This is a genomic window from Sinorhizobium fredii USDA 205 (assembly GCF_001461695.1).
Lineage (GTDB): Bacteria > Pseudomonadota > Alphaproteobacteria > Rhizobiales > Rhizobiaceae > Sinorhizobium > Sinorhizobium fredii.
Window position 1 is genome coordinate 1 of sequence record NZ_AUTC01000143.1, and the last position, 57399, is coordinate 57399.

Consider the following 57399-nt stretch of genomic DNA (forward strand, 5'->3'; position numbering starts at 1 on the left):
TTGGAAAATTCCAGTTCAGAACGATCCGATTTGCGGGAAGCACGTCAAACTCGAAGCCCGCAGGATCAAACTAACTGGCCTGCTCGCGGATTATTCCCAGGATGTTCCGTACAACCTGCCGACAGCCGCTGCGCTCTATACGAAGAAGATCGCCGTTCTCACGGAGGCACTTAACCGACCTGAGGAACGCCAGGAAGCGGGGGTGGCGCTGCGGTTGCTGATCCACAAAATTGTGCTCACACCCGGTCCGAAGCGGGGCGACATTGACGCCAATTTGCAAGGCGAACTCGGCACGATCATGACTTGGATCGCGCAGCAAAACGTTGAAAAGGTTCCCAGAACGCGCACTCCCGGAGGGGTTCTCGCGGGAGTGTCGTTATCGGTGGTTGCGGGGGCCTGATGGCATGGAGACTTGTAAATTTTCCGCCTCAAGCCGGCTTTACGGCGACAATTTCCGCTTCGCGGACTAAGCGGTCGTCGCCAAGCCGATTGCCGGATGACGTGTTCGGGGCCGCTTGCTGCCTGTCCGATTCTGGCCGAAAAACTGAGTAAGCCGCCGTTCGGCTGACGACCCCTTTGCGGTCGTTCGAGAATCAAAGGCAGTTGTCTGAAAGCTTCCTATTCGTGAGGATACCCACTAATTTGCCCTGCAATCTTTCTTCCGGCGAAATGGAGCGTCGATGGCCCCTTGGATTCCCATGGCGGTGTTACCCAGCGCGTCCGTGCGCGAACCGATCGCCATGGACGACATCGCACTTCTCCCGCCCACCGACCCACGGGTTAAGGCTGCCGGCCGTCGCCAGCCGCGTCTCCTGAAATTTCTCCGCCGCTTCTCGGATGCGTTCGGTCAGAAAGTCGAGCCGTCGGTTCTCATGATCCGGGAAGCAGCGCCGCAGCATTTTCGTGGCACATCCCCGGTAGCCGGCTTTCGCGATGCGGTCTCGATATCGGTGATCACGGGTGGCCGCGCCGTTATGGTGACGCACAATTCTGGCATGCAGCGACCGATTTGGGCGGAGTGCCTGTCGATATATCCATGGATGCTCGACAAGTTCGGCGAAGACCTGATCACTAACAACTCGTCGATGCTGGGAGTGCACGACCTCGACCTTTTCCGCGGCCAGTCCGTGCCGGGCTTCAGCACTGCCGGTATCGACCTGTCGGATGTCGACACGCCCCTCTTTGCGGAGTTGTCCCGGCGATGGGCACGTCGGTTCGGTCGCGAGAATGTGGAGTGGGAGGATCGGGCAATCTTCCGGTCGCTCAACATGGCGTACCAGGCGAGCATGATGCCGGGCGGTCAGGAGGCGACCTTCTACGATATCGGTCGCCTGATCACTTTGTGGGTTAGCGCGATGGAAATCCTAATCCACCCTGGACCTGGGGGCGGCGCCTACAAGTCTGGCGTCATGGATTTGCTCGATAGCGCCCCATGGTGTGACGATGGGTTGAAGGCTTTGGCTCATCCGGTTCCGAAGACCAAGAGCACTACCCAAGATCGCACATTGGCGTCATTGATCTACTTCCGCATCGATGCCTTGAGATCCGATTTCATGCACGGCAACGATGTCACCGACGAGCACTTGGTCACCGACAATGGAACCCATCTCCTGCACGTGGCCGCGTCGCTGTATCGGACGGCCCTCGCCACCAAGATCGGTGTCCTGCCGCCGGCATTCGAAGATGGCATTGAGTTCGATGAGGTCAAGTTCCTGGAAAAATTCAGTGCCTACAGTGACTGGAAAGGCCCGCAACGGCGTCACGAGCGCGCCATTCTGAAGGCCATGGCGCTGCCCGAGGGTGACGAGCAATAGATTGCAACTGCGGTGGTGACACCGGCTGGCGAGGGTTCCGAGAAGCCGGATGCGGACGGTCCGCAATCCACCCCCCATTGAGACTAGACAAATCCTTTGATCATTGGCCTTGCAAAAGGTTCATTCCGGCAGGACCGGGGCCGGAAGCGACATTGCATGGCGACTAACGCCTTCCGGAAACGCTAGCCTCTAGGTTTCGATGCCTTTCGCTGTTTAAAGCCGCGCAGCAGTGTTTTCAGCTCGGGCTCACTGACACGTCTGGCTGCTTCCTCGGGACTGACCCATTCAAGAATCCGCTGCCCCTTTTCCTTGAAGTCTTCTTTCTCCTCAGTCACCCTGAGCTGAAAGACATCTACCAGGCATGGTACAAGCTCCCGGCCCTCTAGCGCCTTCAAGTATGTGAAGCGACCAACCGGCCGCTTTTTCACTTCTCCACGTATCCCAGCCTCTTCCCACGCTTCCGTAGCTGCAGCTTCAAACGGCTTTTTCCCCTTGATGGGCCACCCTTTGGGAATAATCCACCGCCCGCTGTCTCTCGACGTTGTCAAAAGTATTTCTATTCCAGACGCTTCGCGTTTGTCGCGGAAGCACAGTGCCCCATATTGCTGCGCGAAATTCCCAGCAAATAGTTTATCGGGCACAGTGGCCAATTGGCGAAGAAGAGCGTGTGGCTCCTGTGACCGTGCTTTTTTCACCATTAAGATTGAACCTGCCAGCGGTTTCACCTCGCCCGTGAGCGACTGCTGTGAATTGTGACACATAACGGTCGCGTCGTCTTGGAGTACCGCGGGGCTTGGCCAGCGAATATCGTGATCGCTTCTATTCTGCAACGGCGGCCGCTTAGGGGCCGTAGGCCGACCATCCGCTGCTAGGCCGCGCAACACGAAAAGCGGACATGCCAGTTCTCGCCCGCAAGGTCAGGGATCGCCCCGATGCAGACCTCGAACGTCAGAATGCCAAGGTCCGTTTTGGGTGGAGGGCGGAAGTTCAATGTGATGGCGATGAACGTCTGCAGTGCAGACTGAGCGGTCTTCCACTTGGCGACGATGACACTCATCCGACGAAGCGCCTTTTCCAGTGCCTTGTTTTCCAGCTCTTGAAGCAGCCGAAACAGGGCGGGGAAGTCGTCGCCAATTAGCTTGGGTTCGGAACCGATTTTGGGTAGCCAGTCAGACTTGCTACAGCACCGTCCCCAAAGTCCACAACCACGATCCGGCCTTCGCGTACCTTTTCGATTTGACGACGCGACCAACCTCCCAAGGGTCCTGGCCGTCTTTTGCAGTCCCTCCCAAATTTACAGGGGCAAACCCTCGCCAGCGAAGTTGACGAGATCAGCCAGCTCCTTTGCTTCTGTTTCGCTCGCGACTCGTAGCGGTGGCGCAAGCTGGATCATTTGGATCCTCCGGAAGCGCTCGGGCGGAGATTTATCACAAGAGGGGTCGGTTCCCGCTGAGGGTGAAATGACACCCAAAGCATTTGGTTTGCGGGCAACGATATTCGCCGGTCAGCAAGAATTCAGGCTACTGGTCGCGTTCCTTGAGACTGTCGCGAGACGTTGAGGGAAATCCCTCATTCACAGCGCGCCTGTTCGACGCCTATAATCATCGGCATGTCAACACCAACGATGGAGAAAACCATGGCGACCGAGCAATCCGAAGACAAGCGCCCGACCCCGGATCGTGCCGAGGACAATGCGTTCTTTCCCTCTCCCTATTCGCTCAGTCAGTTCACCTCGCCGAAGTCCGACCTCAGCGGCGCGGACTATCCCAATCCTTACACGGGAAGGCGCTGGAAGATTCTGATGATTGGTGCCGACGAGCGCTATCTGCTGACCGACAACGGCACGATGTTCTCGACGGGGAACCATCCCGTGGAAACGCTACTGCCGATGTACCATCTCGACAAAGCCGGCTTTTCGTTCGACGTCGCGACGGTGTCCGGCAACCCCGTCAAGTTCGAACTCTGGGCGATGCCGTCCGAGGATGCAGAGGTCAAGGGCCTGTTCGCGAAGTATCGCGACCAGTTCAAGAAGCCGCTGAAGCTCGCTGATGTGATCAAGAAGAACCTCGGTGACGACTCCGACTACATCGCCGTCTTCATCCCTGGCGGCCATGGCGCCCTGATCGGCTTGCCCGAGAGCGAAGAGGTGAAGGCGGTCCTCGAATGGGCCGCAGCCAAGGACAAGTTCATGATCTCGCTGTGCCACGGGCCGGCAGCCTTCCTCGCCGCAGGCATCGGAAAAACGAAGGACAGCTACATCTACAACGGCTACAAGATCTGCGCCTTTCCAGACAGTATCGACGCAAAGACGCCCGATATGGGCTACATGCCCGGTCATCTGACCTGGGCCTTCGGCGAGAAGCTGAAGGCGCTCGGCTTTGAGATCGTCAACACCGATATCTCCGGCATGACCCACCAAGATCGGAAGATGCTGACCGGCGACAGTCCGCTCGCGGGCAATGCGCTGGGCAAGCTTGCGGCCAAGGCTCTCCTTCAGGAAGTCGCTTCCGCTTGAATGACAGAAGCGGGACAGGTGTCATGGGTTTCCCAACATCCGTCCCGCATCCTGCCTCGCAGAGATTTGCCGCTCCGATTGATGGACGGAAGGTATGGATCCGATCGTCGACACTGTCATCGCCATTGAGACCAGCGACGACCTCCCGTCGATCCAGCAAGCCGTGCGAGCCGTCTCGCAACCGCTCGGCTATGACCGCTTCTTCTTGTTCTCCGCCTCCCCGGCGCGAGATGAACTGGTCGAGAAAATCTATTGGGCGGAGGGCGACTGGTTCGGTGACGGCGAGACCGTCGATGCCCAAACCTATGTCCGCCGCTGCCCAGTGACGCGTCATGTGCTCGAGACGGACGAACCGTTCTTCTGGACCAAGACCGTCTCGGCGCGCGGCGAGAAGTATCGCGTGGTCAAGGGCCCCAGAGGCGCCGGGATCCATGGTTTGCAGGTTCCCATCTTTGGCCGCGCTGGTCTCGAAGGCGCGATGAGTTTCGGCGGGACGCACATCGATGGAGCGGTGCGAACCCGTCTCATGCTGACGATCGTCGGCGCGGCAGCGTTCCGTTCGGCCCGCCGCCTGATCGAAGCACGCGAGCAGAAGGGAACGGTGAACCTCTCTGCACGTGAGAAGGAAGTGTTGCGCTGGATCGCCGCCGGCCGTCGTCAAGCCGACATAGCGGCGACGCTCGGCCTGTCCGAGCGGACTGTGGAGAACCATCTGCGCCGCATACGGCTTCGCCTGGCGGTGGCGACGACGGCACAGGCCGTCAAAGTCGCGATCCAGGCCGGCGAGATCGAGGGCTGACGCAAGGCGCGGCGTTTTGTTGTGCAGGAGGTGACGAAATGGGCAAGACCATCCTCATAACGGGCGCCGCAACCGGCTTCGGCCGCGGTGTCGCGCTAGGCCTCGCGGCGCGCGGCCACAAGGTGATCGCGGGCTGCCAGATCTGGCCGCAGGTCTGGGAATTGCGCAATGCGGCGAAGGTGGAAGACGTCGAAATGCAGGTCATCAAGCTCGACGTGCTGAACGAGATCGACCGCACCAGCGCATTCGGGCTGGAGATCGATGTCTTGTTCAACAATGCGGGCATTATGGAATCGGGGCCGCTGGTCGAGATCCCGATGTCCGTGTTCCGCTCAGTCTTCGAGACCAACGTCTTCGCGGCGCTAGAACTCGCGCAGGGTTTCGCGCGCGCCATGGTGAAGCGTGGCTCCGGTCGGATCGTTTGGACCTCGTCCGTGGCAGGTTTGGTCAAGGTTCCGTTCGATGGCGCCTATGCCGCCTCCAAGCACGCGGTCGAGGGCATCTGCTCGGCCATGCACGAGGAGCTGAAGCCCTATGGCGTCGAGGTTATAACGGTGAATCCGGGTGCCTTCCGCACCGGGTTCAACGACACCGGCATGGAGAGCATGGACCAGTGGTGGAACCAGGGCGAGCGCGTCGTCGATCACTGGCCTGTGCGCGAACTCACCCACCAGCATGATCCCGCCGAGATGATCGAAGCCATCATCGAGGTGATCGAAGCTGACAAGCCGCTTTACCGCACGGTCCGACCCGTCAGCGCCGAGGAGATGGTCCGCAAGGAGCAGGCTGAGATCTGGAACCGGCAAGCTTAGAGCCGGTTTCGCGACATGGTGACGAGATAAAACGATACATTGCAAGGCATCGAATATGCACTTCAGGAAGTCGCTCGCGATGTAGGCAATGCCTGACCTTTTGTCGTTTCGACAAGCGGTGACAAATCCCAAGCGGTGGGAAGCCTCAACCGTCTCGGCGATCCGATCTACTCCCAACCGATAGAACAAGTTTCAGTATGTGCACTTCGAAATTTCCATCCGTCCGGCCAAGACGCTTACGCAGGGATGGCATGCTGCGATCCATATTTGCAGAAACACATGTAACCGCCGACGATCTCGTTTATCCGCTATTCGTGGAGGAGGATACTGCGGAGAAGCTGCCCATCGCTTCAATGCCGGGCGTTTTTCGCGTACCGGAAGCGCAACTTGCTGAAGAGGTGGCCTCTCTTTATCGCGACGGCGTCAAGGCCGTTATTCTCTTCGGTGTTTCGCATCACAAGACCGAGGACGGGTGCGATTCTTGGAGTGACAACGGATTGCTTGCGCGGATGATCAGAACCGCAAAGCAGGCAGCGCCGTATATGGTGGTGATCTGCGATAACTGCGTGTGTGAATACACCACGCACGGCCATTGCGGCGTGGTCGTGGACCGGCAAGTCGACAACGATCTGACGCTTGAAAACCTCGGCAAACAGGTCATTACCGCCGCGCGGGCGGGCGCCGATCTCGTGGCGCCGTCGTCGATGATGGACGGGCAAGTAGCATACTTGCGTCAGTCGCTGGACGCGGCGGGTTTCTCCGGTATGCCGATCATGGCTTATTCGACCAAGTTCGCCTCCAGTTTCTACGGCCCTTTCCGGATCGCCGCGCAAAGCAGCGTCCAGGGCGATCGCAGAGGTTATCAGATCGATCCGCCGAACGGTCGTGAAGGCATTCGCGAATCCCTTCTCGACGAAGCCGAAGGCGCAGACATACTGATGGTTAAGCCTGGCATGCCCTATCTCGACATCCTGGCACGCCTGCGTGAAAAAACGCGCACCTGCCAATCGCCGTCTACCAGGGCAAACGGCGAGTACGCGATGATCAAGTTCGCCGCTGAGGCCGGGGCGATCGACGAAAAGGATGCCGTCCGCGAAACGCTCGCTGCATTCAAGCGCGCCGGTGCGGATCTGGTCATCAGCTATTTTGCGCGCGAATTCGTTCAAGGATTGTTTGATGAGTAGTGGTCATCTGCGTACTCGCGCTTCAATGCATGGAAGTAGATCGGGCCGGCTGGCACCTGCGAAACCAGTCGGTCCCTGCAAGCAGCCGCAAGTCAATCCTGGAACCGTGTGGCGATAGAACTCAGTTCCAACAATGGCAAGTCCGAGAGAAACAATGCTTCTACCCGAGTTCATGAATGAGATAGAGATCACCGCTCCTGGCGGTCCAGAAATGCTCAAGCTGCGGAAATCGCCTGTGCCACAACCGAAGGCCGGAGAGATACTGGTCAAGGTCGAGGCCGCGGGTGTCAACCGACCGGACGTCATTCAACGTCAGGGGCACTACCCGATGCCGCCTGGCGTCAATCCGATCCCTGGTCTTGAAGTTGCCGGAACCGTGGTCGCTGTCGGCGACGATGTTACCGATTACCGGATAGGCGACCGAGTGTGCGGCCTGACCAACGGGGGTGGCTACGCCGAGTACTGCCTTCTGCCGGCGACGCAAGCCTTGCCTGTCCCGGCCGGGATGACGGCTGTCGAGGCTGCCGCTATACCCGAAACCTTTTTTACCGTGTGGGCTAACCTGTTTCAAATGGCGGGAGCCAAACGCGGTGACACGGTCCTGATTCACGGTGGCACCAGCGGCATTGGCACCACCGCACTTATATTGTGCAAGGAACTCGGTATCGAGGCCTTTGCAACCGCCGGGTCCGAACAGAAATGCGAGGCTATTGCGGCCCTCGGCGGAAAGCCGATCAACTATCGCAGCAGCGATTTTGCGGCCGAAGTGCTAGCGCAGACAGGCGGGCGCGGTGTCGACATCATTCTCGATATCATGGGCGGCTCCTACATCAAGGGGAACCTGAAAGCCCTGGCGCGCGACGGACGGCTAGTCGTGATCGGCTTCCTTGGAGGAACCGTCGCGGACGGCGTTGATCTCCAGGCGATGGCCTTAAAGCGCGCAACGATCACCGGCTCCACCATGCGTGCGCGCACCGCGCCGGAAAAGGCGCAGATTGCCGCCGAGCTTCGCGCGCAGGTCTGGCCGCTTTTGGAAGCGGGCAAGTGCCGACCGATCATCCACCATGTTTTCCCGCTGGCCGACGCGTCGTTGGCTCATGCCGTAATGGAAAGCGGGGATCATGTCGGGAAAATCGTTCTCCGGGTTGATGACGAATGACCAGCCTATTGCTGTTTCTCTCAGGAAAGGGAGGTTTGCATGTCCTTGATTGACACTGCTGAGCAGTTCTTCACGCACTATAGCAACCGGGACGTCGATGCGATGGTTTCGCTATTCACCGACGATGGCACCATCAACTATTACCCCGCCGACTTGCGGGGACGCGCGTCGGAGGCAGGGCGAGGTATATGGGGCGCCCTGATCGATGTATTTCCCGATCTGACCAACGAGGTGACGGCTACCTATGGCAGCGCCGATGGAAAAATCCGTGACGGTTGAAGTGACGATAAGCGGGACCCAGTCGAAGGACGCCTTCGGTATCAAGAACAAGGGGCTACACTACGTCCTTCCGCATGTGTTCATCGTGCATGGTGATGAGCAGAACCGGATCAAGCACATGGTGGCATATTGGGACAATGCTGGCTGGTATTCGCAACTGGGACGAAGCCATATTTAAACAGGATGTTTCCTTGGAGCAGGCGACGCCTTGCTCACCGACGCCGTCTCCCGCTTTCGGCCGCTGTCGCATTCATGCGATGTCAGTGCACCTGTCAGCCCGCGCCGCATGGATCGTTTCGAGGCGGCGCTGAACACTATCAAGCTGGTGGTCCTGCCGGGAGCCACATTCTTGGACGCGAACACTTCTGGGAGTTGGACCGGGGCCGCCTACACGGCTGCCGCGCGCGGGAGTGATCGATCCGTAGTCAAAAGGCCGAGATGGCCAATCGAGACGTTCATCGCACCGGACGCAACGACAGCAACGGGTCGGATCGTGACCTTCGCGGTCTCCGGTATCAAAGTCCGCGTTTGGCGCAAACATGCTACCTTCCCAGCCCTCTGCCTTGTCCGCTTTCGAGACACTGCTTGGGTGGGCTCCGTGACCGGAAAGGGGGCGCACAGCGGTCGTTCGTGAAGCGTGGCTGGAAAGTCGTTTTCGGGCTCTAAGCAGTCTTTGTCCCATTGCATATCCGACGGCTGCGCTGGGTCGATTCTTTGCATTCGCGAGGGGGTCGGAGAGCGGTCCTTTGTGCAAGAATCAGAGACGCTACGGTTGCGGGCGGTATGGAGGTGGAGCCCGGGGTTCCCATCCGTACAGGAGCGCCGTCCAATGACCCAAAGGGCCCGCTAATGCTGAGTGCAGGGACCATGATGGGCCGCTGACCGCCATCAAGCATGGTGGCGAGGTCGGCAAAATCTCCTACCTCCACTCAAGCCGCTCCCCAAAGCTTCACGACCTCCCGCACCAACGGATTGCGCGGGCCGTGTCTCAGTTCGAAAACAGGCTCGCGATCGCTCTTCCGATGTCGGCGATCGCCTCATTGCGATCTTCCATCGACGCCGCCGTTTGCGTGACGTAGATGGCGGCGACGATAGGGTCGCGCGCCGGAGGCCACATCACGGCTATAATACCCCGTGTTCCGAAACCACCAGCCCCGGTCCTGTCCGCAATCTTCCAATCCGTCGGAATGCCGGCCCAGTAGCGGCCCCCCGACTTCGTTGCCAACAAGCCATTCGGTCAATTGAATCCGTGCGCGGTCCTCCAGCGCGTTACCGAGGATGAGTTTTTGTATCGTATCGGCCATTGCACGTGGCGTCGTTGAATCGCGCGGGTTGCCGGGGCGGCCTTCGTTCAGCTCAGGTTCTATGCGGTCAAGTCGGGTAATCCTATCGCCGAGCGAGCGCAGGAAGGACGTTACCGCCGGGGGCCCGCCAAGAACATCAAGCACCTTGTTCGCGGCGGTGTTGTCACTGGTCCGCAAGGTGATTTCACAAAGCTCGGCCGACGATACCCGCTTGCCGACCATTGTTTTCGTAACGGGCGCATATGATTGCACATCCGCTTTGGTAATGGTCACTGTACTGGTGGAGATCTCGTTCCCGGCGTTAAGCAGGGCGGCGCAGGCGAGCGCCTTGAATGTACTGGCGAAGGGGAACCGTTCATCAGCATTGTAGAACCAGGTCCTCTCGCCACCTGTGTCATAGATTGCCAGTCCCACCCAGCAGGAAGACGGGCTTCTGCGGACTTGGCTGCTGCCGTTATGGCATCATGCCAGCGCTCGCGTTGGTTAGACAGATGAACGGCAAGACGGCACATATGCCGGCCACAACAGCAGTACGCATCTTCATTTATTTGGTGTCTCCATTGCTAGGCTAGACTCACGGCGAACGCTTCCGCCGCAACGGGGTTGGATTTGCTCGATGTCAAAAAAAGCGACGGACGCCTTCCGCCTTGACTAAGCCGACCGACGAGAATGCTCAAGAGGAGACCGTAGTAGCGTCGGGTGGCGAGGCATCCCGCGACATGCCATACGCGCCGCAAGTGTCCTCTCATTACTCTACGTAGTTCCAGGGGACAAAACGGTAGAGAGTCGAGTCTCTGGCTACGTGGCCGATGCCGGGGAACGGAAGGTGAGCGCCGGCGACGAGATAACGCCCATCCGCGGCTTCTGCCAGCGCCGTCGCTCGGGTTGCTGCCGCGGCTTTCCCGTCGACGTCGAAGGTGACAAAGACGTCAGGCTCATCGAACTGGACATAGTCACCATGGATCACGTCGCCCCAGAAGACCAAGCGTTGACCGTCCCCGGTCTTGAGGACGATTGAGCTGTGTCCAGGCGTGTGTCCAGGCCTCAGGATCGATCCGAAGTTCGGTAGCGGATCGGCGTTGTCGGCGAAACGCTTGACCTTGTCTGCTGCGATATAGGGCGCGAGGGCGTCATGTGCGCGTTGAAGATCCTTCTTCACTTCCGCCGTAAGCGAGGCCAGGCCTTCGCGATCGATCCAGAACCTGTACTCGCGGTCCGCGACGTGAATGTTTGCGTTCGGAAATTGCGGCTCGCCATCAACGGTGAGGCCGCCGGAGTGGTCGGCATGAATATGCGTCAGGATGACGGCATCGATCTGATCCGCCCGGTAGCCCGAGGCTTCGAGGTGTCGGATGAGCTTGCCAGCGGCGGACCCGAACAGGGTACCGGTTCCTGCATCGATCAGCACGAGACGCTCGCCGTCGTTCACCAGGTAGGCGTTAATGGAAATATGCGCTCCTTGCCGAGGAAGTTCTCGTCGAGCTTGCGTTGCAGTTCGTCGGCAGATTCGTTCTGATAGATCTTCGCCATCGGCAGCGCCATCGTGCCGTCCGACAGGGCCGTGACTTCGAAGCTTCCGAAGCGGAACCGGTAGTAACCGGCATTGCCATGTTCGAGAACGGAGCGGCGGAGAACGCAAAGCGGGGCGCGAGCGGCAGCAAAGCGGTAGCGGCGAGAAGGCCTAATGTCTGTCTGCGAGTCGTCATGATCAGCTCCTTCAATTGGATGCGATCAAGGTATCAATTCACCCCTCCGTCGATTATCCTCAGACCATGGAAGTCACTGTTCCGGAAACGCATGAAATCCAACCAATCGCCCGATCTCAATAGCCTGCGGATTTTCCTCGAGGTTGCCCGCACGGAGAGCTTTTCCGCGGCGGCCATTCGCCTCCACCTCCCGCCCAGTACCGTCAGTCGGCGTCTGTTGGAACTCGAAACCACGCTCGGCACGGCCCTGTTGTTGCGCTCGACACGGCGCGTCTCACTGACCGAGGCGGGGAGACAGTTGTTCAATTCCATCAGTGGAGCCCTGGAGATCGTCGATCGCGGCCTTGCCAATTTCCACCCGGTGGACGGCACAGTCCGCGGCCGCCTCCGCGTCGCGACGTCCTTCAGCTTTGCGCGCACCTTCCTCCCGGCGATTCTGGTGCGCTATGCGGAGCTTTGCCCGCAGGTGCAGGTCGATGTCCAGACAACGCATGGCAATATCGACCTGATCGGCGAAAGCGTGGATGTGGCGCTGCGGATGGGGGAGCCCGCCGACAGCGACATGATTTACCGGAAGATTGGAATGGTCGAGCAGCGTCTATACGCCGCTCCGGCCCTCTGCTCCCGGCTGACCTTCTCTTCGCCGGAGGACTTGACGGATGTTTCGCTGGTGGCGCACCGGACTCGCATGCGGCGAGAGCTGGTGCACTGGACGTTATCGGATGGCGCGCGCCAATTCACGCTCGAGCGGCCACCTTCGATTATTGTTGACGACCCTGTCCTTGTGGAAGGCCTTGTCAGTCAAGGCCTCGGCATCGGCTTGCTGAGCGATGTGCTTGCAGCCGACGGCGTCGCAACGGGGCGGCTCATTCAGGTCCTTCAGGGCTGGTCGGGTCCCCCTGTGCCGCTCTATTACCTGTATCATCAGCAATTGGGTGATCTGCCGAAGGTAACGGAATTCCTGAAGGCAGTTCGCGAAACATTCCGCGCTCAATCAGCCTGACCGGAGCACGCTTACGACGTAATCGGCGCCGAGCCGGAGAGACGCGGTTCGGAGCAGCACCGGACATGGGCGAAGTGATCGTCCAGCGGCTGCTCTGGGTCGGAAGTGTCGGTTGAACGAACGTCCCAAAAGTCCGCATCTCGGCCATTCGTGCTGCTCGCAGCGAGCGACTGCCTGCCACCCATCCACGTCGCTGACGAAAGCGAATTCTCGACGCATTGCGGCCACTCCCCGATTGTACTCGGGCTTCCGCCGTTGAGCGTAAGGCAGTGTTTGCGGTTGCATCAACCGAACTTGATACCTCTTCTCGGGGAGCGCCCCCGTCTTCGGCGTTGCGGGGACGCCATACGGACAACGCGGTTACCTGGACAGCCGTTTTGGCGAAGGGCAGGACGCGGTGCGATGAGAGTGACAAACATGAAGGGCGGAGTGGTCGGGAAGTGCAGTCAGCATGGGGCGGCAATCGCCAGTCACACGGGATCTTGCGCTCCTTGCGCAGTGTCTGCTTCATCGACCTGTACACAGATCGAATGACATCGTAAGCAAACCCTAATCAATACTTTTCGAGGTGAAAGGTCAGCAATGGAGTCCGATCTCAGCCGCGTTTTGGACGCGCTTCCGGCCATGGTGTGGATCGCACGGCCGGACGGGCAGCTCGAGCTTATCAATCGACGCTGGTCTGAATTCACCGGCGTCACTCTGGACGAAGCCGGTGGCGCGGAATGGCAGGCCGCGGTCAACCCGGACGACCTGCCCGCACTGCTCGAACGCTGGCGGTCGATTCTAGCGTCCGGCCAGCCCAGCGAGATGGAGGCGCGCGTACGGCGCTTCGACGGGCAGTATCGCCGGGTTCGCGTGCAATGCAGTCCGATGTTCGACGATGCCGGACGGATCATCAAATGGTGCGGAGTGGTAACCGATATCGAGGATTTTCGGCGAGCCGAGGAGACCCTGCGGCGGCGCGCGCTCGACTTTCAGTTGATCGTCGACAGCATCCCGGTTCCGGTCGCTGTGACAACGCCATCGGGGGCGGTCGAGGGCCTCAATCAGGCCACGCTCAACTATTTCGGGAAGACCTTGGAGACTCTGAAGGAATGGGAAGCAACAGACGCCGTTCATCCCGAGGACTTGGAGCGCACAATCGCCGCCCACAATGCAAACTATGAAGCAGGTCGATCCTACGACATCGAGACCCGTCTGCGACGCGCAGATGACGTCTATCGCTGGTTCAATGTGCTGGCTATGCCGTTGCGGGATGTCGACGGACACATTCTGCGATGGTTTGAGTTGCTTATCGACATTGACGACCGCAAACGCGCCGAGGCCGCCCTCCAGGCAGCGAACGACAGGCTGGCGCGTGCATCGCAGGTTGCAAGCCTGGTGGAACTCTCCGCCTCGATCGCGCACGAGGTCAATCAGCCGATTGCCGCTGCGCTCGCCAACGCGCAGGCTGCGCTTCGCTGGCTGGGAAGGGACCCGCCCGATCTTGCGGAGGTGAGAGAGGCACTCGACGACGTTGTGAAGGACGGGACGCGGGCCGGCAATGTCATCGATCGGATACGCTCCCTGTTCAAGAACGCACCGCCATCGCTCGAGGACCTGGACATCACCGAGGCGCTCACCGAGATCGTTGCCCTCAGCCGCGGCAAAGCCCTGAAGAACGGTGTCTCCTTACAGATCCAACTCTCGGAGGGCTTGCCGACCATCCGAGGAGACCGCGTACAGTTGCAGCAGGTGATGCTCAACTTGATCACCAACGCCATCGAGGCAATGAGCAGTGTCGACAATGTTAATCGCAATGTTCGGATCACCGCCGGAAGAGACGACGACAATGTCTTTGTCACCGTGCAAGACTCCGGTCCGGGCTTGACGCAAGCCGCCTTGGAGCGCGTCTTCGAACCGTTTTACACGACCAAGCCGACCGGTCTCGGGGTGGGGCTGTCGATCTGCCGTTCAATCATCGAGGCCCACAACGGTGCGCTCTGGGCGACGAACGCCGAGAAAGGCGGCGCCGTGTTCTCGTTTACCGTTCCCATTTCCACGTCGGCAACATCTAGCAAAGGCGTTCGGGATCCCGTCATGCCCTCTCAAGCGCCCCAACCGCTTGCCGATATAACCTCCTGAACTGCTTCGGTCAGTTCCACCAGCGACTCGATGAATGATAGGTGGAAGCACTCGACGCGGCCGCACAAGAAGTGCACGAGCCGTGGATAGGCGAACGAGCCCTGCTCCGCATCCTTACAGCGGAGAAAGTCGCCACCGGCTACCCCGGCGGCATCTGTTGCCCCATTTTCGGTTGGCGCGGATCGGCGAGCGGCGGCACGCGCGCGACCACGAAGGCGATTGCCAAGGCAAGCAAGCAGAGCAGTCCGCAAAAGGCGACGATGCCCGGCCATCCACAGTAGCTCCACACGAAGCCGCCGGCCGAACCCAAAAGGCTCGAGCCGACGTAATAGCTGAAGAGATAGACAGCGCTTGCATAGCCGCGTTCGCCGAAAGCGCGCCGGCTGACCCAGCTTGATGCGATCGTGTGCGCGCCGAAGAAGCCGCCGGTGACGAGGGCGATGCCCCCAACGATGATCCAAAGCGGCGTAAAGCCCGTTGCGCCGATCCCGGCTAGAAGCACCGTCAGCGGAACCCAAAAGGTACGGCGCACGCCAAACTTACCGGCCGCTCGGCCGAACCATGTTGAACTTATCGAACCCAGTATGTAGAGAAGAAATATGGCCCCGATAGCCGAACCGCCAAGCGCGTAGGGTTCGGCAACCAGCCGGAAAGGCACGTAGTTGTAGACCGTCACGAAGGCTCCCATCATCAGGAAGCCTTCGGCATAGAGCAGCAGGAGGGCCCGATCCCTCAGAACCTTGCGATAGCTTGCCAGGGCGGATCGGAGCGATTGCGTTCTTGTAACGAAGCCCGTTGAGTTCGGCGCATAGGCCCAGAAGACCAGCGCCGCCGCGGCGCTGAAGAGCCCAGTAGCGCCGAGTCCCCAGCGCCATCCGAACCATTCGGCAGCGAAAGCCGCACCGAGGCGACCGATCATCCCGCCAAGTGCAGAGCCGGCGATGAAGAGCCCCATTGCCGGGCTGATGGCAGATGGCACAACCTCCTCGGATATATAGGTCATTGCGACTGCCGGCACCCCCGCAAGCGCGATGCCGGCCAGGCATCGCAGCAAGAGCAGACTTTCCCAACTCGGCGCCAAGCCCGCGAGCGAACCGTATACTGCAGCGCTCGCCAGAGAAAAGACCATGACAGGCCGGCGACCGAGACGATCAGCGATCCAGCCGGCGAAGATAATGCCGATGGCCATGGGGCCTGTTGCCAGCGAAACGGCCAGGCTCGCCGTCTCCGGAGAGACAGCAAAATGTGCCGTGAAGAACGGGAGCAGCGGCTGCGCACTGTAAAGGAGCGAGAATGTCGAGAAACCGGCCATCACCATAGCGACGGCCAGGCACCGATACTCGCGCGTGCCGAGAGCGATCAGAGCGGTTCTATTGTCCATGGCGCTGTGCCGACCAGGCGACAACAAAGGAATACGACATCTTTGCTCCTCCCCCGACACCCGGTCGTTGGTTTACAGGCGGATGATCACCGATTTCAGTTGCGTGTAGTGCGACAATGCGTCGATGCCCTGCTCGCGGCCGTAGCCGCTAAATTTGAAGCCGCCGCAAGGGGTCTGCACGAAGCCACCGCTATACTCGTTGACGACGATACGGCCCGCTTCGAGTCCAGCGGCGACACGATGCACGCGGCCGATATCCCTCGACCAGATGCCCGCGGACAAGCCGAGCTCGGAATCATTGGCAATGCGGATGGCGTCCGCCTCATTCTTGAACGGGATCACGCACAGGATCGGGCCGAAGATCTCCTCTCGGGCGATCTCCATGTCGTTTCTGACGCCGGTATAGACAGTAGGCTCAATGTAGTTGCCGCCCTCGAGATCGGCGCCGACCGCAACCTTGCCGCCGATCGCTGGCGTCAGGCCATCGCGCTCGGCAACGGCGAAGAAGCTCTTGATCTTGTCGAACTGGGCTTGCGTCGTGATCGGTCCATTGGAGGCGTCGAAATCGGGCCCAAGGCGCAACTGCGCGACGTTGTCGATGAGCTTCTTCACAAACGCATCGTGAATGTTCTCCTGGACGAGCAGACGCGTTCCCGCCGCGCACCACTGCCCGCTGTTCCAGGTGAACGCACGCGTGGAGCCGGCCGCCGCGGCTTCGAGATCCGCGTCGTCGAAGACAATGTTGGCGCTCTTGCCGCCAAGCTCCAGCGTCAGGGGGAGGACGCGCTCCGCCGCTATGCGTCCCAACTCCTGGCCGGCTTTGAGGCCGCCGGTGAAGGAGATCTTGCGCACGTCAGGATGCGCGGCCATTGCCGGTCCGATGGCGCTCCCCTTGCCGACGACGACGTTCAGGACGCCTGCCGGCAGGCCGTGGGTGACTGCGAACTTCGCGAAGGCCACGAGGGAGCCGGAGGTGTGCTCCGAAGGCTTGGCAACGACCGTATTGCCCGTCGCCAAGGCGGGAGCGATGGCACGGGCAGCCTGGTGCAGCGGCGCGTTCCAGGGCAGGATGACACCAATGACGCCGAAGGGATCGCGCCGGGTATAGACGTGGTAGTTCGGCCCGACATTGATGACCTCGCCATCCATGACGTTGACGATGCCACCATAGAACTCGAAATACTGCGCCGTCAGATCGAGCAGCGTCGCCATCTCCCGACCGGGCTTGCCGGTCTCCTGGCTTTCGATGTCGACAATGTGCTGTCCCTCTTCGCGAAGCTTGCGGGCGACATCGACGAGGACGCGCCCGCGTTCGGACGGCCGCATGTCGCGCCACGCCGGCAGCGCCGTCGATGCCGACGCGACCGCGAGGTCGACATCCTTGGCGCCGCCATTGGCGACCTCCTTGATTTTCTCTTGGGTCCGGGGATCAAGCTTGTCGGCATAGTGCCCTTCGATCGGCGCGATATCAGTGCCGCCGATGAAGCTCAAAGTCCGTTCAACCATTTTATCTTCTCCTTGGCCGGAGGCCTTTCTTGTTTATTAGCCGACCGCAGCCACAGACTTCGGCTCGGCCCATCGATCGCCGACGGCTCCCTTTTTCACCAGTGCATCGATCTCACTCTCCTCGAAACCGAACGATGCGAGGATCGAACGCGTATCCGCGCCGAGTTCGGGGGCTGGCTGATGATCCTTGCCGTTCATGTCACGGCTGTTGATCGGAAAACCCGGCATTCGGATTTGCCCCAGTTCCGGGTGGTCGAGTGTCATGATCATGCCATTCGCCTGCAACTGCGGGTGCCGCAGCAGGTCATCATACGTGGCCACCGGGGCGCAGAGAATGTCCGCTTCCAGGAGTGCCGAAAGCCAATGGTCACGGCTCTCGGTGCGGAAGCGGGCACCAAGAATTTCCCGCATCATGCGCCGGTTGGCGACGCGCTTCGACGAAGTGGCAAAACGTGGATCCGACGCCAACTCCGGTAGACCGAGGACATCGCAGAGCCTTTCCCACCGACCGCCATTGTAAGCGGCGAGCATGAGCCAGCCGTCCGCGGTTTCGAACGCCTCGTTCGGCGCCGAATAGGGCGCGGCGCTCCCGATCTTCTCCGGCACCTCACGGTCCGTGAGGTAGTTGGTAAGCGATACCTGCTGCAGCGCGATGGATGCGCCAAAGAGGTTGACGTCGAGGTGGGCACCTAACCCGGTGGCCTGGGCTTTATGCAGTTGCGCAAGAATACCCATTACCGCGACGTAACCGGTGAAGACGTCGACGACCGGTGCCTGCACCTTTGCCGGCTCGGCTCCTTCGCTGCCGATAATGCTCATGAGACCGCTGTCGGCCTGCATGATGCCATCTACCCCGGCACGATCCGCATAGGGGCCTTCCTGGCCATAGGCGGAAATGGAGCAATAGATTAGCCGGGGATTGAGCTCCTTAAGCGCCTCATAACCGAGGCCTAGCCTCTGCATAACTCCTGGTCGCATGCTCTCCACCAGAACGTCCGCCTTCCCCACGAGCCGCCTTGCGAGATCGACCGCACCATCCGCCTTCATGTCAAGGCTGAGGCCGAGCTTGTTTCTGTTGAAGCCGTGAAAGAGGGCACTGTCCTGCCCGATCCAGGCCGGACCGAGCTTGCGGCCGAGTTCGCCGCCCGGCGGCTCCACCTTTATGACCCGCGCCCCCATATCGGCCATCAACATGGTGCATGTCGGCCCTGCCCCAACATGAGTGAAATCGATGACCGTGAGATTGTTCAAAGCATGACGCAACATGATCGTCTCCTTGTCCTGGCACGGCGCAGAGCGTTTGTAAGCCGGCGAATGCCATCACAATCCAGCTTAGGTTCGGCGCGCGATCTCGGCGCCCGCCAACTGCTCGAGCTCCTTGACCACCACGGTCATGTCTTCAGTTGCATGACCATGCGCATGAGCGAACTCGTAGAACTGCTTGGCGAGCGTCGAAACCAGAAGCGGCGCGCCGGCGGCATCGGCTTCGCTGGCGCAAAGCCGCAGGTCCTTGCGCATGAGTTCCAGGCGGAAGCCGAAATCGAACCTGCGGTCGAGGATCCGGCCCGCCAGAATTTGCTCGGTCACATAACTACGCGCCGTGCTGGCGTTGAGCATCTGCAGGATGACGTCGGCGTTGAGCCCCGCCTTCACTCCGAACAGAATCGCCTCCGCGGCGACGACGAGATTCGTGCCGACGATCATGTTGTTGATGAGTTTCAGGATCTGCCCCTGGCCGACGTCGTCGCCCACGTGCACAACGTTGCGGCCGAAGCTTCGAAACGCTGGCTCGAGCCTTTCGTAGGCCAAACGGCCACCGGAAACCATGATCGAGAGCGTACCGGCTTCGGCACCTGGGACGCCCCCTGCCAGGGGACCGTCAAGCGCAACGATGCCCCGCTCGCCGAGCGCCTCGGCGACCTCCCGCGCAACGCTTGGACCAGTCGTCGAGTGGTCGACATAATATCGCGCTCGGCTTCCGTGGATGATGCCTTCCTCGCCCAGTGCAACGCGCTTGACGATTTCGGGGGTTGGCAGGCACACGAGCACGGCCTCCGAAACGCTGCCGACCTCAGCGGCCGAGCCGCAAACCTTGCCGCCCAACCGGGCGATCATGTCAAGCGAAACCGTGTTCGTATCGAACACGTTCAGGTGGAAGCCGGCTTTGATGAGGTGTCGGGCCATGTGAGCGCCCATGGCGCCCAAGCCTATGAATCCGATGTCCTGCATGACTGGATACTCCGTTCTTCGATTCGCACTGTGGCGATGGCGGTTCAGGGGCGATGCGCGCTCAGTGGCGTGCCGTGGAACGCGCCCGGGCGACATGGGCGGCCGGAACGGGACACACGGCCGCCGCTGGCGAGAACGCCCTCTCGCCTGCAAGCATGATGGCGTTGAACCAACCCGTTAAATTTGGCATTGCGAGGCGCTTTGCGGACAAAGCCAAGCCGAACGGACCGAACACGGCCGCGAAGCGGGACCCGGCGACGATCAGGCGCGGGCCTGTCAGAAAGTTCGCAGTGATTGTCATGGTCTCCTCCACCACGTTCCCTGCCCAACAAGGAGCGCTTGTTCTCGTCTTGTCACAAGCGAGTTTTGGTCACCCTTCGTTGACCTGAGGTCAACAAGTTGCCGAGGGCGCGTCCGTTGACTTTCGGTCAACACCAGCGCTCAAAAAACTCGCTCACGCCTAGCCGTCGTATTTGAGATCGTTCTGAACCGGTCCGAGGAGGACCTTTGCTGACGGCAGGGAGGAACACGCCATGTCAGAGATTCTCGAGCAGATGCCTACCGGTCTATCCAGCGGGACGGCCGCGGCAAGCAAGCTCACAACCGCGCAGAAAAAAGCGGTGGTAGCGGCGACGCTTGGCACAATCGTCGAATATACGGATTGGGTTATCTACGCCACGTTCGCCTCGATTCTGGCACAACAGTACTTTCCCGCCGGCGATAGCCTGACGGCGCTCCTGCAAGTCTTCGCTGTCTTCGCCGTGGGCTTCGTGATGCGACCGATTGGTGGTGCGGTGCTTGGTGCATTCGCCGACCGCTATGGAAGAAAGGCGGGCCTGACGCTTTCGATCCTGCTGATGTCGGTCGCATCCTTCGCAATCGGCGTGTGCCCGAGCTACGAAAGCATCGGCATCGCTGCTCCGATCGTACTCGTCCTAGCGCGGCTGGTGCAAGGCTTCTCAGCCGGCGGGGAGTTCGGTTCGGCCTCGGCGTTCCTGGTGGAATCGGCCCCTGCCGAACGACGCGCCTTTGCCGGCTCGTGGCAATGGTTCGCCATCAATGCCGGCACGCTGGTTTCGTTCATTCTCGGCTTTGGCCTGGCGACCTTCGGCAGCGAATCGGGGCTCGCCGATTGGGGATGGCGCGTCGCCTTCATCATTGCTGCCCTGCTCGGACTGATCACCCTCTGGATTCGCCTGTCTGTCAGCGAGACGGAGGTTTTCAAGAAGCGCGTCGCCGCCGAGGGCGTCGTGAAGAACCCGCTCAAGGACGTCGTCTTGAATCACCGTCGGGACGCCCTGCGCGTGATCGGCATCGCAATGGCCGGCAACCTGCTGAACTACGTCTGGATGGTGAACTACCCATCGTACATTCACATCGTGACCGGCATGCAGCGGGCCGACACGCTGCTGATTGGGGTGATCTCCGTCACGATCTCGCTGTTGATTATTCCCTTCATCGGCAAACTCGCCGACCGGATCGGACGCAAGCCGGTGCTGATCGGCTTCTCGGTCCTTTCCGCCGCCTGGGCGTGGCCGAGCTTCGCATTGCTCTACCCTGGCATGAGCTTTGCGGAAGCGCTCGTCATGATGACGATCCCGATGGTGATTATGACCGGATTTGCCGGCGCTGCCGCCGTCATGATGGTCGAGCAATTCCCGGCAAAGGTCCGCGTCACCGGAGTCGCCCTGCCCTATGCTCTCTCCGTGACGCTTTTCGGCGGCACTGCCCCTTACATCATCACCGCGATGAATGGCTGGGGATATGGTGGCTATACTTGGATTTACCTCGCCGTGATCTGCCTGATTGCAGCCATCGCCTATTCGCGCCTGCCTGAAACCAAGGGGCAACCTTTGCGCTGACAGGCGTAGCCGGTCAGAAGTGTTCCGCCCTCGCAAGAGGGCGGGCCCTCTCCGTTTCATCCCCCCGGCTCAACCGGTTCGGTTGCGTGCCCCGCAATCTCGGCCTGCTCCAGCAACCACACCCGGAAGCGGCGGAAGGCCGGATTTCGCAGCCGGTTGCGGGGATAGAGGAAATAATAGGTGAAGTCGCCGCGATCGAGTGCGCGATCGAACGGCGCCACGAGGCGCCCGGATCGAAGGTCGTCCAGAAAGAGGGCCTTCTGAGCGATCATCACTCCCTGCCCCTCGAGTGTCGCCTGATAGGCGAGTGTTGAACTCGCATATTTGGGACCGGCATAGGGGTCAATGGACTGGCCCCCCGCGGCTTCCAGCCAATAGCGCCAATCGTCCGGCCGCACGAGCGAATGCAACAGCGGCACATGTCCGAGGTCGCCAACCTCCTTCAAGGCGTGTCGCGCCTGGAAGACGGGCGTGCACAGAGGAAGCAGCTCATTCCTCATCACTCGGTCGACTTCGACGCCGGGCCAATTCCCATCGCCGAGACGAATGGCGCCGTCGACGTTCTCGCGTTCGAAATCCACCGTTTCGTTCGACGTCGTGAGCCGAACCTCAGTCGTGGGGTTGAGCTCGTGGAAGCTGCTGAGCCGCGGTATCAGCCATTTCATTGAGAAAGTGGTATAGGCGCGCACGCGCAGGATCTCGACCATCTTGCGGCCGGTGAGCTTCTGCGTCTCGTCGCGAATCCCATCGAGGTGTCGGGTGATTGCGGCGAGGTATTGTTCCCCCTCGGAGGTCAATACGATCTCCCGCGGATCCCGCCGGAAGAGCCGTACGCCGAGAAACGTCTCCAACCGCTGCACTTGGCGACTGACGGCGCCCGGCGTCACCAGCAGTTCGTCGGCAGCCCGCCTGATGCTCTGAAGGCGGCCAGCGGCCTCAAAGGCACGCAGCGGATTGAGTGGCGGCAATGTGTCCATGACCAAGCTTAGGCAGCTTGTTGCCTTTTGGTCAACACCGCGCCGCAGCTTTGTCGTTCTGCCGAATTTCGGTTCGCCATTAACCTTCAGAGACCGAAAGGCAGTCTGAAGTGGAGGAACCCAATGGACTCGATCGTCAAGGCAGCGGAGCCCCCGCGGTCGGCAGCGCCAGCCGATGGCATAAGGCTGGAGGCATCGCGCGACAAGGAAAGCGGCAAGGGCGTTTTTCCCCGCATTCGTGCCAGCTCACCTGTCGCGGATCGCTATGAACCGATCATGCTTTCGCCCGAAGCGACCATCTACAGCTTCACCGTCATCCATCCCAACCCCAAGTCGGGCCTGAAACCGTTCGCGCTTGTTTATGCCGATTTCGCCGAGGACGTACGAGTGTTCGGACGGCTGGCGCTCGCTGAAGGCGAGCGGCCGCGCATCGGCGCACCGGTCCGCGTGACCACCGCACCCGATGCCACCGATGTCAACAAGGACTACCTCTTCGTGGTCGCGGAGGAGAACGTTCAATGAGCACCGAAGTCTATGTCAGCGGCGCCGCAATGACTGCCTTCGGGCGCCATAACGATCGCTCCATGCAGGAACTGGCCCAAGCGGCTGTTCTGGGGGCCCTTGAGGATGCGGCAGTCGTAAAAGGCCGCATCCAGGCCATTTATGCCGCCAATGTCTACGGCGGCATGGTTCTCGGCCAGGTGTTGATGCGCGATCTCGGCGTCACCGGCCCGGCGCTCTACAATGTCGAAAACGCCTGTGCCAGTGGCGCGACCGCCGTTCATCTCGCCTGCCAGGCGCTCCGCCTGGGTCTCTACGAGACGGTGCTAGTCTTCGGCGTCGAGCAGCTCACCCAGCTCGGCGGCGGCACCATCCCGCTGCAGCGCAACGACTACAAGACCGAGCTCTACGCCGGTCAGGGCATGACGTTGCCGACTGTCTATGCCATGCGCGGCAGCCGCTATCTCTACGAGCGGGACGAGACCCCGGACGTGCTGGCCGAGGTTGCGGTCAAGAACAGGGCGCACGGTGTGCGCAATCCGTTTGCCCAGCAGCGCACGGCAGTGACTGTCGAAGAGGTTCTGCAATCACGCCCGGTGGCCGAGCCATTGACCTTGCTGCAATGCTGCCCGTCCGCGGTCGATGGCGCCGCGGCCGTGATCCTGACTACGCGGCGGCCGTCGCAGCAGTCCGCTCCCGTGCGCGTGCTCGCATCGGCGGTCCAGTCCGGGCATCACGAGCTCGGTTGCGACGATATCCTGGATGCCGAGATCACGTCCCGCACGGCGCAACTCGCCTATGAGCAGGCCGGTGTCGATCCCAAGGACATTGGCATGGTCGAACTGCACGACGCCTTCACGATCGCCGAGCTACTCTACTATGAAGCGCTCCAGCTCGCCTGGCCGGGAGAGGGCGCGGCGCTTCTGCGCAGTGGCGCCACGGCGCTCGGTGGTCGTGTGCCGGTCAACCCCAGCGGCGGACTTTTGGCCAAAGGCCACCCGCTGGGTGCAACCGGTGTCGCCCAGATGGTCGAGGTCGTCTGGCAGATCCAGAACCGTGCCGAAGGCCGGCAGATCGAAAACCTGCGCCTCGGCCTGACACAGTGCACCGGTGGCGGCATCGCGGGCGTCGACCATGCAGCGTCCGCGGTTCACATTCTGGGGGTGTAAAATGAGCGATCAAAATGTTGCCATCGTCACCGGCGGCGCGCGCGGCATCGGCCGCGGGATTGCCGAAGCCCTGTTGACGGCGGGTATGGATGTAGCGCTGCTCGATCTCGACGCCGATGCGCTCGCCGCCACCGCCGCCGAGCTGATGACTGCCCACCTAGGGCAAAGCGTCATCGGCATCCGCACCGATATCACGAAACGTGACGAAGTCGAGAACTCCGTGGCCACGGTCATCGAGCGGTTCGGCCGAGTCGACGTGCTTGTCAACAATGCCGGCATCGTGCGCGACCGCCGTCTCGTCAAAATGGAAGAGGACGACTGGGACAGTGTCATCGCCACCAATCTCAAGTCCCAATTCCTCACCTGCAAGGCGGTCGTGCCCCATATGATCGACCGGCGATATGGCCGGATCATCAACATTTCGTCGCGCGCTTGGCTCGGCGGTTTTGGCCAGGCGAACTATTCGGCGGCCAAGGGCGGCGTCGTCAGCCTCACGCGCAGCCTTGCAATCGAGCTGGCATCGCAGGGCATCACCGTCAACGCCGTTGCACCGGGCATCGTTGAAACACCACTTTTCCAGACATTCGCAACCGATGTGCAGGAGCGGCTGAAGAAGAGCGTGCCCATGCAGCGGATAGGCACGCCGGAAGACATAGCGCAGGCGGTGCTTTTCTTCAGCTCGAAGGCGAGCGCCTACATCACCGGCCAGCTTCTTTACGTCTGTGGCGGTCGTTCATTGTCCAGTCCAAGCGTGTGAGGGCATCATGACAATCGTGACAACGATCAACGGAGCAGTGGCGACCATCCGGATCGATCGACCGGAGAAGCTGAACGCGCTGGATGTGGCACATCTCCGCGAACTTCGGTCGGCGCTCAAGCAGGCATCGGACAACAACGCGGTGCGGGTGCTCGTGCTGACGGGAACGGGTCGGGCCTTCTGCGTCGGAGCCGATCTGACAGCCAGCCGCGACAACGAACGCAGCCTTGCGGCGGCCTTTGGGCTGCCGCTCGCGGAAGCCGCAGATCAGGGGCTTTACATCCGGCTCTTCGACCTGGAAACCCTAGAGATTCGCAAGCCCCTGATCGCGGCGGTCAACGGTTTCTGCCTTGGCGGTGGCCTTGAACTGGCCCTGCAGTGCGACTTCATCATTGCGACCGAGGGCTCGAGCTTCGGTTTGCCTGAAGTCGTCGTCTCCAGCCTTCCTGGCGGGGGCGGTGTTCCGAGCCTGCTCGACGCCGTACCCAAGGGTGTGGCGAGGCGCATGCTGCTGACTGGGGAGCGCATCGATGCCAAGAGAGCTTATCAGATCGGTTTGGTGACCGATCTTTGCGCCGACGGCGAATTGGAGACCTTGATCGAGAATATCGCGACGACGGTCGCCGGCAACGGTCCGATTGCAGTGCAACTCGTCAAGATGATCGCGAGCCAATCCGCCAACATGTCCAAGGCGCAGGCGTTCCAGCTGTCCGAACTTGCCTGGGGTGTCCTGCGCGACACCGAGGATCGGCGGGAAGGTCGACTTGCCTTCAGTGAGAAACGGCAGCCGATCTACGTCGGCCGTTAGGCAGTGTCAGTGCTTGAGGATCGAATCTTGCCAGGCCTTAACCGTCGACGCCGACCCAGTGATCTCTGAGTATGCATTCTCCTGCGGGTCGCCTCGGTCGTAGGTGGCGCTGTTCCATCTGGACGGGGTGGTGAGCCGAGTGGCGGAGGGCGAGACGGCGTTCGGGAATCGTCAGGTCCAGGGGCGTCCCACGCGATCACCATCGACGCCGTGCGGCTACCCGGCGAGGCCTCGCCGACCGGGACACTGCCTGGACGAGGCCGGTTCTTCGCCGCCCGCGGCCTATCTTGCCTGATCGCTCGAAGGCGCGGGCTAGCCGGTGCACTGACATCGCAAGAATGCGACAGCGGCCGAAAGCGGGAGACGGCGCATGTTCACCAGGAAAGCTAAATCCTTCACGTCTAGTTCACAGATGGAAGGAGAATGATCATGAAAACCTGGTTCATCACCGGCGCCTCCCGCGGCTTTGGGGCAAGGCTCGCACATCTCGCGCTCCAACAGGGCGACAATGTCGTGGCCACTGCACGGAATGCCGCCAGTGTCACGGACAGGCTGGGCCAACATTCGAACCTGCTGGCGCTGCCGCTCGATGTCACCGACGAGGAGCAGGCCCGCGCGGCGGCGGCGCGCGCCGTGGAGCGTTTCGGCCGCATTGATGTGCTGCTGAACAATGCCGGCTTTGGCCTCCTCGGGGCTGTCGAGGAAGCCACGGCTGAGGAGGTCGAGCGCCTCTATCGCACGAATGTGTTCGGCCTGCACGGCGTCACCCGCGCGGTGCTGCCTTACATGCGTGCGCAACGCTCCGGACGCATACTCAATATCTCTTCTATCGGCGGCTACCGCAGCGCGGCGGGCTTCGGCGTCTATTGCTCCACCAAATTCGCGGTAGAAGGACTCTCCGAGGCCCTTAACCAGGAGCTCACGCCGCTTGGCATCCATGTCACCGTCGTCGAGCCAGGTTATTTCCGGACCGACTTCCTGGATTCGTCGTCTCTGTCGGTGAGCCCCACACGCATTGAGGATTACAACAGCACGGCTGGCGCCACACGCAGCCGCGCAACCGACCTCAACCATAGCCAGCCCGGCGATCCAGCCAAGCTTGCCAGCGTGCTCGTCGCCTTTGCAGATGCGGTCAATCCGCCGGTGCGGCTGCCGCTGGGGAGCGATACTGTCGCTGCAATCGAAGCGAAGCATGCCGCCGACACAGCGATCGTGGCAGAATGGCGGCAGGTCTCGCTGTGACGGACTTTGCCCCGCCTGAGGCGGCGAACGCCTGAGATCGGGCGCGCCGGCGTACACCGCTATCGGCGCGCTTCATCTGTAAAGCGTGGCGACTCGGCACTTGAAGGTGCCAGGTGCTGTCACCGATCTCGGGTATCCTGAGCAACCGTTCGAACAACCTCGATGAGGAGCGCTCAAATGTCCAAGACCAAGCCCTCGGGCAGCAAGCGTGGGCGGCCAAACAGGCGAGACCTCTAGGGGTGCCGCCCCTGCTTGAATGAGCTTAGGTCGCCAGCCCCATCCCCCAACAGCACTCTGCGATACTCAGTCGGCGTGGTGGCTGTGACCTTACGGAAGGCCGCAGCGAACGCCGAGGGCGTCTGGTAGCCGACCGACAGGGCGATCTCCGTCACCGGCAGCTCCGGCATGGCCAGCAACTGCCGCGCCTGCGCAATCCGCAGATTGACCAGCCACTGGTGCGGCGTCTGTCCTGTGGCACGCCGGAAGGCGGTGCAGAAATGGAACCGGCTGAGATTGACCGTTGCCGCCAGTTCATCGAGCCCGATTTCCTCCTCAAGATGCTCGCGCATATAGGCGGTCACGCGTTTGACCTGCCAGTCCGCGAGCCCTCCGCGAGGTTCCTCGACCGTCAGCGCCCCAAAGGAGGAGTGTCCACGCACGAGTTGCAGGCACAGGAGGTCAATGGCCTGCTCCACGAACAACCGTGACGACGGGTCGTCCAGCCGCGCCTCGCGGCTCAGCAATTCGAGAATGCGCGCAGCCGAAGGGTCTTCGAAGCCGACGCGCCCGATCAACTCGACGCGTTTGCCGCCGGCGAGGAGATCAGCGCTCGCTTGGAGCCGCTCCTGAGGGAAATAGACGTGCGACACCTCGATCGGCCCGGCAATATCCCAGCGACCGTCATGGCCTTCGGGAATGAGCGTGATCGTTCCGGGCCGTGTCCTTGAAATACGGCGCCTGCCACCGCAACGCCAGGATATCTCCTGGTCGGCACCGTAATAGGTCATCACCACATGGCTCGACAGCCCTGGCAGCGAATCGTGCAGCGCGCCATGGCTCCAGCGCGTGGTCAGCCGGGTTTCACTTCGAAGCGCCTCGCCCGCCAGAGCGGGTGGACGGTCCAGGATCCTGGCAATGCTGTCGACGGCATCACCACCCAGGCCAATGGAAGCCTGATCGCGGGCATTTTCCGCAGCCGTTGCTCGCGTTGGAAATGTCATCAACCCCTCTCAGAGAGCCATAGCCGCAATCTACGAACATTCGTCGCAACCGAGCGACGGCCCGACTTCCGCACAATACGTAATTCTTTTCCTCGACGGCAACATCGCCTCGACGGCAACATCGCCTCACCGCAGAAAAGGAGACTGATCATGAGCAAGAAGACCATCCTCATCACCGGCGCCGGTTCGGGCTTCGGCAAGGGCGCCGCCATCGGCATGGCCAAGAACGGCCACGACATCATCGCGACCGTCCATGTCTCGTCGCAGGTTACGCCACTGCGCGAGGAGGTGAAGGCGCTGGGGCTCGACAATGTCCGCGTCGAACGGCTTGACCTGACCGACCCCTATGATATCGCCCAGGCTCAGGCGTGGGACTTCGATGTCCTCTGGAACAACGCGGGCATGGGCGAAGCCGGCCCGGTCTGGGAAATCCCCATCGACCTCGTCCGCAAGAACTACGAAGTGAACGTCTTTCTGCCGCTCGTCCTCACGCAGGGCGTGCTGCGCCGCTGGGTGTCGGAAGGCAAGAAGGGCAAGGTGATCTTCACCTCGTCGATGGGCGGGCTGTTCACCCCGGCCAACTGGGGTACCTACGTTTCCACCAAGCACGCGCTGGAGTCGATCGCCGAGGCGCTGCAGCAGGAACTGGCCGCATACGGGATCAAGATCCAGACGATCAATCCGGGCGCCTACTACACCGGCTACAACGAAACGATGGCGGACAATCCGTTCCGTTGGCTCGACGACAGCAAGCACTTCACCAAGCGCGCCGACCTGCGCAAGGGCTTTGACGACTTCTTCGCCACGCCCGAGGGTCGGATGGACCCCGCCGAGATGATCGAGCGTATGATCGAAATCGTCCCAGCCGACACCGGCAAATTCCGCAACGTCGTTCCGAAGAAGATCGAGGACATGCTGAAGGAACACCAACTCGCCGCCTGGGAAAATCAGATCTGACGCCACCCCATCCGGCCGTGATGCGAACACCCCCCTGCCCCGTCACGTTACGGCCGGACCCTTCTCCGAGGAGCACTGACATGAGCTTAACTCAATCTTGGGGGCATAGAGTCGTCTCGGATTCCGCACTCCTTTGAGTTGGAAAGTGCCGACGTCGGCCAGGTACTCCGCATCTCTGTCAGCGAGCAGCGCACGAAAGTTTTCCGACACCAGCAGCGATCGTCCCAAAGTTCTGCAACTCGCCGCGATCCGGCAAACTTCGTTCACTGCCGGGCCGATCACGGTAAAGTCCAGCCTTTCGTCGCTGCCGATGTTGCCGTAGAACACTTCGCCGAAGTGCAAGCCGAGATAGATTGACGTTGTGGCCAAGCCAAGACCGCAACGCCGTTCGTTGAGCAATGAGAGGTTCTCCGCAAGTCTGCGCCTCGCCTGAAGCGCAGCGTCCGCCGCTTCCTTGGCATCTGCCCGATTGAAGATGGCAAGAACGCCGTCGCCGATCAGCTTTAACACATCTCCCCCACAGTGGTGGATCCCCGAGATGGTTGCCTCGGCATAGTCGTTCAGCATGGCGATAAGCTCGCTGCTGTGCACCGTTTCGGACAGCGACGTGTAGTTTGCCATATCCGAGCACCAGAGCACCGTATGAATGCTCTCAACTCGGCCCCGTGCGATGCGGCCTTCCAGCACCCGCTTGCCGGCATCGTGCCCGAGGTAAACTTCAACAAGCGAATTCGCCACCTGACGAAGCGCCGCCGACTTGATGGCGAGCGTCAAGGCGGGCACGAGCCTGCGAAAGGCATCCAGATCCTCACGGCGAAAGCCGCCCGCCCTGTCCGTCGACCAACGGCAGTAGAGATTGTCCATCTCCCCGATCGCGTCCGTTCCACCCAGCGGGAGTATCTGGGCGAAATAGCCGGTGTGGCCTGCTTGCTTGAGTTCCGCGAGGACTGGGAACTGGTCCGGCACGTCGCCGCCCAAGGGCAGATGGAGCTCGGAAAGGCCATTCTCGAGCATGTGGTGGAAAGGGCTGCTGCGCCACTGCCGATCATTGTCTTCGGAATCGTCGCGAAGGAATTCCCGCTGCCGGGCGTCGAGGCTCTTGCTCGGTTCCCAATAGAATCCCTCCGATTCTCGGACCGGATGAAGAGTATCCAGGAAAATCGCCGCCTCGACGAGCTTGACGCCGAGCGCGCGCACGCGCTCGCAGAAGCCCGCGATCAGGTGGCCCTCGCTCGCGCCGCGAAGGCCCTCGTTGAGAAGCCAGTCGAGAATTCGCTCGGTCCTTTCGCTGGTCATCGCCTGCACTTTCCCAATCGTCCCCTCATGCCTTGATCGCGTCGACAAGGGCGCGAAAGCCGGCGGACATATGCCGCCGGCTCGGATAGTAGAGATATAGCGGTTCTTCCGGCTGGCACCAGTCGTCCAGCACCCGGATCAATTCACCGGAGGCAATGAACTTCTCGATACGGTTTTCCCAGACATAGGCCAGCGCGACGCCGCCGAGCGCGGCCTGGGTCATGAGCTCGTCGTCGTCGAGCGACAGCGGCCCGGTCGGCTGGAAGGTGATCGCTTGCCCGTCCCTCTCGAATTCCCATGGATAACGCGCGCCCGATGGAAACATGTTCTGGATGCAGAGGTGACGCTTGAGGTCGTGCGGCGTCAGCGGAACCGGCCGCCGCTCGAAATAGCCCGGCGAGCCGACGACCACCAGCCGCAGTCTCGGCTTTATACGCACGGCGATCATTCCCTCCGTCACGCGCTCGCCGAAGCGAATGCCGGCGTCGAACCCTTCCTGCACAATGTCGACGAGTCTGTCGGTCGCGCTGATCTCGAGCTCGAGATTGGGGTTCTTCTCCAGCAGCGGGCCGATGATTGCGCCGATGACGAACGGGGCGATCGAGTTCGGGACGTTCAGCTTCACCCTGCCGAAGGGCGTATGGCGAAAGCGGTTCAGCGCATCGAGCGCCGACGTGATCTCACCGAAGGCCGGGTCGAGGTGCGACTGCAGCAGCGCGCCCGCCTCGGTGAGCGAGACGCTGCGCGTAGTACGATTGAGAAGGCGAATGCCGATCCGCTCCTCGAGGTTGAGAACGGCATGACTGATAGCGGACGCGGTCACGCCCCGCTCCTCACCCGCCCTGCGAAAGCTCTTGTGGCGGGCAACGGCCGCGAAAGCCGACAGCTCAGATAACTCGGTCGCACGTATTCATGAGTCTCATTCAACATTGTCTCGCAAAAAACAAATCTTATACATCAGCGATTTTGGCGTCAAATTCCATGCCGTCAGCAGAGAGCTGAAGAACAGGACATCGGAAGGAGATCGTCATGAAAGTCTGGTTTATCACCGGCGCATCCCGCGGTTTCGGAGCGCTGATCACCAAGGAAGCCCTGGCCGCTGGAGACGCAGTCGTCGCCACCGCGCGCAACCCCAAGGCCGTGACGGAAAAGATCGGCGAACACCCCAACCTGTTGGCGGTCCCCCTCGACGTCACCAACGAAGACCAGGCAAGGGAAGCAGCCGCACTCGCGGTGGAGCGGTTCGGCCGCATCGACGTCCTCGCCAACAACGCGGGCTACGGCCTGTTGGGCGCAGTCGAGGAAGCAACGGCAAGCGAGATCGAGGCCCTCTATGCCACCAATGTCTTCGGGGTCCTGAAGGTTACGCGCGCCGTGTTGCCGCACATGCGCCGCCAGCGCTCGGGCCATATCCTGAACTTCTCGTCGATCGGCGGCTACTTCGGCTATCCGGGCTGGGGCGTCTATGGGTCGACGAAGTTCGCCGTCGAAGGCTTGTCGGAGTCGTTGGCAGCGGAGGTCGCTCCCTTCGGCATCAAGGTGACGATCATCGAGCCCGGCTTCTTCCGCACGGACTTCCTGCACGACAACTCGCTGGCGATCAGCCCGGCTTCCATCCCGGATTATGTCGGAACCCCGGCCGGGGACATGCGCCATTTCGCAGCCACTGCCAATCAGGCCCAGCCCGGTGACCCTGCAAAGCTGGCCAGGGGCATCCTGACCCTCGCCAATGCGGTCAATCCTCCTTTGCGCATGCCATTTGGCAGTGACACGGTTGCTAAGATCGAAGAACAGAATGCAAGCGTTGCGGAGGAGCTGGCGAAATGGAGAGAGCTTGCTGTCTCCACGGACTTCGACGTCTGATAGAACGGCGTCCCTCAAGTCACCCCGGTCGGCAGAGCCACGGGGGTGACTGACGTAATACATTGCATCCACACGCACGCTATTGATTGACGCCAGCACATGTTGGGCAGCCGCCGCATGCAGCTAAACGAGGGTTCGTTGAATGATCCGAGACGGCCCGCCTTTCAAGCGACTCGAACATCGCGCTGGGTTTTAGAGGCTATCGTCTTGACTCGATTGAAGCTCACACCTCCTATGGCCGCAGAGGACTGGGGTATAGGATGCGAACTGCACGCGTAATGTCGTTAACGCCGAACTTGTGGCCATGTGCGAAAGGGAGGAGCCGGAGCCGGAGCCCGAAGAAGGCTGGACCCCGCTGTCGGATCGGGATTACAGCGATTTGGCTGTCCGACTTTCCAATGACTGCGTTGACGGCGATCTTTGGATCTTTGCCTACGGTTCTCTGATCTGGAAGCCGGAATTTGAAATCGCCGATCGTTTGCGGGCGGCGGCCTTTGGATGGCATCGTTCCTTCTGCCTCGAACTACCCACCTGGAGAGGCACTCCAGAGCAACCCGGCCTGATGATGGCACTGGAGCGCGGAGGTCGATGCGACGGGTTCCTCTTCAAGGTTGCAGGAAACGACTGCAAAAGTACGATCGAACGACTCCTGCGGCGCGAGGTCTGGGACCAGGAAAGCATGTACACGACGCGCTGGATCAAGACCTTGACAGAGAGGGGGCCGATCAGGGCCTTGAGCTTCTGGGTCGGGCCTGTGGGAGAGGGAGTCGCACTTCGTCAACCACTTGAAAGGGTGGCATGGATATTGGCGAGAGCATGCGGCTATGCCGGATCCTGTGCCGAATATCTATATAACACGGTATTTCATCTGGAGAATTTCGGAATACATGATAGCAAGCTTTGGCGGCTTCAACAGTTGGTCGCGAAAGAGATCAGACTCCTTCATCAGCAACACGGTGCAGCGGATCGGGCGTCTCGACGAACCGTGATGGACTAACACAGGATGGTTGTGAAGCCGCCTTACGCGTCCGGCGCGATTTCCGGCTGCTCGCGCTTGCCGCGGAACATCGGACGTCCTGCATAAAGGCCACCCGCAATTTCCAGTTGGAAACGCTGCTCGTCGCGATCGCGGACATTACCCGCTATGGCGTCGATTTCATGCAGCTCCGCGCCTAGCGTTTCCAGCGCCTTTTGGCCGAGAAGCATTGCCGATTCGAATGTCTCGCGAATATGGAAATCGACACCCGCCTTGACGAGGTCGAGCGCATGACGGCGATCAGTTGCGCGCGCCAGAACCGGGACAAGGGGGAACTCCGCCTTCACTAGCTCAACGATCTGCGTGGCGTCCTCAGCCCTGTCAACGCAGACCACGATCGCCTCGCTGCGCCCTGCGCCGGCTGCATGCAGTATATCGAGCCGCTTTCCGTCGCCATAGTAGACCTCGAACTCGAACTCCCGTGCCGTATTGATCATCTCGACGTCGATGTCGATGATGGAAATGTCATGACCGTGATCGAGCAGGAGCTGGCTTACAATCTGCCCCACCCTGCCGAAACCGATGATCAGGACGGTTCCCTTGAGGTTCTCCGGTCGCTGCACCCCTTCCAATGAAGCGGGGATCGACTTCTCCACGACATTCAAGGCCGCGATAATCAACGGTGTCAACACCATCGAGATTATGATGATGGCCGTCAAAATAGCGCTCTGCTCGATGGTGATGATGCCGACGGAAAGTGCAGCCGTATAGAGTACAAAGGCAAACTCGCCGCCCTGCGCCATGAACACCGCCCGCTCGATCGCCTCCCAATGGGAGGACCTAAGCAGCCGTGCGACGACGTAGATGACGAGCGACTTAACGATCATATAGGCCGCGACATAGAAGAGGATCGCCTGCCAATTGCGGACAACGACGCCAAGGTCGAGCGACATCCCTACGGCGAGAAAGAACAGGCCGAGAAGGATGCCGCGAAACGGTTCGACATCTGCTTCCAATTGATGCCGGAACGTGGATTCGGACAAGAGTACGCCGGCGAGAAACGCGCCCATCGCCATCGACAGGCCGCCAAGTTGCATCACATAGGCGGATCCGATCACTACCAGCAGCGCTGCGGCCGTCATGACCTCGCGCGCCTGGGCGCTCGCGATTAGGCCGAATAGTGGGTTCAGGAGATAGCGTCCGGCCAGCACCAGACCGGCGATCGAAGCGACCCCGACGCCGATCGCTAACCAGTCGATGCCCTGGCTCGCGAGCGCGCTGCCGGGAACGATTGGGGCAAGGAAGGCGACCAGGGCGAGCAAGGGCACGATCGACATGTCTTCCAGCAGGAGGATTGAGACGATCCGCTGCCCCTTCGGCGTCGAGATCTCGCCGCGCTCCTCAAGGAGCTGCATTACAATCGCGGTCGACGTTAGGACGAAACCCGCGCCCGCGACGAATGAGGGCGCGACCGGAAAACCAGTGAACACGCCGATCGCCGTGAGACAGACGGCGCACAGCCCGACCTGGGCGGCTCCAAGGCCAAAGATCTCGCGCCGCAATCCCCACAGCCGCGAGGGTCTCATCTCCAGACCGATGATGAAGAGGAACATGACGACGCCGAGCTCGGCGACCTGAAGGATTGATGCCGGATCATCGAGCAGTCTCAGTCCAAACGGGCCAATCACCACGCCACCGGCGAGATAACCCAGAACGGAGCCGAGCCCCAGGCGTTTGAACAAGGGAGCCGCGACGATCGCTGCACCGAGGAGGCCGATCACAGGCAGTAGATCCATGCCGTGGGACTCTGAAGACACTTTATCCACTCCCCGCCCCGTCGCGGCTCCTAAGGCTGCGCTACCGAGATTTACCCTGCCTCACCATCGTGAATAATGAAACTGGCGGGTTCTTCTCGAAATGGTAATTGGCATCCCTGTGCCCTCAGCCCCTCAATCGGGACATTCGGCACCGGTGCTGACCCAGGCATCGATCAATGCGGCAAACGTCTCCTGCGAACCGGGAGGAGCACTGCGACCTTCGCCGGGGTGCCAGGCCCAGCCGACCAGATGGTCTTCGCCCATGTGTCGTATGAGATCGGCAAGGGAACGATTGCCGTTCCGGCTCGTGTCTTTCACCTGCCGGCAGATCTCACCCACCGTCAGCCCTTGCCAGGCCATGCTGGCCGGCGCCAATGACCAGTGCGCGTTCCCCGGAATTGATTTCATGCGGCTGCCGACCACCGGACGATTCTCGGCTCCGTGGCAGGTGCTGCAGATAAGTCCCGCCGGACCCAGCGAACTTTGGCTGGCATTCATTAACGGCACATGCGGGTGCATGTCTTCACCCTGGGTCGGGCTGCGGGTCGCCGGATGGCAGTTGATGCAGCGCGGATGCGTGATGACACGGCTTGCCTCCTCGAAGATGGCCTTCGAGCGCGCGCTGGTGTCCGCAATCGGCCCAAAGTCGGAAACGGACTTGAGCGCTCCACCATCCGACGTTTCAGCATAAGTCTGCAGGGATCCCATACCGGCAACGATACCTGTCGCAGCGAGAACGGCGACGAGCGGGATGGCGAAAATCCGCTTGATCATGATCACGCCCTCCGCAATTCGTTATGGTCGATCGGCAGCGAGCGCAGCCGCTTGCCGGTTGCCATGAAGATCGCATTGAGGAGCGAGGGTGCGACGCCAGGTGTGCCGACCTCTCCTATGCCGCCTGGCGCCTCGGAACTTGGCACGATGTGAACCTCTATCTTCGGCGTCTCGTTTATTCTCAGAACCGGAGAATCGTCGAAGTTGCCCTCCACGACGGCGCCGTTCTGGACAGTGATGCGTCCATAGAGAGCAGCGCTCAGACCGTAAATGATGCCGCTCTGTATCTGGGCTTCGACCGTGTCCGGATTGATGACCTGGCCGCAGTCGACGGCGCAGATGATGCGCTCGGTCTTTAGGCCTCCCTCGTCATCCACGCTCGTTTCCGAGATCATCGCGGCGAAACTGCCGAAATCCTCCGAAAGCGCGATGCCTCTTCCCTTACCAGGGGGCAGAGCGGTTGCCCAACCGGCCTTCTCTGCCGCAAGATCGAGCGCGGCGAGGAGACGCGGCTTATGCTGAAGCAGGCGCCTGCGGTATTCCAGCGGATCGACGCCGGCGGCATGGGCCAACTCGTCGATGCCGCCTTCTATGGCAGGAAGGTTGCGTGTGGCACCAACTCCGCGCCAGTTGCCAGTCAACATTCCCTCCGGGGCCTCATGGCGGACGAAGTCGGTGTATTTGTTCGGGATGGCATAGGGGGTTTCGGCCCCCGCCATGATGTCGAGGTCTATGCCATCGCGGGTGAAGGCCGGCAGCCAGCGCGCCATTACGGCAGGGCCTATGACGCGGTGACGCCAGGAAACGGGCATGCCGTCGGCGCCCAGAGTCGCCGTGACCTTGCTGTAGTTCAGATAGCGATAGCAGTCGTGGCGGATGTCCTCCTCGCGGCTCCAGGTGACCTTGACCGGGCCATCGACCTGCTTTGCGATTTTCGCCGCCAAAATGATCCCGTCGACATCAAGCCGCCGCCCGAAACCACCGCCCAGCAGGTGGTTGTGCACAATGACCTTCTCCAACGGAAGTCCGGTCACATCGGCGACGGCTTGCCGTGCTCGCCCCATGACCTGCGTACCGACCCACACGTCACAGCCATCGCTGCGAACGTGCAGCGTGCAGTTCATCGGCTCCATTGCCGAATGGGTGAGGATCGGGAGGCGGTAGACGAACTCCAGCGCAGGTCCGTGCTCGGCTTCGGCTTTTGCTACCTCGCCCTCGTTGATGTGCGGCAGGGCGTTGCCGTCAATTGCCTCTTCCGCCCGCTTCTCCAAGTCCACCAGCGAAAGAGTGCCATTCGGGCCTGGCTCCCATTCGATCGACAGAGCAGCGAGCCCCTTTCGTGCGGCACCGGTGTTGTCGGCCACGACGGCAACAGCATCCTCGATCCGGACAACTTGTTTGACGCCCTTTACCGCCATTGCCGGTCCGTTTTCGACCGCGCGAAGCTTGCCGCCGAAGTGGGGACAGATCGCGATCGCCGCGTAAGACACGCCTTCCGGACGGGCATCGATGCCGAATTTCGCGGTACCGTTGACCTTTTCCGGACTGTCGAGGCGTCGGACGGACTGGCCGATCAGCTTGAAGCTGGACGCAGGCTTCAGTGGCATTTCCTGCGGAACGGTTTCGGCTGCCGCGGCCTTTATCAGACTGCCATAGGCGGCGCGGCGACCGCTTGCGGCGTGGACGACATGCCCAGCCTCGGCACTGCACGTCTCGGGTGCGACGCCCCAGCCACGCGCAGCGGCGTTCACCAGCATAATGCGGGCGGCGGCGCCCGCCTTGCGCATCGGCTCGTAAACAGCGCGGATTGCGATGGAGCCGCCGGTGATCTGGTCGCCGAGCAAAGGATTTGCATAGCGCGTTGGATCAGCGGGCGCATGCTCCAGCTCCACCTGATCCAGGGAAACTTCCAACTCTTCGGCCAAGAGCATGGCTACCGAAGTGTAGATCCCCTGGCCCATCTCCACGGACGGCATGACGAAGACAACCTTGCCTTCGCCAGGGATGCGAATGAAGGCGTTAGGTTCAAACGCCTCTGCGGCAGCGGACGAAGACGAAGGCTGCAGGCCAATGACGAGTCCCGCTCCCGTTAGCGATGCGCCGATCAGGAAGTGCCGGCGCGATACCGGAAGGGTGAGTTTGTCGTGAACGGACATGGCAAATCACCTCCCCGCTGCAGCCAGCTTGATGGCTGCGCGAATGCGCGGATACGTGCCGCACCGACAGATATTTCCGGCCATGACGGCATCGATATCGTCGTCGGTCGGCGACGGATTGGCGGCAAGGAGCGCGGTCGCGGACATGATTTGTCCAGACTGACAGTAACCGCACTGGACGACATCGATGTCGAGCCAGGCCTTCTGCACGCGGGCGCCTTCGGCAGTCTCGCCAATCGCCTCGATCGTGGTGATCGGCTTGCCCGCCGCATCGGCGACAGGCATGACACACGACCTCACGGGCACGCCATCGACATGCACCGTACAGGCACCGCACATGGCGATGCCGCAGCCAAATTTCGTTCCAGTGAGACCTATGGTGTCGCGTAAGACCCACAGAAGCGGAATGTCGCCATCGACATCGACGACGTATTTTTTGCCGTTAACCAGAAGATCGTAAGTCATGTGAACACCGGCCGATGGCCGTCCCCTTAATCGTACAGCCGCGCTAAACCAAATCGCGCAGAGATCTTTTCACAGGCGTGCTTCCGGTGCAGGAGCAGTTTTGTGTCTCTCGCTTCGTTGCCGGAGGTCTCCGTTAGCGCGGGTAGGAGCAAACGTCGCCATGCCGAGGCTTGAGGTTGCGGCGGCGATCGTAGTGCTGAATGTGGTCATCGTCGTCTCCGTTGCTTTGAAGGATCCCCGGCATCGCTGACGGGCAGTTTGGAGGTGATTTGCAGCATGTGTTTCTCCATTCGCGATGCTTCAATCGGTACCTTCACACGTGCCAGGGTCGCTTATGAGCATGCTGCTGGACGAATGCCGTCGCCGCCATCGTACGAGCGGTTATGCGGTTCATACCTTCGTATGAGCCACTGACCAGGTGTCCGCCGGTCAGTTCAGTTTGACGGCTGCCGCCCGTGCAGAAGGGCAACCACCCACGCACCGTTCTGTTGAAATCGTGACCCTTTGCGCAACACATCCAGCGAGGGAGCAGAAGTGGGCCAGGTAGGCTCATGCGCTCATCACCATTTCCAGGCATTCAACGAAGGCCGTGGTGTCTATCGGCTTCCTGAAAAAGGCCACGGCCCCGCTGGCAAGCGCGACTTCCTCGAGTCCAGGCTCAGTACGAGCGGTAATCAGGATCACAGGCACCTGGGATTGCCGCTCCACGATCAGCCTTGTCAGATGGATGCCGCTCATGCCCGGCATCTGGACGTCCGTGATCACACAGGAACAACCCGGCATGACACCCGCGTCGATGAATTCCTCGGCTGATGCGAAACCACGGGCAACATATCCGAGAGAACGGATCAGCCTGACAAGCGCTGACCGCATCGCCTGATCGTCGTCGATAATGGATATGAGTGGTTCCCCAGCCACGCGGTGTCACTCGCTTCTTGTTAGCTTGGCCGCGGAGATAGGCGGAGCGCTGAACGTCAGCCTCGCACACGCACCACCCGTTGGAAATCATACTCAGGTGTTAGCGTCAGTGCTCAAGTGCAAATTCAAGGCGTCGGCCATTCGCACCAGATCGGCGAGAGTACGAGCACCCATCTTGCGCATCGCGGCGCCACGATGGATTTTGACCGTTACTTCGCTGAGACCCAGATCGCCGGCGATCTGCTTGTTCATCCTGCCGGAGGACGCCAACATCATCACTTCCCGCTCGCGCATCGATAACGTGGCAAAGCGATCTTTGAGACCGGCAGCGAGGTCCTCCGCGGCGCGTCGGCTGCGATCGCGGTTGATCGCCGTGCTCACGGCGTCGAGCATGTCCTGGTCGCGAAAAGGCTTCGGCAGAAAATCTACTGCCCCGGCCTTCATGGCCCGAACCGTCATAGGGATATCGCCGTGACCGGTGATCAGGACGACGGGTAAGTTGATGCCCAGGTCACCAAGCTGCGCCTGGAATTCAAGTCCGTTGATGCCCGGCAGCCTTACGTCGAGTACGATGCATCCGGGTAGATCCGGTCGCTGGGCATCGATAAATTCGCGGGCAGCTCCATAGCTGCGCGTTTCAAGGCTAACAGAGCGGAACAGGCGGTCTAGCGCGCGCCGCAGCGCCTCATCGTCGTCGACGATGTAGACAATCGCTCTATCGTCCGGACTGTGCGACATCTAAAGGGCCATGTTCTCTAAAAGCGTTGAAATCATAGCATGACGGAAACTGCCTCGAAGATAACACGAAGGTATTAGCCAACTGAACGTTGGACTTGGCGCGGCCTCCTTCATCAAATCGTTTGTGGAACTGACCGAAGCAGTTCAGGAGGTTATATCGGCAAGCGGTTGGGGCGCTTGAGAGGGCATGACGGGATCCCGAACGCCTTTGCTAGATGTTGCCGACGTGATGGGAACGGTAAACGAAAACACCGCGCCGCCTTTCGCGGCGTTCGTCGCCCAGAGCCCACCCTTGTGGGCCTCTATGATTGATCGGCAGATCGACAGCCCCACCCCGAGGCCGGTCGGCTTGGTCGTGTAAAACGGTTCGAAGACGCGCTCCAAGGTGACTTGCGTCAAGCCCGGACCGGAGTCCTGCACGCTGACAAAGACATTGTCGTCGTCTCTTCCGGCGGTGATCCGAAGATTGCGATTCCCGTCGTCGACATCGCTCATCGCCTCGATGGCGTTGGTGATCAAGTTGAGCATCACTTGCTGCAACTGCACGCGGTCTCCTCGGACGGTCGGCAAGCCCTCCGAGAGTTGGACCTGGAGGAAGACACCGTTCTTCAGGGCTTTGCCGCGGCTAAGGGCAACGATCTCGCTGAGCGCGTCGGTGATGTCCAGGTTCTCGAGCGACGGCGGTGCGTTCTTGAACAGGGAGCGTATCCGATCAATGACATTGCCGGCTCGCGTGCCATCCTTCACAACGTCGTCGAGTGCCTCTCTCACCTCCGCAAGATCCGGCGGGTCCCTTCTCAGCCAGCGAAGAGCAGCCTGCGCGTTGGCGAGTGCAGCGGCGATCGGCTGATTGACCTCGTGCGCGATCGAGGCGGAGAGTTCCACCAGGCTTGCCACCTGCGATGCACGCGCCAGCCTGTCGTTCGCGGCCTGGAGGGCCGCCTCGGCCCGCCTCCGATCATCGATGTCGATCAGCAAGTGGAGCCAGCGGAGGATGTTGCCTTGCTGATCCCGTAGAGGCAGGCCCAGGACGTTGTACCAGCGGTAGACGCCGTCGGCGCGACGGTGGCGGCTCTCGACATTGTACGCGTGGTCCCCTTGGTGCGCGGCGAGCTGCTCGGCGATCGTCCGCTCGAGATCGTCCGGATGGACGACGTCGGAGGTCTTCCAGCCTTTCAGCTCCTCGAATGTCTTGCCGAAATAGTCGAGGGTCAGTTGATTAAGGCCTTCGACCTCGCCTGATGGTGCCGTCACTGCGACCGGAAGCGGGATGCTGTCGACGATCAACTGAAAGTCGAGCTCACGTCGCCGCAAGACCTCCTCAGCTCGCCGAAAATCCTCGACATCGGTGACCGTTCCACACCATTTGATGATCCGTCCGGCATCGTCGAGCATCGGACTGCATTGCACGCGAACCCGGCGATACTGCCCGTCGAAGCGCCGAACGCGCGCATCCATCTCGCCTGACTGGCCGGACGCCAGAATCGACCGCCAGCGTTCGAGCAGTGCGGGCAGGTCGTCCGGATATGCCGCAGTCTGCCATTCCGAGCCACGGGCTTCGTCCAGACTGAGGCCGGTGTATTCAGACCAGCGTCGATTGATAAGCTCGAGCTGCCCGTCTGGCAGTGCGATCCACACCATGGCCGGAAGCGCGTCCAAAACGCGGCTGAGGTCGAACTCCATTGCTGCCTTTCCCCTCGAAATATTGATTAGAGTTTGCTTACGCTGTCATTTGATCTGTGTACAGGTCGATGAAACAGACGTGGGCAGTAAGCCGCGGCGAGCGCGACAATGTCGGCCGGTTGGGTCGCGCGGGATCCTGCTCGAGCCGACCCGGATCAGACCTCGCCCAGATGCAGCCGATTTCGGCAAAGATTAATCTCCGCGTTGCGTCGAGTTCAGCCGCTGACCGGAAACTTCCAAGTGGCCGCTCATGGCGCAAAAGAAGGTCGTACTTTGAGTCGGCGCGAGTGACCGGATCCCACCCGCTGCCGCCGTCGATGCGGCGGAGCTAAAGGTCGTCTTTGGGACCGGAAGCGGAAACAATTTCCGATTCCGCGCAGTGGTCCCAGGTGCAGGTCTCGGGCAGGATTTGAACCTGCGGCCTTCAGGTTATGAGCCCCAATCGAACATTCAGCCTCCGAATTGCGAAGCTTAGTGCCGTGTGAAACCGGATGCGCCCATCCGCCAAATGACCTTTCGTCGACTTCCGGCCCGAATCATCGATACCTGAATTGCCGATGGCGCGGCCGAACAGCAAATTTGTCATATTTTCAGTGACGAGCCGCATCGAAATCATAAAATGCGCGGACATACCGCACAACCAGGCGATATTATTTTGACCAAATGACTAGAAAACCGGCAGGGGGAACGACAGGAATGACCCGACAGGCCGCCGCCTTGCTGGTGGAGGACGTCCACAAGAGCTTTGGGCATCATGACGTCCTGAAGGGCGTATCCCTATCGGCACAAAAGGGCGACGTGATTTCGCTGATCGGTTCGTCGGGCTCCGGCAAGAGCACTTTCCTCCGCTGCATCAACTTTCTTGAGATTGCCGACCGCGGCCGCTTTGTCATCAACGGCGAAGAAATCCGGATGAAGTGTGGCCGTGAGGGGCGCGCTCATCCGGCCAATTGGCGGCAGATCGAACGGATCCGGACCGGCCTCGCCATGGTGTTCCAGAGCTTCAACCTCTGGGCCCATATGACCGTGCTCGAAAATGTCATCGAGGCGCCGATTTACGTCCTGAGAACGAGCCGCAAGGAAGCGACCGAGCAGGCCGAGGCCCTGCTTTCCAAGGTCGGGCTTTACGACAAGCGGCACGCCTATCCGGCGTTCCTGTCGGGCGGTCAGCAGCAGCGCGCCTCGATCGCCCGTGCGCTCTGCGTCGACCCGGCCGTGATGCTCTTCGACGAGCCCACCTCGGCGCTCGATCCAGAGCTTGTCGGCGAAGTCCTGAAAGTTATCCGCGAGCTGGCCGAAGAAGGGCGCACCATGCTGCTCGTCACGCACGAGATGAAATTCGCCCGCGACGTCTCCAGTCACGTGATGTTCCTTGATCAGGGGTGCGTCGAGGAAGAAGGACCGCCCGCCCAGGTCTTCGGTGCGCCGCTCAGCGCGCGCTGCCGCGCGTTCACCGGTGCTCTCAGCCATTGATCCGTCCGTTCCCAATTCCGACGAAAACCAGAAGGGGTAGTCGAATGAAGTTGTTTTCCATCCTATTGGCCGGCGTTGCCTTCTCACTTGCTGGTGCGGCCAGTGCGGAAGTGCGCTTCGGCATTATGAACGAGGCCTATCCGTCCTTCTTCACGAAGGACCCGTCCGGTAAATGGGTCGGTTGGGAAATCGAGTTGATGGACGCCGTCTGCGCGGAGATGAAGGAGACCTGCTCAATCGTCGACATGTCGTGGGACGGCCTGATCCCGGGTCTCGAGGCAAAGAAGTTCGACGTCATCTGGTCGTCGATGTCGATCACCGACGAACGCAAGAAGACGATCGACTTCACGGACAAATACTATAACACCCCGAGCAAGCTGATCGGCGCCAAGGACGGCAAGATCGGGGCAGCCCCCGAGGATGTTGCCGACAAGACCATCGGCATCCAGGTCTCGACGATCCAGTCCGAATATTACAAGAAGTATTTCGCCGACAAGGCATCGGAACAGACCTATGCGACGCTCGACGAGGCCTTCCAGGACCTGGCCGCCGGCCGGATCGACTATGTCTTCGGCGACGCCATTCCGCTGGCGGAGTTCCTGAAAACGGACTTCGGCAAGGATTGCTGCGAAGACAAGGGCAACGTCAAGGACGACCCGGCGATCCTCGGAACCGGCATCGGCGGCGGGCTGCGCAAGGACGACACCGCACTCCGCGACAAGCTCAATGCAGCGATCGCCGCCGTCAGGGCCAGCGGCAAGTATGCCGAGATCTCCAAGAAGTATTTCGACTTCGACCCCTATGGCGAATGACCGGATGGGCAATCGGCGCATGAACAATCATGCGCCGGTCGCTCTTTGCCTATGAATACGATCAGGTAGATCCGGATGTCATCCAGCCAATCACTCCTGGAGTTGCTCTCCCCCTACCCGCCAGGCTGGGGAGGTGTCCTCCTCGCCGGAGCGCTTTCGACGGTCTTGATTTCGCTCGGCGCCTATCTCGTTGGCGTCGTCATCGGCCTTGCCGGCGCGATCGGCAAGCTGAAGGGCAATCGGCCGGTCCGCTTCGTCCTCGATCTTTATACGACGGCCGTTCGCGCCATCCCGGAACTGATCCTGATCATCGGCCTCTATTATGCGGGGACCGACGGGCTGAACCGCATCCTGGCGGCCCTCGGTCTTCCCGCGCTCGAGATCAACGGCTTCGTCGCCGCCGTCGCGGTGCTCGGGATCGTTCAAGGCGCCTACATGACCGAGGTGTTTCGCGGCGCGATCCTCGCCGTTCCGGTCGGGCAGATCGAGGCGGCTGCCGCCTTCGGCATGAGGCCGCGGCTCCGGTTGCGCCGCATCGTGCTGCCCGCGTTGATGCCAAACGCGCTGCCGGGTCTTGCCAATCTCTGGATGTGCGTCACCAAGGACAGCGCGCTGATCGCCGTCGTCGGCTATCAGGAACTGGCGCTCGCGACCCGCATCGCCGCCGGCAACACCAAGCATTACTTCCTGTTTTTCCTCGCCTCTGCCGCGCTCTACCTCGCCATAACGCTGCTCTCCAACGTCGTTTTCACAGCGCTCGAGAACCGCTTCCGGCGCGGCCAGCCGAAGACCGCATAGGAGAGATCGGTGAATTTCTCGTGGATTTTCTCCTATTGGCCGCTGCTTGCCGCAGGTGCGGTCCAGACAGTGCTGCTGCTGGTCATTTCGGTCGGCTTCGGCTTCATCCTGGCGATCGGCCTTGCCCTGGCGCAGGTGATCGGCCCGCGCTGGCTGAAATTGCTGGCGCGCGGCTACTGCACCTGCCTGCGCGGAACCCCACTCCTGATCCAGCTCTGGCTGCTCTACTACGGCGTCGGCTCGCTGCTGCCGATGATCCCCGGCCTGCGCGCAAGCTTCCTCTGGCCGATCCTGCGCGAAGGCTTCTTCTTCGCAGCCGTGAGCTTCACTCTCAACTATGCGGCCTACGAAGCCGAGGTGCTGCGCGGCGCGCTTCTCGCCGTTCCGAAGGGCGAGCTCGAGGCCGGCCGGTCCTTCGGCATGTCGTCCTCGACGCTGCTCAGGCGAATCTGGCTGCCGCGCGCCATCCGCATCGCCTTGCCGACGATTGCCGGCGAGGTCGTGCTGCAATTGAAGGCGACGCCTCTCGCCTTCACGGTCACCGTCATGGACCTCTATGCCGTCGCCTACAAGGTGAGACAGGACACGCTGCTGGTCTACGAGCCGCTGATGGTCGTGACCGTCTTCTATGTCTGCCTGACGCTTATCATCACCCGCGCCTTCAAGATCGTCGAAGCGCAGGTTCCGGTGCGGCGGTAGCGCGGCGGGATGCCGATCGATTTCGCCGCGCACCAGCCCCTTGCGGCGCCTTTTCTCGGCAGATCGAGCCCGCCTGCGCGGCCAAAACCATCGAGAGGGTCACTAGAGTCGGTGTCGAAACGCATCTCGGAAAGGTCTTCAATGTCCTCGAACCTGTCGAGCCTCAAGGCCATGGCGAATGATCGCGGCCAGGCGATGGCCCGGCCGCACGCCGCCGGGGACCCGACCCTGCATTGGGAAACCCTGGCGCTCGACGGCGGCCTGACGATCGATCCGACGACGAAGGCGATCGCCCCCAATATCTCGATGTCGGTCAACAACATGCTGGCCCCCGGCGACGGCGCCTTTTCGGCCGACGGCGTCGCGGATCTGACTGCGCTGCCATTCCTCTATGCGCGCTGGACCAATCCGACGGTGCGGCAGCTCGAGCAGCGGATGGCCGCCCTCGAAGGCGCAGACGATGCGCTGGCGACCGCGACTGGCGTCGCCGCGATCGCCGCCACCTTCCTGACCTGTCTCAAGAAAGGCGATCACCTGATCGTCAGCGATGTCTGCTACGCGGGCGCCAGCGAACTGGCGCGGCGGATACTGCCCGACTACGGCATCGAGGTGACCGCGGTGAACATGTCGCGCCTCGACGAGGTCGCCGCCGCCTTCCGCCCCAATACGTGTCTCGTCCATTGCGAAAGCCCGTGCAATCCCATCCTGCGGCTGACCGATCTTTCCGCGGTGGCGGCACTGGCACATCGGCATGGGGCAATGGTTTCGGTCGATTCTACCCTTGCCACGCCGGTTGCGACCCGGCCGCTTGCCCTTGGCGTCGACCTCGTCATCCACTCCCTGACGAAATTCATCAACGGCCACGGCGACGCTCTTGGGGGCGTGGTTTGCGGCCGCAAGGAGCTCATCGAGAAAATCCGCTCGCGCGCCGGCGTCTATCTTGGCGCCACGCTATCGGCTCAAAACGCCTGGCTCATCATGCGCGGCATCGACACGCTCTTTCCGAGGATGCGGGCAGTGTCGGAATCCGCGATGCGGATTGCCCGCTTCCTTCGCGATCACCCGAGCGTCGGATCGGTGATTTATCCCGGACTTCAGACCCATCCTCAGCACGCGCTGGCAAAACGCCAGATGAATGCCTTTGGTGGCATCCTCACATTCCAGACGGACGACCCGCAGAAAATCGCGATCCAGCTCGCCGACCGGCTGCGCGTCGTGCACTACGCCTTTTCGCTCGGCCACCAGCGCAGCATCGTCGTCTTTCTCGACACGAAAGAAATGATGAGGTCGACCTACGGGCTGCAAGGCCCGCAGCTCGACGACTACCGCGGCTTCGCAGGCGATGGCGTCTTCCGGCTTTCCATCGGCCTGGAGTCCGTCGAGGACATCATCGCGGATCTGGATCGGGCGCTGCGATGAAGATCGCAACGAGATTTTATCGAATTCCCCGGCGCTCGGGACAGTCTGGCGCATTTGCCCTGACGGCGGTTGTCCGGCGCTGAAGTGAAGCAACCTGGAGTCCATCATCCATGAGCCAAATACGCATTCTCGACGGCGGCATGAGCCGGGAGTTGACCCGCCTCGGCGCCGAACTCAGGCAACCGGAATGGTCGGCGCTGGCGCTGATCGAGAGCCCTGAAATCGTCGGGCAGGTTCATAGGGAATTCATCGACGCCGGCGCCGACGTCATCACCACCAACAGCTACGCGCTCGTGCCGTTCCACATCGGCGAGGAGCGTTTCCGCTCCGAGGGACGTTCGCTGATCGAACTGGCCGGGAAGCTCGCACGCGAGGCCGCCGATCAGCGGGTCGATCGGAAGGTCCTGGTCGCCGGCTCATTGCCTCCGATCTTCGGTTCCTACGAGCCGGAGCGCTTCGACCCGTTGCGCGTGCAGGACTATCTGAAAGTGCTTGTCGAAGGGTTGGCGCCTTATGTCGATGTCTGGCTCGGCGAGACGCTGAGCCTGATCGCCGAAGGGGATGCGGTGCGCGCCACCGTTGCCGCGACCGGGAAGCCGCTTTGGGTCTCGTTCACTCTGGCCGATGACGCAGAGGCCTTGGAAGCCGACGAGCCAAGGCTCCGATCGGGGGAAAGCGTGGCCGCGGCCGCCGCCTGGGCAGCCGCCTCCGGTGCCGAGGCCCTCCTGTTCAATTGCAGCCGTCCGGAAGCCATGGCGCGCGCCGTCGCTGCCTCAGCCGCCAGTTTCCGGGAAAGACAGGCGAATATCGGCATCGGCGTCTACGCCAACGCCTTCGAGGCGGAAGAAACCGAAGGCGCTGCCAACGAGACGCTCCATCACACCCGTACCGACCTGACCGCCGACCGCTATTCGCGCTTCGCCTGCGATTGGGTCGAAGCCGGCGCATCCATTGTCGGCGGGTGCTGCGGCATTGGCGCGCGGCACATTCACAACCTGGCACACGCCTTGCGGGGCTAGAGCGACATAGCTGGGATCGCTACTTGCCGGCGACCGATACTTCTTGCGGTGTGGGATTTGCCGCATGAGCCCGGTTTGCCGCTGCAATGGCGGCGGCAAAGACGACCAGCACGGTGGCGACGGCAAAAGTGACTCTCATGCCGGCCGCGGCTGCGCCGGAACCGGCTGTCGCGGCCTCGCTCGCCGCCGCGAATGAGAAGATGGCTCCCATCACCGACGCGCCGGTGATGAGCCCGAGATTGCGCGAGAGGTTCAGCAGGCCGGAGACGGTGCCGCGTTGCTCGGGGCGAGCGTCTTTCATGACGCCGGTCGTGATGGCCGCCTGGAACAGGGCATAGCCAGCGGTGAGGATGATGAGCGGCATGACATAGCCGACGACGCCGAGCGGCTGCGGAGCAATCGAGAGTGCGAGGCAGCCGGTCGCCATGATGCCGAGGGCGGCGACAGCCATGCGCCGCGCGCCGAAGCGATCCACGAACCGCCCCGCCGGCACACCCGCCAGCGCCGAGACGACCGGTCCGGCCGACATCACCAGGCCGACGAGCGCCGCACTGAGCCCCAGGCCGCGCGACAGGTAGAACGGCCCGACCACCAGCGTCGTCATCATCACGGTCGCGACGAGCATGCTCGTGGCAAGGCCTGAACGCAGCAACGGCTCGCGGAGCATCGAAAGTCGAACCAATGGAGAAGCCGCCCGGGACTCGACGAAGAGGAAAAGGCACATGCCGACGATCGCCATCAGCAACAGCATCAGGTTGGTCATGCCGAACGCGCCGCGCCCGATCGTCATGGCGAGGGCATAGGTGCCGAGCGTAGCAGCGAGCAGCAGTGTTCCGGCGAGGTCAAAGCCGGATCGAGTGGGCCGCGAAGCCGGATGATCCGCCGGGAGGGCACGGTGGGCAAGGAATAGAGCCAGTAGACCGGCCGGCACCATGACCAGGAAGATCGCCTGCCAGCCGAAACCGGCGATCAGCGCGCCGCCCAGCGAGGGCCCGAGCGCCGTGCCGATCGCGGACATGGTGCCGAGCAAGCCCATGGCGCTGCCGGTCTTTTGCTTTGGGATGGCTTCGCCGACCAGAGCCATGGCAAGCGCCATCATCGCCGCAGCACCCAGCCCCTGCAGGACTCTCGCCGCGACAAGCCAGGGGAGAAACGGCGCGGCGCCGCACAGGGCCGAGGCCAATGTGAACAGGGCGATGCCGCCCAGCAGCAGCCTGCGCCGCCCGACAATGTCGCCAAGCCTTCCGATGCTGATGATGAGCGTGGTGATCGCCAGTAGATAAGCGAGGACGACCCATTGCACCTCTTGAAACGACGCGGAGAAGGCCTCAGCCAGGCTGGGCAGTCCGACATTGGCTATGCTGGTTCCGAGAGAAGCCAGCAGCATGGAAAGGGAGATGCTGGCCAGCCTCCAGCGGACCGGCTCTGTCCGGCTTGGGCCCGCCGCAACTGCGTCCTGTGGGTATGATGTCATCGTCGCGTCCCCAAAGAGGTGTCGCCCGACAGATAGATCGCCGCGTCATATGGCGGAAGACTCACGGTTTGCACTTCATTCATGCATGGAACGCTACATTATGCTACCATCGGCCGCATGTCGCACCCCGATCTCAATCTTCTCGTCACCCTCGATGTTCTGCTTTCCGAAGGGAGCGTCGCCCGCGCCGCTCGCAGGCTGCGGCTGAGCCCCTCCGCCATGAGCCGTCAACTGGCGCGATTGCGCGCCACGACCGGCGACCCGCTGCTGGTAAGGGCCGGGCGCGGTCTCGTTCTGACGCCGCGAGCGCTCGAACTCAGCGAGCGCATCGGTGATCTGGTCGAGGAGGTGGAAGCCGTCCTCAGGCCTGCCGACCGGCTGGATCTCGACCAGCTGGTCCGGACCTTCACGCTGCGCAGCAGCGATGGCTTCGTCGAGAATGTCGGACCGGCCCTGATCGCCAAGGTCGCCGCCGAGGCGCCGGGCGTGCGGCTGCGCTTCGTCCCGAAGCTGGACAAGGACAGCACCCCCTTGCGCGACGGCAGCGTCGACCTGGAGACGGGCGTCGTGGGCGGGAGCCAGGGACCGGAGGTCCGCACGCAGGCCCTGTTCAAGGATCGCTTCGTCGGTGTGGTGCGTGTCGGGCACGAACTCTGCCGGGGCGAGATCACCCCTGCCCGCTATGCCGCCGGGCGGCATATCCTCGTCGCCCGCCACCGGTTCGACAAGGGACCGATCGATGACGCTCTGGAGAGGCTCGGGCTGGAACGGGAGATCGCCGCCACCGTCGGCGGCTTTTCACCGGCGCTGGCGCTGGCGCGAAACTCGGACATGGTCGCCACCGTTCCCGAGCGTCACACCGGCAATCTTCGCGCCGGCCTGTTCAGCTTTTTTTTGCCGATACCCATTCCGGAGATCACCGTGTCGATGCTCTGGCACCCCCGCCTCGATGCCGATCCGGCCCACCGGTGGCTGCGGGAATGCGTTCGGGTAACATGCGTCAAGCCGCCTTCAGGCTCGCGGGCGGGATGACAGGAGTCGCGATCGTCGGATGCGCGCCGGCAGATGAGGCGAGGGCGCGACGGCTACAGGCGCCATGACCGTTGTAAGGGGGTTGACCCGGGCAATACCGGGCGATCTCTTCGTCTCAGTGCCCTTGCGCTGCGCGAATAGATGGGCGGCAGAGTTGGCTCCGAAAGGAGAAATCCCTGGACATGCGTCGCCCCGGCGGTCCGGGCGGCCTCAAGCTGATCGTAGGTTTCGATGCCTTCGACAACCACGGTCGATGCCGCGCAGGAAGCCAGGGCGACCATATCCCGCAGGATCGGCGCCGTATCGGCCCGGTGGTGCTGGGCGAAACAGGCGTCGACTTTCACGAGGTCGGCGGAGATGGACAAAGGCGTGTTGCCGGTCGCGAACTTGTCTATCGCAATCCTATACCCGATTGCGCGAGCGCTCTTGAGCAAATCCGCAGCGACTACGAGCGTTGTTAGGGGCAGGTTTTCCGTGACTTCAAGCACCATGCGCGTGGCCAATGCGCGATGCCTGGAAAGAAGATCATGGAGCACCACGCAGCTTCGCTCGTCGGCCATGCTCTCAGCGGCGATAGCGCAGCCGAGCACATCCGACGGATGACAGGCAAGCCCCTCGAAGGCGAGGCCGAGGAGGTCGAGATTAAAGGCCAGATCAAGCTTTGAGGTTTCGGGAAATACTGAAAACTCCCCGCTGGTTCTGACCGTGCCGTCGGGCTCGACAAACCTGCCCAAGCACTCGGAATAGAGGATCTTGCTTGGATCATCGACGGCGTTGATCTGTTGCAAAGAAAAGCCAATCCGCCCGTGCTGCATTGCCCGCACAGCACCGCCAACCGCGTCGTCACCTATCTCCAAATTCATGGATCAGACTGCCCCCTCCGGATTGCCCGACGGATGCCGGCCGATGCCGGCACCCTCCGCGCTCAGGTTCACTCAGCAACGCCCAGGTCGTCAGTGGTCGTTTCCGGCAGCGTCCCACGTATCTCGTCGATCTTGCCGAATGTCGGTCCAACACCGAGTATCGCCTTGGCCTCAAGCAGATCCTCATCGGTGACGAAGCCGTCTTTGCTGAAACTTTCAAGTGCTTCGCGAAGCGCTTCGTCGCTAAGGGCGGGATCGGCCGGGACGGCGTCGGTGCCGTTCACAGCCTCGAACTCGGCATAGGCGATCGCATAGTCCGAGATCCCAGCCATGCGGGGGTCGTTGGAGTTCAGATAGGCGTGGTAGTTCCGGTTCAGCGAATTGAACCCGGGACGGCGCCCGTCCGGTTCAGGCTCCACTTCAGGCAACTCGTCCGGAATATCCTCAGACGTATCCTCGGCCGTGTCCAAGCCATCCGACGTATCCAAGCTATCCGACGTGTCCGACACATCCGAAACGTCCGACGTGTCCGGCAGCGTCCCGCGAATCTCGTCGATCTTGCCGAATGCCGGTCCGACGCCAAGAATCTCCTTGGCCTCGAGAAGATCGTTATCGGTGACCACGCCGTCTTTGGCGAAGCTTTCGAGTGCCTCGCGGAGTGCTTCGTCGCTCAAGGCGGGATCGCTCGGGATCGCATCGGTGCCGTTCTCCGCCTCGAACTCGGCATAGGAGAGTGCGTAGGCCGAGATCGCCGCCATGCGAGGGTCGTTGGAGTTCAGATAGGCGTGATAGTTCCTGTTCAGCGAACTGAAAGCCGGACGGAGCCCAGGCGTTTCGAGGTCGACGCTCTTTGTCTTGATCTTGGCAACGTTTCCGGATTTCGCCGGCTTTGCCGCCTTGATCGTCTTCTTGGATTTGGTGCCGCGCGAGAAGAGCGACTTCAGGAAGTTGTCGCCGTTGCTTTTGCCGGCCCGCGTGGTGGTCTGCTTGCCACTGCCAGAATGCGACTTGCTCTGCCCGCTGCCGTGACTGCTTCCGTTGCCCTTGCCATTGCCGCCGCCATTCCCACCACCGTTGCCGCCGCCATTGCCGCCGCCATTGCCGCTTTTGGCAAAAGCGGTCTCTGTGGCGCCGAAGGTGACGGCTGCCAGCGGTGCGACCGCGATGGCGAGGGCAACGACGCTCCGTCCGATTGTTCTGGAAATAGCCATGGGCGGCCTCCTTTGTGCATCTAGCAAATCTAAAGCGACGGTAGCCTGCACAATGCCGCGGCACCACGTCGGTCGGACCATTGCGTAGGCTGCTAGGACTTAGGTCCGACAGACTGGCCACAAGAAGCCGGGCGACCATCGTCTGGAGCGGCACACCATTGACCCACCCCCGCAGGCGGTAGTTATATCAACATCAAATCAAACGATGTGCCGCCAGCGAATCGAGCGGACAAGCCCGAGATTTGTCGTGCGCGCCAAAAACTTGATCACACGATGGAATGCGCAGCCTTTGGCGAAGCAGTTCCTGACGGCCGGCGGTATCGTTGCGACGGTGGCGATGCTGGTCGTCGGCGCCTTCGTCACCAGCCTCATAGAGGAAGCCGTCACCCGAAACTCGGCAGCGACGACCGCGCTCTATGTCGATAGCGTGATCGCGCCCCTCCTGCCGGACATGCAAACGACCGAAGTGCTCGACGATACTGTCTCCCGCGCGCTCGACGAGACGCTGGGACAGGGTGCACTCGGCAACCGCTTGTTGGCATTTCGCCTCTGGCGCGCCGACGGCACCATCCTCTACGCCAATGAAGAGGCAATGGTCGGAAAACAGTTCGAGCTCAGTCCAGAGTTGCAAGCCGCATTCGATGGCCAGGTGGGCGCTCAGTTCAAGCCGGTCGACGAATTGGACGACGAGACTGAGCGGGCGGCCAACAAGCCGCTTCTCGAAATCTACAATCCGGTGCTGCAGCCCTGGTCGGGGCAGGTCGTCGCCGTTTCGGAATTCCATGAAATTGCCCATGACTTCGAGCTCAGCCTGCATCGGGCGCGGCTTCTGACGTGGCTCGCGGTTGCCGGGTTTACCCTTGCGTTCTTCATAGTCCTTTCCGCGATCGTGATGCGCGGCGGCAGGACGATCGAGAAGCAGCGCCTGGCGCTCAAACAGCGGATCGACGACTTGTCCGCTTTGCTCTCGCAGAACGAGACGCTCCGCGGGCGCCTGCAGCAAGCGTCGCAGCGAACAACCGCCCTCAACGAGCAGATGCTACGGCGTATCGGAGCGGACCTGCATGATGGACCAGCGCAGCTTCTGGCCTACGCTTCGCTGAGGCTGGACAGCGATGCAATGATGAACCCTCTGGTCCCGACCGAAAAACGCGAGCGCGAGATTGCTTCCATAAAGGCGAGCCTCGACGAGGCGATGCATGAGATCCGCACGCTCTGCAATGGGTTGGTGCTGCCGCAGATCGAAACCGCGAGCCTGCCGGAAATACTCGAGCGCTGTATCCACGCCCACAAGCAGCGAACCGGTTCGGCCGTGGACTTGTCGCTATCCCGCCCGCCCGATCGCCTTTCCCCTTCGGCAAAGATATGTATATACCGCTTTGTGCAGGAAGCGCTGAACAATGCTTACAGACACGGCGGAGGCGTCGGACAGCGTGTCGTGCAGAGCATTGACGGCGACAGGATCCGAATCGAAGTAGCCGATGGCGGCCCTGGCTTCGATCCGAATAAAGTAACGCCGACCAGCCTTGGGCTTGCCGGTCTGAGAGAACGGATAGAAAGTCTTGGCGGAACGTTTGAGCTGAATGCGGCCGCTCCGGGCACGGTTGTCCGGATGTCGCTCGGCATCGAGGAGATTGCTCAGATATGACGGCTGCTATTCGCGTTGCAGTGATCGACGATCACCCTCTTTTCAGGGAGGGAGTGACAAGAAGCTTGTCGGAGATCGACGGCTTCGAAATCGTGGCCGAAGGGGGCTCGCGCGACGACGCGCTGAGAATCGCCGAGAACCTCGCGCCGGACGTGATGCTGCTCGATATCTCCATGCCCGGCAGCGGGTTGGAGGCGGTTCCGCTTATTCTTCAGATCGCTCCGTCGCAAAAGATCATCATGCTGACGGTTTCCGAGGCAGGCGACGACGTGAAGGCAGCCCTGCAAGGCGGCGCCAAGGGCTATGTCCTCAAGGGGATCGGGTCGAGGGCGTTGGCCGACGTCATTCGCTCGGTGGCCTCGGGCGAGAGCTACGTGGCTCCGACCCTCTCGGCCAAACTCCTGTCCAATAGCGCACCGACACCGGTCAGCAAATTCGACGGGATCGGCGAACTGACCACGCGGGAACGAGAGGTCCTTAAGCTCGTGGCGTCGGGAATGAGCAACAAGCAGGTGGCGCGTAATCTCAATCTTCATGAGAAGACGATCAAGCACCACATGACCCAGATCATGGCAAAGCTCGACGTCGCCAACCGGACCGAGGCCGCGATGGTGCTGCGCGACGCCCTCGACCGCCCGCTCAGTCAATAAGGGATAGCAGCCGCTTCTGGTCAGCCGACGTCGCGCGCCGGTTCACGATGGTGCGCCCGCGGCCGTCTTTCATGATGTAGCGGCCGTTCCTGATTTCTTCGCTTATCCCTTCGACGTGACGAATTTTCAGGATTGAGCCGAAGGTTCCGACGGTCGTGGCTTTTGCCTTCGCCCCGGTGGAACTGCTGCTCGAACTTCTGCTCGAACTGCTGCTGTTCGAGCCGCCCTTTCCATTGCCGTTTCCACCACCATTCCCATTGCCGCTCCCACCACCGCCGCCGTTCCCGTTTCCGCCATTGCCGCCATTCTTGGCCAAGGCGGACTGAAGCGAGAGTTCGAGCGCGGAGTCGGTAAGGGTTGCCTTATAGGGAAGGCTCGCGAGGACGAAGCTGATCGTCACGGTGCACAGGACCGCCACGAACTTTTGTCCGTGGGTCCTGGCATTACTTCTACAAAAAATCATTGGCGCACCATTCGCCTGGCATTGGCTACCCGATGACGAGCAAAGGCCGGCTTATGTCGAGTTCGTTGGAGTCGAGCCGGCGATCTTGCTGCTCGCCTTTTCTGGAATACCTTGCCCACGGCGCTAATCAATCGTCAACCCGCCGCCTGCCATATCGGGGGTTCTTGGACCTTTCTCCCATCGCGCCCGGACATTTGCCCAGTTCCCGTCGGACCAAGGTCTGAGGAGATCCGCTTGGCGCAGCCGTCCTGTCGGCCGCCGCAGCGGCAAAGAGAGCCCGCCGGATGGGCCGGCGAGCTCGACCCCCGCGCAGGAAGGGACGGCGCTGCGCGAAGATTTGCGTCAAGAACAGCACTTTCGCCTATAAGTTCCTTCTCTTCTCAACACTCAGACCTATGCGCGTGCCGATCAGACCAAAGGCCGATGCGCCGTGCGTCGGATGTCCAGGGGCGCGAGGACGCCGCTCATTACGGCGTCCTCTTCGCGCTTTCGACCATTGTGACTGCATCCGGTGGATAGACACGGGTTTGCTGGCGGGGATCCGTGAGCATATCCCCGACGAACAGATAGGCGCTCAACACGGCGATCAGCGCAAGCATCAATACCACGGGTATTCCACTGTGGGCTTCTCGTTCCGGATAGGCCGATATTCTGTATCGCATCACGCATCTCCATCCATTAAGGCCGCGAGGTAAAATCCCCGCCGCGTCAGACCGGCTCGGCATTGCCGCCAGACTTCACGCTCGCGTGTCAGTCGAGCCAGTACCTCAACGGCAGCTATGCGATTCCCGGGTCTTTCGTTCCACTGCAACGTGGTCCTCAGACCTTTGCGGTGTGAGAGGTCGGTCCAAAGGGCGTGGAAAATATTCGACCAACGTCTGGTCGGGGGGATGGACACCGTGGTTCGTCCCGTTCCTTCGAGTGAGCACTGACCGGTGTTCCAGGGCCACAAGCAAGGTCGTCATCCCTGCGAAATGGAGCCGCCCCGATCGTCGCCCTTGCCTCTCGGGGCGTACTGTGGAGCTATCACGGATATTTCATTGTGCGGTGCAGCAACAAAAACCCGCACATCTACGTTATGGCTCGGTGGCGCCACCCGGCCGCTGACGCAAGGAGATGTCCTGCATGAGAACCCTATCCGACAAACTTGCAAGGCTGACACGGAGGAGAACAAGCAAAGCCAAGCCTATGCATTCCCGCAACAGGCTGTCGACGCTCACGAATTTCGGGTCCAACCCGGGTGCGTTGAAAGCCGCATACTACCTGCCGAAAAGCCTCGCGAAAAAACCGGCGCTCGTCGTCGTCCTGCACGGATGCACCCAGATTCCGGCCGATTACGATACCGGCTCGGGGTGGTCGAAGCTGGCCGACGAACATGGCTTCGCGCTACTCTACCCGCAGCAGCTGCGCGACAACAACGGCAATCTCTGCTTCAACTGGTTCCTGCGCGACGACATCAGCCGCGGCGGGGGCGAGGCTCTTTCCATCCGGCAAATGATCGAGACGATGTGCTCGAGGCACAGGATTGCCGATGACCGGATATTCGTCACCGGACTTTCCGCCGGCGGCGCAATGGCGAACGTCATGCTCGCAACCTATCCGGAAGTCTTTGCCGGTGGGGCGATCATTGCCGGCCTTCCCTATGCAACGGCGGCGACTGTATCGGAGGCATTCGACCGGATGCGCGGGCACGGCATCCCGGAAGCTCGAGAGCTGCGCGCCGGCCTTCGAGCCGCCTCCAGCCATACCGGGCCATGGCCGACGCTCTCTGTCTGGCACGGGACGAATGACAGCACCGTTTCCGAAGCGAACGCGCGGGCGATCATCGAACAATGGCGCGGCGT

The 57399-nt window shown here is 61.4% G+C and carries 55 protein-coding genes (1 of these 55 only partly in view); 30 read left to right on the forward strand and 25 right to left on the reverse strand.

The genetic code is table 11. The features are described 5' to 3' along the window. Together N181_RS33755 and N181_RS17430 are read left to right on the forward strand one after the other, a co-directional pair. A partial coding sequence (locus N181_RS33755; RefSeq protein ID WP_162267713.1) for a DNA resolvase occupies positions 1–400 on the forward strand: 400 nt, incomplete at its 5' end. Between the two features lie 280 nt (positions 401–680). Beyond that, on the forward strand, positions 681–1814 hold the full coding sequence (locus N181_RS17430) for a hypothetical protein (protein ID WP_050994735.1): 1134 nt from the start codon (positions 681–683) through the stop codon (positions 1812–1814). A gap of 182 nt (positions 1815–1996) precedes the next feature. Here the strand turns inward: N181_RS17430 and N181_RS17435 are convergent, their stop codons facing one another. Both N181_RS17435 and N181_RS33230 read right to left on the reverse strand, forming a co-directional pair. Next, complete coding sequence (locus N181_RS17435) at positions 1997–2512, reverse strand: NUDIX hydrolase (RefSeq protein ID WP_037435012.1); 516 nt, start codon at positions 2510–2512, stop codon at positions 1997–1999. Between the two features lie 170 nt (positions 2513–2682). Next, positions 2683–2871: a hypothetical protein gene (locus N181_RS33230; RefSeq protein WP_037435014.1), complete on the reverse strand. Its 189-nt coding sequence runs from the start codon at positions 2869–2871 to the stop codon at positions 2683–2685. A 579-nt stretch (positions 2872–3450) separates the two neighbouring features. On the opposite strand from N181_RS33230, the gene hchA reads away from it, so the two are divergent. The 7 genes from hchA to N181_RS17475 all read left to right on the forward strand — a co-directional run bounded on the left by hchA (position 3451) and on the right by N181_RS17475 (position 8740). Next, entirely contained in the window at positions 3451–4329 is an 879-nt protein-coding gene (hchA, locus tag N181_RS17445) for a glyoxalase III HchA (protein WP_037435016.1), read from the forward strand. Between the two features lie 94 nt (positions 4330–4423). After that, positions 4424–5128: a PA1136 family autoinducer-binding transcriptional regulator gene (locus tag N181_RS17450; protein ID WP_037435018.1), complete on the forward strand. Its 705-nt coding sequence runs from the start codon at positions 4424–4426 to the stop codon at positions 5126–5128. Positions 5129–5166: 38 nt separating this feature from the next. Further along, positions 5167–5940 carry an SDR family oxidoreductase gene (locus tag N181_RS17455; RefSeq protein ID WP_037435020.1) on the forward strand — a complete coding sequence of 258 codons (774 nt, stop codon included), beginning with the start codon at positions 5167–5169 and terminating at the stop codon, positions 5938–5940. 197 nt (positions 5941–6137) lie between these two features. Next, positions 6138–7124: a porphobilinogen synthase gene (gene hemB / locus N181_RS17460; protein ID WP_037435023.1), complete on the forward strand. Its 987-nt coding sequence runs from the start codon at positions 6138–6140 to the stop codon at positions 7122–7124. A 154-nt stretch (positions 7125–7278) separates the two neighbouring features. Beyond that, a complete protein-coding gene (locus N181_RS17465; protein ID WP_037435025.1) occupies positions 7279–8283 on the forward strand; it encodes an NAD(P)H-quinone oxidoreductase in 1005 nt (334 codons plus the stop codon). Positions 8284–8322: 39 nt separating this feature from the next. Next, the gene (locus tag N181_RS17470; RefSeq protein ID WP_060563622.1) at positions 8323–8562 is read left to right on the forward strand and encodes a nuclear transport factor 2 family protein; all 240 of its coding nucleotides are present in this window, start codon (positions 8323–8325) and stop codon (positions 8560–8562) included. After that, positions 8552–8740: a hypothetical protein gene (locus tag N181_RS17475; protein ID WP_060563624.1), complete on the forward strand. Its 189-nt coding sequence runs from the start codon at positions 8552–8554 to the stop codon at positions 8738–8740. Before N181_RS17470 ends, N181_RS17475 begins: the two co-directional genes overlap by 11 nt. A gap of 859 nt (positions 8741–9599) precedes the next feature. On the opposite strand, the gene N181_RS17480 is transcribed toward N181_RS17475, so the two are convergent. Both N181_RS17480 and N181_RS17485 read right to left on the reverse strand, forming a co-directional pair. Next, on the reverse strand, positions 9600–10280 hold the full coding sequence (locus N181_RS17480; RefSeq protein WP_234885989.1) for a serine hydrolase: 681 nt from the start codon (positions 10278–10280) through the stop codon (positions 9600–9602). 334 nt (positions 10281–10614) lie between these two features. Next, positions 10615–11295, reverse strand: a complete 681-nt coding sequence (locus tag N181_RS17485) for an MBL fold metallo-hydrolase (protein ID WP_240533496.1) — start codon at positions 11293–11295, stop codon at positions 10615–10617. Positions 11296–11570: 275 nt separating this feature from the next. Here N181_RS17485 and N181_RS33235 point away from each other — a divergent pair, with 275 nt between their 5' ends. Together N181_RS33235 and N181_RS17495 are read left to right on the forward strand one after the other, a co-directional pair. Beyond that, the gene (locus tag N181_RS33235) at positions 11571–12575 is read left to right on the forward strand and encodes a LysR family transcriptional regulator (protein ID WP_162129911.1); all 1005 of its coding nucleotides are present in this window, start codon (positions 11571–11573) and stop codon (positions 12573–12575) included. A 582-nt stretch (positions 12576–13157) separates the two neighbouring features. Beyond that, a complete protein-coding gene (locus N181_RS17495; protein ID WP_037435032.1) occupies positions 13158–14699 on the forward strand; it encodes a PAS domain-containing sensor histidine kinase in 1542 nt (513 codons plus the stop codon). 139 nt (positions 14700–14838) lie between these two features. On the opposite strand, the gene N181_RS17500 is transcribed toward N181_RS17495, so the two are convergent. From N181_RS17500 to N181_RS17520, 5 genes are all read right to left on the reverse strand, one after another. After that, positions 14839–16080: an MFS transporter gene (locus tag N181_RS17500; RefSeq protein ID WP_037435034.1), complete on the reverse strand. Its 1242-nt coding sequence runs from the start codon at positions 16078–16080 to the stop codon at positions 14839–14841. Positions 16081–16152: 72 nt separating this feature from the next. Beyond that, positions 16153–17586 carry an aldehyde dehydrogenase family protein gene (locus N181_RS17505; RefSeq protein WP_037435037.1) on the reverse strand — a complete coding sequence of 478 codons (1434 nt, stop codon included), beginning with the start codon at positions 17584–17586 and terminating at the stop codon, positions 16153–16155. A gap of 36 nt (positions 17587–17622) precedes the next feature. Next, the gene (locus N181_RS17510) at positions 17623–18852 is read right to left on the reverse strand and encodes a CaiB/BaiF CoA transferase family protein (protein ID WP_037435040.1); all 1230 of its coding nucleotides are present in this window, start codon (positions 18850–18852) and stop codon (positions 17623–17625) included. A gap of 66 nt (positions 18853–18918) precedes the next feature. Further along, positions 18919–19815, reverse strand: a complete 897-nt coding sequence (locus N181_RS17515) for an NAD(P)-dependent oxidoreductase (protein WP_037435043.1) — start codon at positions 19813–19815, stop codon at positions 18919–18921. A 61-nt stretch (positions 19816–19876) separates the two neighbouring features. Continuing rightward, positions 19877–20116: a hypothetical protein gene (locus N181_RS17520; protein WP_037435046.1), complete on the reverse strand. Its 240-nt coding sequence runs from the start codon at positions 20114–20116 to the stop codon at positions 19877–19879. A gap of 232 nt (positions 20117–20348) precedes the next feature. On the opposite strand from N181_RS17520, the gene N181_RS17525 reads away from it, so the two are divergent. Further along, positions 20349–21677: an MFS transporter gene (locus N181_RS17525; RefSeq protein WP_037435048.1), complete on the forward strand. Its 1329-nt coding sequence runs from the start codon at positions 20349–20351 to the stop codon at positions 21675–21677. Between the two features lie 56 nt (positions 21678–21733). Here the strand turns inward: N181_RS17525 and gcvA are convergent, their stop codons facing one another. Then, on the reverse strand, positions 21734–22654 hold the full coding sequence (gcvA, locus tag N181_RS17530; protein WP_037435049.1) for a transcriptional regulator GcvA: 921 nt from the start codon (positions 22652–22654) through the stop codon (positions 21734–21736). 123 nt (positions 22655–22777) lie between these two features. On the opposite strand from gcvA, the gene N181_RS17535 reads away from it, so the two are divergent. From N181_RS17535 to N181_RS17555, 5 genes are all read left to right on the forward strand, one after another. Then, positions 22778–23176, forward strand: coding sequence for a Zn-ribbon domain-containing OB-fold protein (locus tag N181_RS17535; RefSeq protein ID WP_080579236.1), 399 nt, complete (start codon positions 22778–22780; stop codon positions 23174–23176). Further along, on the forward strand, positions 23173–24324 hold the full coding sequence (locus tag N181_RS17540; protein WP_060563626.1) for a thiolase family protein: 1152 nt from the start codon (positions 23173–23175) through the stop codon (positions 24322–24324). The genes N181_RS17535 and N181_RS17540 overlap by 4 nt, the downstream gene beginning before the upstream one ends. 1 nt (position 24325) lies before the next feature. Further along, positions 24326–25081, forward strand: a complete 756-nt coding sequence (locus tag N181_RS17545; protein ID WP_037435054.1) for an SDR family oxidoreductase — start codon at positions 24326–24328, stop codon at positions 25079–25081. Between the two features lie 7 nt (positions 25082–25088). Then, on the forward strand, positions 25089–25889 hold the full coding sequence (locus N181_RS17550; protein ID WP_037437329.1) for an enoyl-CoA hydratase/isomerase family protein: 801 nt from the start codon (positions 25089–25091) through the stop codon (positions 25887–25889). A gap of 429 nt (positions 25890–26318) precedes the next feature. Further along, positions 26319–27131 (forward strand): oxidoreductase, encoded by an 813-nt coding sequence (locus tag N181_RS17555; protein ID WP_037435085.1) that lies wholly within the window; start codon positions 26319–26321, stop codon positions 27129–27131. Positions 27132–27364: 233 nt separating this feature from the next. Here the strand turns inward: N181_RS17555 and N181_RS17560 are convergent, their stop codons facing one another. After that, positions 27365–28351: a helix-turn-helix domain-containing protein gene (locus N181_RS17560; protein WP_080579237.1), complete on the reverse strand. Its 987-nt coding sequence runs from the start codon at positions 28349–28351 to the stop codon at positions 27365–27367. Between the two features lie 150 nt (positions 28352–28501). On the opposite strand from N181_RS17560, the gene N181_RS17565 reads away from it, so the two are divergent. Continuing rightward, positions 28502–29308, forward strand: coding sequence for an SDR family oxidoreductase (locus N181_RS17565; RefSeq protein WP_037435065.1), 807 nt, complete (start codon positions 28502–28504; stop codon positions 29306–29308). A gap of 42 nt (positions 29309–29350) precedes the next feature. Here N181_RS17565 and N181_RS17570 read toward each other — a convergent pair whose 3' ends face one another. Both N181_RS17570 and N181_RS17575 read right to left on the reverse strand, forming a co-directional pair. Beyond that, positions 29351–30604 carry an adenylate/guanylate cyclase domain-containing protein gene (locus tag N181_RS17570; RefSeq protein ID WP_037435067.1) on the reverse strand — a complete coding sequence of 418 codons (1254 nt, stop codon included), beginning with the start codon at positions 30602–30604 and terminating at the stop codon, positions 29351–29353. 25 nt (positions 30605–30629) lie between these two features. Next, the gene (locus N181_RS17575) at positions 30630–31514 is read right to left on the reverse strand and encodes a LysR family transcriptional regulator (RefSeq protein WP_037437330.1); all 885 of its coding nucleotides are present in this window, start codon (positions 31512–31514) and stop codon (positions 30630–30632) included. A gap of 119 nt (positions 31515–31633) precedes the next feature. Here N181_RS17575 and N181_RS17580 point away from each other — a divergent pair, with 119 nt between their 5' ends. Then, entirely contained in the window at positions 31634–32467 is an 834-nt protein-coding gene (locus tag N181_RS17580) for an oxidoreductase (protein ID WP_037435070.1), read from the forward strand. A gap of 304 nt (positions 32468–32771) precedes the next feature. Further along, entirely contained in the window at positions 32772–33464 is a 693-nt protein-coding gene (locus tag N181_RS17585) for a gamma-glutamylcyclotransferase (RefSeq protein WP_155621618.1), read from the forward strand. A gap of 23 nt (positions 33465–33487) precedes the next feature. On the opposite strand, the gene N181_RS17590 is transcribed toward N181_RS17585, so the two are convergent. The 7 genes from N181_RS17590 to N181_RS17620 all read right to left on the reverse strand — a co-directional run bounded on the left by N181_RS17590 (position 33488) and on the right by N181_RS17620 (position 41994). Next, positions 33488–35260, reverse strand: coding sequence for a monovalent cation:proton antiporter-2 (CPA2) family protein (locus N181_RS17590; protein ID WP_037435074.1), 1773 nt, complete (start codon positions 35258–35260; stop codon positions 33488–33490). 132 nt (positions 35261–35392) lie between these two features. After that, positions 35393–36034: a hypothetical protein gene (locus N181_RS17595; protein ID WP_050994736.1), complete on the reverse strand. Its 642-nt coding sequence runs from the start codon at positions 36032–36034 to the stop codon at positions 35393–35395. A 2-nt stretch (positions 36035–36036) separates the two neighbouring features. Next, a complete protein-coding gene (locus N181_RS17600; protein ID WP_037435077.1) occupies positions 36037–38190 on the reverse strand; it encodes a xanthine dehydrogenase family protein molybdopterin-binding subunit in 2154 nt (717 codons plus the stop codon). A gap of 6 nt (positions 38191–38196) precedes the next feature. Continuing rightward, entirely contained in the window at positions 38197–38655 is a 459-nt protein-coding gene (locus N181_RS17605; RefSeq protein ID WP_037435078.1) for a (2Fe-2S)-binding protein, read from the reverse strand. A 549-nt stretch (positions 38656–39204) separates the two neighbouring features. After that, positions 39205–39573, reverse strand: a complete 369-nt coding sequence (locus N181_RS17610) for a response regulator transcription factor (protein ID WP_037435080.1) — start codon at positions 39571–39573, stop codon at positions 39205–39207. A gap of 93 nt (positions 39574–39666) precedes the next feature. Beyond that, positions 39667–40311: a response regulator transcription factor gene (locus N181_RS17615; protein WP_037435083.1), complete on the reverse strand. Its 645-nt coding sequence runs from the start codon at positions 40309–40311 to the stop codon at positions 39667–39669. Positions 40312–40455: 144 nt separating this feature from the next. Next, complete coding sequence (locus N181_RS17620) at positions 40456–41994, reverse strand: PAS domain-containing sensor histidine kinase (protein WP_050999917.1); 1539 nt, start codon at positions 41992–41994, stop codon at positions 40456–40458. 696 nt (positions 41995–42690) lie between these two features. Here N181_RS17620 and N181_RS17625 point away from each other — a divergent pair. The 6 genes from N181_RS17625 (at position 42691) to N181_RS17650 (ending at position 48214) form a co-directional block, all read left to right on the forward strand. Next, positions 42691–43467, forward strand: coding sequence for an ABC transporter ATP-binding protein (locus N181_RS17625; RefSeq protein ID WP_037435933.1), 777 nt, complete (start codon positions 42691–42693; stop codon positions 43465–43467). A gap of 44 nt (positions 43468–43511) precedes the next feature. After that, the gene (locus tag N181_RS17630) at positions 43512–44279 is read left to right on the forward strand and encodes a transporter substrate-binding domain-containing protein (RefSeq protein ID WP_037435931.1); all 768 of its coding nucleotides are present in this window, start codon (positions 43512–43514) and stop codon (positions 44277–44279) included. A gap of 75 nt (positions 44280–44354) precedes the next feature. Next, complete coding sequence (locus N181_RS17635) at positions 44355–45077, forward strand: ABC transporter permease (protein WP_037435930.1); 723 nt, start codon at positions 44355–44357, stop codon at positions 45075–45077. A 9-nt stretch (positions 45078–45086) separates the two neighbouring features. Further along, positions 45087–45776 (forward strand): ABC transporter permease, encoded by a 690-nt coding sequence (locus N181_RS17640; protein WP_037435928.1) that lies wholly within the window; start codon positions 45087–45089, stop codon positions 45774–45776. A 141-nt stretch (positions 45777–45917) separates the two neighbouring features. After that, complete coding sequence (locus N181_RS17645) at positions 45918–47195, forward strand: trans-sulfuration enzyme family protein (RefSeq protein WP_037435927.1); 1278 nt, start codon at positions 45918–45920, stop codon at positions 47193–47195. Between the two features lie 110 nt (positions 47196–47305). Further along, positions 47306–48214 carry a homocysteine S-methyltransferase family protein gene (locus tag N181_RS17650; protein WP_037435926.1) on the forward strand — a complete coding sequence of 303 codons (909 nt, stop codon included), beginning with the start codon at positions 47306–47308 and terminating at the stop codon, positions 48212–48214. Between the two features lie 19 nt (positions 48215–48233). Here N181_RS17650 and N181_RS17655 read toward each other — a convergent pair whose 3' ends face one another. Continuing rightward, entirely contained in the window at positions 48234–49688 is a 1455-nt protein-coding gene (locus N181_RS17655; protein ID WP_037435925.1) for an MFS transporter, read from the reverse strand. A 117-nt stretch (positions 49689–49805) separates the two neighbouring features. On the opposite strand from N181_RS17655, the gene N181_RS17660 reads away from it, so the two are divergent. Continuing rightward, complete coding sequence (locus N181_RS17660; protein ID WP_037435939.1) at positions 49806–50720, forward strand: LysR family transcriptional regulator; 915 nt, start codon at positions 49806–49808, stop codon at positions 50718–50720. A gap of 53 nt (positions 50721–50773) precedes the next feature. Here the strand turns inward: N181_RS17660 and N181_RS17665 are convergent, their stop codons facing one another. Both N181_RS17665 and N181_RS35550 read right to left on the reverse strand, forming a co-directional pair. Further along, positions 50774–51583 carry an EAL domain-containing protein gene (locus N181_RS17665; RefSeq protein WP_060563628.1) on the reverse strand — a complete coding sequence of 270 codons (810 nt, stop codon included), beginning with the start codon at positions 51581–51583 and terminating at the stop codon, positions 50774–50776. A gap of 68 nt (positions 51584–51651) precedes the next feature. Further along, a complete protein-coding gene (locus N181_RS35550; protein WP_037435924.1) occupies positions 51652–52794 on the reverse strand; it encodes a hypothetical protein in 1143 nt (380 codons plus the stop codon). A gap of 205 nt (positions 52795–52999) precedes the next feature. Here N181_RS35550 and N181_RS17675 point away from each other — a divergent pair, with 205 nt between their 5' ends. Next, positions 53000–54442 (forward strand): sensor histidine kinase, encoded by a 1443-nt coding sequence (locus N181_RS17675; RefSeq protein ID WP_037435923.1) that lies wholly within the window; start codon positions 53000–53002, stop codon positions 54440–54442. Then, on the forward strand, positions 54439–55092 hold the full coding sequence (locus N181_RS17680; RefSeq protein WP_037401094.1) for a response regulator: 654 nt from the start codon (positions 54439–54441) through the stop codon (positions 55090–55092). Before N181_RS17675 ends, N181_RS17680 begins: the two co-directional genes overlap by 4 nt. Here N181_RS17680 and N181_RS17685 read toward each other — a convergent pair. Beyond that, positions 55082–55555, reverse strand: a complete 474-nt coding sequence (locus N181_RS17685; RefSeq protein ID WP_050994771.1) for a hypothetical protein — start codon at positions 55553–55555, stop codon at positions 55082–55084. The genes N181_RS17680 and N181_RS17685 overlap by 11 nt on opposite strands. A 467-nt stretch (positions 55556–56022) precedes the next feature. Further along, positions 56023–56217, reverse strand: coding sequence for a hypothetical protein (locus N181_RS17690; protein ID WP_037435922.1), 195 nt, complete (start codon positions 56215–56217; stop codon positions 56023–56025). 463 nt (positions 56218–56680) lie between these two features. Between N181_RS17690 and N181_RS17695 the strand changes: the two genes are divergently transcribed. Then, positions 56681–57399, forward strand: partial view of an extracellular catalytic domain type 1 short-chain-length polyhydroxyalkanoate depolymerase gene (locus tag N181_RS17695; RefSeq protein WP_037435919.1) — the 5' portion only. It continues 373 nt past the right edge of the window; the window shows 719 of its 1092 coding nt (coding positions 1–719); it begins with the start codon at positions 56681–56683; its stop codon lies beyond the right edge, outside the window.

Bases quoted from the DNA above. Each gene is read 5' to 3' on its own strand.
- N181_RS17565 (WP_037435065.1), top strand. From the start codon at position 28,502: ATGAGCAAGAAGACCATCCTCATCACCGGCGCCGGTTCGGGCTTCGGC.
- N181_RS17630 (WP_037435931.1), top strand. From the start codon at position 43,512: ATGAAGTTGTTTTCCATCCTATTGGCCGGCGTTGCCTTCTCACTTGCT.
- N181_RS17605 (WP_037435078.1), bottom strand. From the start codon at position 38,655: ATGACTTACGATCTTCTGGTTAACGGCAAAAAATACGTCGTCGATGTC.
- gcvA (WP_037435049.1), bottom strand. From the start codon at position 22,654: ATGGACACATTGCCGCCACTCAATCCGCTGCGTGCCTTTGAGGCCGCT.
- N181_RS35550 (WP_037435924.1), bottom strand. From the start codon at position 52,794: ATGGCTATTTCCAGAACAATCGGACGGAGCGTCGTTGCCCTCGCCATC.
- N181_RS17690 (WP_037435922.1), bottom strand. From the start codon at position 56,217: ATGCGATACAGAATATCGGCCTATCCGGAACGAGAAGCCCACAGTGGA.
- N181_RS17580 (WP_037435070.1), top strand. From the start codon at position 31,634: ATGAAAGTCTGGTTTATCACCGGCGCATCCCGCGGTTTCGGAGCGCTG.
- N181_RS17675 (WP_037435923.1), top strand. From the start codon at position 53,000: ATGTGCCGCCAGCGAATCGAGCGGACAAGCCCGAGATTTGTCGTGCGC.
- N181_RS17510 (WP_037435040.1), bottom strand. From the start codon at position 18,852: ATGTTGCGTCATGCTTTGAACAATCTCACGGTCATCGATTTCACTCAT.
- N181_RS17585 (WP_155621618.1), top strand. From the start codon at position 32,772: ATGTGCGAAAGGGAGGAGCCGGAGCCGGAGCCCGAAGAAGGCTGGACC.
- N181_RS17665 (WP_060563628.1), bottom strand. From the start codon at position 51,583: ATGAATTTGGAGATAGGTGACGACGCGGTTGGCGGTGCTGTGCGGGCA.
- N181_RS17545 (WP_037435054.1), top strand. From the start codon at position 24,326: ATGAGCGATCAAAATGTTGCCATCGTCACCGGCGGCGCGCGCGGCATC.
- N181_RS17595 (WP_050994736.1), bottom strand. From the start codon at position 36,034: ATGATCAAGCGGATTTTCGCCATCCCGCTCGTCGCCGTTCTCGCTGCG.
- N181_RS17430 (WP_050994735.1), top strand. From the start codon at position 681: ATGGCCCCTTGGATTCCCATGGCGGTGTTACCCAGCGCGTCCGTGCGC.
- N181_RS17680 (WP_037401094.1), top strand. From the start codon at position 54,439: ATGACGGCTGCTATTCGCGTTGCAGTGATCGACGATCACCCTCTTTTC.
- N181_RS33235 (WP_162129911.1), top strand. From the start codon at position 11,571: ATGATCAGCTCCTTCAATTGGATGCGATCAAGGTATCAATTCACCCCT.
- N181_RS17620 (WP_050999917.1), bottom strand. From the start codon at position 41,994: ATGGAGTTCGACCTCAGCCGCGTTTTGGACGCGCTTCCGGCCATGGTG.
- N181_RS17540 (WP_060563626.1), top strand. From the start codon at position 23,173: ATGAGCACCGAAGTCTATGTCAGCGGCGCCGCAATGACTGCCTTCGGG.
- N181_RS17465 (WP_037435025.1), top strand. From the start codon at position 7,279: ATGCTTCTACCCGAGTTCATGAATGAGATAGAGATCACCGCTCCTGGC.
- N181_RS17625 (WP_037435933.1), top strand. From the start codon at position 42,691: ATGACCCGACAGGCCGCCGCCTTGCTGGTGGAGGACGTCCACAAGAGC.
- N181_RS17560 (WP_080579237.1), bottom strand. From the start codon at position 28,351: ATGACATTTCCAACGCGAGCAACGGCTGCGGAAAATGCCCGCGATCAG.
- N181_RS17520 (WP_037435046.1), bottom strand. From the start codon at position 20,116: ATGACAATCACTGCGAACTTTCTGACAGGCCCGCGCCTGATCGTCGCC.
- N181_RS17500 (WP_037435034.1), bottom strand. From the start codon at position 16,080: ATGGACAATAGAACCGCTCTGATCGCTCTCGGCACGCGCGAGTATCGG.
- N181_RS17470 (WP_060563622.1), top strand. From the start codon at position 8,323: ATGTCCTTGATTGACACTGCTGAGCAGTTCTTCACGCACTATAGCAAC.
- N181_RS17570 (WP_037435067.1), bottom strand. From the start codon at position 30,604: ATGACCAGCGAAAGGACCGAGCGAATTCTCGACTGGCTTCTCAACGAG.
- hchA (WP_037435016.1), top strand. From the start codon at position 3,451: ATGGCGACCGAGCAATCCGAAGACAAGCGCCCGACCCCGGATCGTGCC.
- N181_RS17655 (WP_037435925.1), bottom strand. From the start codon at position 49,688: ATGACATCATACCCACAGGACGCAGTTGCGGCGGGCCCAAGCCGGACA.
- N181_RS17600 (WP_037435077.1), bottom strand. From the start codon at position 38,190: ATGTCCGTTCACGACAAACTCACCCTTCCGGTATCGCGCCGGCACTTC.
- N181_RS17455 (WP_037435020.1), top strand. From the start codon at position 5,167: ATGGGCAAGACCATCCTCATAACGGGCGCCGCAACCGGCTTCGGCCGC.
- N181_RS17450 (WP_037435018.1), top strand. From the start codon at position 4,424: ATGGATCCGATCGTCGACACTGTCATCGCCATTGAGACCAGCGACGAC.
- N181_RS17555 (WP_037435085.1), top strand. From the start codon at position 26,319: ATGAAAACCTGGTTCATCACCGGCGCCTCCCGCGGCTTTGGGGCAAGG.
- N181_RS17435 (WP_037435012.1), bottom strand. From the start codon at position 2,512: ATGGTGAAAAAAGCACGGTCACAGGAGCCACACGCTCTTCTTCGCCAA.
- hemB (WP_037435023.1), top strand. From the start codon at position 6,138: ATGTGCACTTCGAAATTTCCATCCGTCCGGCCAAGACGCTTACGCAGG.
- N181_RS17515 (WP_037435043.1), bottom strand. From the start codon at position 19,815: ATGCAGGACATCGGATTCATAGGCTTGGGCGCCATGGGCGCTCACATG.
- N181_RS17550 (WP_037437329.1), top strand. From the start codon at position 25,089: ATGACAATCGTGACAACGATCAACGGAGCAGTGGCGACCATCCGGATC.
- N181_RS17495 (WP_037435032.1), top strand. From the start codon at position 13,158: ATGGAGTCCGATCTCAGCCGCGTTTTGGACGCGCTTCCGGCCATGGTG.
- N181_RS17535 (WP_080579236.1), top strand. From the start codon at position 22,778: ATGGACTCGATCGTCAAGGCAGCGGAGCCCCCGCGGTCGGCAGCGCCA.
- N181_RS17685 (WP_050994771.1), bottom strand. From the start codon at position 55,555: ATGATTTTTTGTAGAAGTAATGCCAGGACCCACGGACAAAAGTTCGTG.
- N181_RS17660 (WP_037435939.1), top strand. From the start codon at position 49,806: ATGTCGCACCCCGATCTCAATCTTCTCGTCACCCTCGATGTTCTGCTT.
- N181_RS17645 (WP_037435927.1), top strand. From the start codon at position 45,918: ATGTCCTCGAACCTGTCGAGCCTCAAGGCCATGGCGAATGATCGCGGC.
- N181_RS33230 (WP_037435014.1), bottom strand. From the start codon at position 2,871: ATGAGTGTCATCGTCGCCAAGTGGAAGACCGCTCAGTCTGCACTGCAG.
- N181_RS17505 (WP_037435037.1), bottom strand. From the start codon at position 17,586: ATGGTTGAACGGACTTTGAGCTTCATCGGCGGCACTGATATCGCGCCG.
- N181_RS17650 (WP_037435926.1), top strand. From the start codon at position 47,306: ATGAGCCAAATACGCATTCTCGACGGCGGCATGAGCCGGGAGTTGACC.
- N181_RS17615 (WP_037435083.1), bottom strand. From the start codon at position 40,311: ATGTCGCACAGTCCGGACGATAGAGCGATTGTCTACATCGTCGACGAC.
- N181_RS17525 (WP_037435048.1), top strand. From the start codon at position 20,349: ATGTCAGAGATTCTCGAGCAGATGCCTACCGGTCTATCCAGCGGGACG.
- N181_RS17635 (WP_037435930.1), top strand. From the start codon at position 44,355: ATGTCATCCAGCCAATCACTCCTGGAGTTGCTCTCCCCCTACCCGCCA.